At 50.0% G+C, this 57671-nt stretch carries 42 protein-coding genes and 1 pseudogene (2 of these 43 cut by a window edge); 11 read left to right on the top strand and 32 right to left on the bottom strand.

Annotated features, from left to right (window positions below):
• The 8 genes from K2G41_RS08600 to K2G41_RS08565 form a co-directional block, all read right to left on the bottom strand.
• Positions 1–1548, bottom strand: partial view of a RagB/SusD family nutrient uptake outer membrane protein gene (locus tag K2G41_RS08600; RefSeq protein WP_300117324.1) — the 5' portion only. It extends 126 nt beyond the left edge of the window; 1548 of the gene's 1674 nt are visible here — the first part of the coding sequence; the start codon lies at positions 1546–1548; its stop codon lies beyond the left edge, outside the window.
• A gap of 17 nt (positions 1549–1565) precedes the next feature.
• The gene (locus K2G41_RS08595) at positions 1566–4685 is read right to left on the bottom strand and encodes a TonB-dependent receptor (RefSeq protein WP_300117322.1); all 3120 of its coding nucleotides are present in this window, start codon (positions 4683–4685) and stop codon (positions 1566–1568) included.
• A gap of 237 nt (positions 4686–4922) precedes the next feature.
• A complete protein-coding gene (locus K2G41_RS08590; protein ID WP_300117320.1) occupies positions 4923–6647 on the bottom strand; it encodes a DUF6377 domain-containing protein in 1725 nt (574 codons plus the stop codon).
• The gene (locus K2G41_RS08585; RefSeq protein WP_300117318.1) at positions 6644–9013 is read right to left on the bottom strand and encodes an alginate lyase family protein; all 2370 of its coding nucleotides are present in this window, start codon (positions 9011–9013) and stop codon (positions 6644–6646) included. Before K2G41_RS08585 ends, K2G41_RS08590 begins: the two co-directional genes overlap by 4 nt.
• 51 nt (positions 9014–9064) lie before the next feature.
• Positions 9065–11737, bottom strand: coding sequence for a glycoside hydrolase family 2 TIM barrel-domain containing protein (locus tag K2G41_RS08580; RefSeq protein ID WP_300117316.1), 2673 nt, complete (start codon positions 11735–11737; stop codon positions 9065–9067).
• A 308-nt stretch (positions 11738–12045) separates the two neighbouring features.
• Complete coding sequence (purN, locus tag K2G41_RS08575) at positions 12046–12612, bottom strand: phosphoribosylglycinamide formyltransferase (RefSeq protein WP_300117314.1); 567 nt, start codon at positions 12610–12612, stop codon at positions 12046–12048.
• 192 nt (positions 12613–12804) lie between these two features.
• On the bottom strand, positions 12805–14892 hold the full coding sequence (gene yidC / locus K2G41_RS08570) for a membrane protein insertase YidC (RefSeq protein WP_300117312.1): 2088 nt from the start codon (positions 14890–14892) through the stop codon (positions 12805–12807).
• Positions 14893–14940: 48 nt separating this feature from the next.
• The gene (locus K2G41_RS08565; protein ID WP_300117311.1) at positions 14941–16560 is read right to left on the bottom strand and encodes a CTP synthase; all 1620 of its coding nucleotides are present in this window, start codon (positions 16558–16560) and stop codon (positions 14941–14943) included.
• A gap of 127 nt (positions 16561–16687) precedes the next feature.
• Here K2G41_RS08565 and K2G41_RS08560 point away from each other — a divergent pair, with 127 nt between their 5' ends.
• Together K2G41_RS08560 and ribF are read left to right on the top strand one after the other, a co-directional pair.
• Entirely contained in the window at positions 16688–17308 is a 621-nt protein-coding gene (locus tag K2G41_RS08560; protein ID WP_300117309.1) for an HAD family phosphatase, read from the top strand.
• Positions 17309–17388: 80 nt separating this feature from the next.
• Positions 17389–18315 carry a riboflavin biosynthesis protein RibF gene (gene ribF, locus K2G41_RS08555; RefSeq protein WP_300117307.1) on the top strand — a complete coding sequence of 309 codons (927 nt, stop codon included), beginning with the start codon at positions 17389–17391 and terminating at the stop codon, positions 18313–18315.
• A gap of 162 nt (positions 18316–18477) precedes the next feature.
• On the opposite strand, the gene K2G41_RS08550 is transcribed toward ribF, so the two are convergent.
• The 9 genes from K2G41_RS08550 to K2G41_RS08510 form a co-directional block, all read right to left on the bottom strand.
• Positions 18478–21393 (bottom strand): outer membrane beta-barrel protein, encoded by a 2916-nt coding sequence (locus tag K2G41_RS08550; protein ID WP_300117306.1) that lies wholly within the window; start codon positions 21391–21393, stop codon positions 18478–18480.
• A 226-nt stretch (positions 21394–21619) separates the two neighbouring features.
• Positions 21620–22255 (bottom strand): O-methyltransferase, encoded by a 636-nt coding sequence (locus K2G41_RS08545; RefSeq protein ID WP_300117304.1) that lies wholly within the window; start codon positions 22253–22255, stop codon positions 21620–21622.
• On the bottom strand, positions 22245–22667 hold the full coding sequence (locus tag K2G41_RS08540) for a type II 3-dehydroquinate dehydratase (protein WP_300117302.1): 423 nt from the start codon (positions 22665–22667) through the stop codon (positions 22245–22247). Before K2G41_RS08540 ends, K2G41_RS08545 begins: the two co-directional genes overlap by 11 nt.
• Before the next feature lie 39 nt (positions 22668–22706).
• Positions 22707–22985, bottom strand: coding sequence for a hypothetical protein (locus K2G41_RS08535; protein ID WP_300117300.1), 279 nt, complete (start codon positions 22983–22985; stop codon positions 22707–22709).
• A gap of 13 nt (positions 22986–22998) precedes the next feature.
• Positions 22999–24003: an NAD(P)-dependent oxidoreductase gene (locus tag K2G41_RS08530; protein ID WP_300117298.1), complete on the bottom strand. Its 1005-nt coding sequence runs from the start codon at positions 24001–24003 to the stop codon at positions 22999–23001.
• Positions 24000–25352: a glycosyltransferase gene (locus tag K2G41_RS08525; protein WP_300117296.1), complete on the bottom strand. Its 1353-nt coding sequence runs from the start codon at positions 25350–25352 to the stop codon at positions 24000–24002. Before K2G41_RS08525 ends, K2G41_RS08530 begins: the two co-directional genes overlap by 4 nt.
• Entirely contained in the window at positions 25349–26746 is a 1398-nt protein-coding gene (locus K2G41_RS08520) for a TIGR00341 family protein (protein ID WP_300117294.1), read from the bottom strand. The genes K2G41_RS08525 and K2G41_RS08520 overlap by 4 nt, the downstream gene beginning before the upstream one ends.
• 68 nt (positions 26747–26814) lie before the next feature.
• The gene (locus tag K2G41_RS08515; RefSeq protein ID WP_300117292.1) at positions 26815–28635 is read right to left on the bottom strand and encodes a Na/Pi cotransporter family protein; all 1821 of its coding nucleotides are present in this window, start codon (positions 28633–28635) and stop codon (positions 26815–26817) included.
• A gap of 169 nt (positions 28636–28804) precedes the next feature.
• Positions 28805–29239 carry an HIT family protein gene (locus K2G41_RS08510; RefSeq protein ID WP_300117290.1) on the bottom strand — a complete coding sequence of 145 codons (435 nt, stop codon included), beginning with the start codon at positions 29237–29239 and terminating at the stop codon, positions 28805–28807.
• 292 nt (positions 29240–29531) lie between these two features.
• Here K2G41_RS08510 and panB point away from each other — a divergent pair, with 292 nt between their 5' ends.
• Both panB and ribB read left to right on the top strand, forming a co-directional pair.
• Positions 29532–30353, top strand: a complete 822-nt coding sequence (gene panB, locus K2G41_RS08505; protein ID WP_300117288.1) for a 3-methyl-2-oxobutanoate hydroxymethyltransferase — start codon at positions 29532–29534, stop codon at positions 30351–30353.
• 32 nt (positions 30354–30385) lie between these two features.
• A pseudogene (gene ribB / locus K2G41_RS08500) lies at positions 30386–30994 on the top strand (3,4-dihydroxy-2-butanone-4-phosphate synthase); the annotation flags it as partial.
• Between the two features lie 139 nt (positions 30995–31133).
• On the opposite strand, the gene K2G41_RS08495 reads toward ribB, so the two are convergent.
• From K2G41_RS08495 to K2G41_RS08440, 12 genes are all read right to left on the bottom strand, one after another.
• Positions 31134–32156, bottom strand: coding sequence for a GRP family sugar transporter (locus K2G41_RS08495; RefSeq protein ID WP_300117286.1), 1023 nt, complete (start codon positions 32154–32156; stop codon positions 31134–31136).
• Positions 32157–32185: 29 nt separating this feature from the next.
• On the bottom strand, positions 32186–33616 hold the full coding sequence (locus K2G41_RS08490; RefSeq protein ID WP_300117284.1) for a fucose isomerase: 1431 nt from the start codon (positions 33614–33616) through the stop codon (positions 32186–32188).
• A 71-nt stretch (positions 33617–33687) separates the two neighbouring features.
• A complete protein-coding gene (locus K2G41_RS08485) occupies positions 33688–35172 on the bottom strand; it encodes a glycerol kinase (protein WP_300117282.1) in 1485 nt (494 codons plus the stop codon).
• A gap of 53 nt (positions 35173–35225) precedes the next feature.
• Positions 35226–36152, bottom strand: coding sequence for a transketolase C-terminal domain-containing protein (locus K2G41_RS08480; protein WP_300117280.1), 927 nt, complete (start codon positions 36150–36152; stop codon positions 35226–35228).
• A gap of 6 nt (positions 36153–36158) precedes the next feature.
• The gene (locus tag K2G41_RS08475) at positions 36159–36983 is read right to left on the bottom strand and encodes a transketolase (protein WP_300117278.1); all 825 of its coding nucleotides are present in this window, start codon (positions 36981–36983) and stop codon (positions 36159–36161) included.
• A 222-nt stretch (positions 36984–37205) separates the two neighbouring features.
• Complete coding sequence (locus K2G41_RS08470; RefSeq protein ID WP_300117276.1) at positions 37206–38558, bottom strand: nucleoside hydrolase-like domain-containing protein; 1353 nt, start codon at positions 38556–38558, stop codon at positions 37206–37208.
• Between the two features lie 10 nt (positions 38559–38568).
• Positions 38569–40017 carry a DUF1593 domain-containing protein gene (locus K2G41_RS08465; RefSeq protein ID WP_300117274.1) on the bottom strand — a complete coding sequence of 483 codons (1449 nt, stop codon included), beginning with the start codon at positions 40015–40017 and terminating at the stop codon, positions 38569–38571.
• Between the two features lie 94 nt (positions 40018–40111).
• Entirely contained in the window at positions 40112–42397 is a 2286-nt protein-coding gene (locus tag K2G41_RS08460) for a helix-turn-helix domain-containing protein (protein ID WP_300117272.1), read from the bottom strand.
• Between the two features lie 216 nt (positions 42398–42613).
• Positions 42614–43711: an Mrp/NBP35 family ATP-binding protein gene (locus tag K2G41_RS08455; protein WP_300117270.1), complete on the bottom strand. Its 1098-nt coding sequence runs from the start codon at positions 43709–43711 to the stop codon at positions 42614–42616.
• A 73-nt stretch (positions 43712–43784) separates the two neighbouring features.
• Positions 43785–44546: a tRNA (guanosine(46)-N7)-methyltransferase TrmB gene (trmB, locus tag K2G41_RS08450; RefSeq protein WP_300117268.1), complete on the bottom strand. Its 762-nt coding sequence runs from the start codon at positions 44544–44546 to the stop codon at positions 43785–43787.
• A 19-nt stretch (positions 44547–44565) separates the two neighbouring features.
• A complete protein-coding gene (locus K2G41_RS08445) occupies positions 44566–45009 on the bottom strand; it encodes a SufE family protein (protein ID WP_300117266.1) in 444 nt (147 codons plus the stop codon).
• 190 nt (positions 45010–45199) lie between these two features.
• Positions 45200–45562 carry a hypothetical protein gene (locus tag K2G41_RS08440; protein ID WP_300117264.1) on the bottom strand — a complete coding sequence of 121 codons (363 nt, stop codon included), beginning with the start codon at positions 45560–45562 and terminating at the stop codon, positions 45200–45202.
• A 404-nt stretch (positions 45563–45966) separates the two neighbouring features.
• On the opposite strand from K2G41_RS08440, the gene K2G41_RS08435 reads away from it, so the two are divergent.
• The 6 genes from K2G41_RS08435 (at position 45967) to K2G41_RS08410 (ending at position 51776) form a co-directional block, all read left to right on the top strand.
• The gene (locus K2G41_RS08435; RefSeq protein WP_300117262.1) at positions 45967–47373 is read left to right on the top strand and encodes an outer membrane protein transport protein; all 1407 of its coding nucleotides are present in this window, start codon (positions 45967–45969) and stop codon (positions 47371–47373) included.
• A 281-nt stretch (positions 47374–47654) separates the two neighbouring features.
• Positions 47655–49070 (top strand): DUF3078 domain-containing protein, encoded by a 1416-nt coding sequence (locus tag K2G41_RS08430; RefSeq protein ID WP_300117260.1) that lies wholly within the window; start codon positions 47655–47657, stop codon positions 49068–49070.
• A gap of 83 nt (positions 49071–49153) precedes the next feature.
• Positions 49154–49795, top strand: a complete 642-nt coding sequence (locus K2G41_RS08425) for a hypothetical protein (protein ID WP_300117258.1) — start codon at positions 49154–49156, stop codon at positions 49793–49795.
• A gap of 56 nt (positions 49796–49851) precedes the next feature.
• A complete protein-coding gene (locus K2G41_RS08420) occupies positions 49852–50397 on the top strand; it encodes a hypothetical protein (protein WP_300117256.1) in 546 nt (181 codons plus the stop codon).
• Positions 50398–50425: 28 nt separating this feature from the next.
• Positions 50426–50764: a DUF4491 family protein gene (locus K2G41_RS08415; protein WP_300117254.1), complete on the top strand. Its 339-nt coding sequence runs from the start codon at positions 50426–50428 to the stop codon at positions 50762–50764.
• A complete protein-coding gene (locus K2G41_RS08410) occupies positions 50757–51776 on the top strand; it encodes an alpha/beta fold hydrolase (protein WP_300117253.1) in 1020 nt (339 codons plus the stop codon). The genes K2G41_RS08415 and K2G41_RS08410 overlap by 8 nt, the downstream gene beginning before the upstream one ends.
• Before the next feature lie 89 nt (positions 51777–51865).
• Here the strand turns inward: K2G41_RS08410 and K2G41_RS08405 are convergent, their stop codons facing one another.
• On the bottom strand, positions 51866–52567 hold the full coding sequence (locus K2G41_RS08405; protein ID WP_300117252.1) for an SGNH/GDSL hydrolase family protein: 702 nt from the start codon (positions 52565–52567) through the stop codon (positions 51866–51868).
• Between the two features lie 303 nt (positions 52568–52870).
• Here K2G41_RS08405 and K2G41_RS08400 point away from each other — a divergent pair, with 303 nt between their 5' ends.
• Positions 52871–54943: a SurA N-terminal domain-containing protein gene (locus K2G41_RS08400; protein ID WP_300117250.1), complete on the top strand. Its 2073-nt coding sequence runs from the start codon at positions 52871–52873 to the stop codon at positions 54941–54943.
• Between the two features lie 147 nt (positions 54944–55090).
• Here K2G41_RS08400 and K2G41_RS08395 read toward each other — a convergent pair whose 3' ends face one another.
• Positions 55091–55759, bottom strand: a complete 669-nt coding sequence (locus K2G41_RS08395; RefSeq protein WP_300117248.1) for a nitroreductase family protein — start codon at positions 55757–55759, stop codon at positions 55091–55093.
• A gap of 41 nt (positions 55760–55800) precedes the next feature.
• Positions 55801–57671, bottom strand: the 3' portion of a protein-coding gene (locus tag K2G41_RS08390) for a DNA polymerase III subunit gamma/tau (protein WP_300117246.1). 61 nt of this gene lie beyond the right edge of the window; only the last 1871 of its 1932 coding nucleotides appear in the window; its start codon lies off the right edge, out of view; its stop codon occupies positions 55801–55803.

Below are 57671 nucleotides of genomic sequence, written 5' to 3'. Positions count from 1 at the left end.
GTCATCCTGTGTGCCGTAACGCTGCTTGCCGTTGAGTGAACCGCCGACAGTCAGTTTGGCCTTGAGTTCGTCATACTTGCTCTGTGTGGTCTCGCCTGAGATACAGAGGGCACCGATGATATCGACGGGAAGCACCTTTTCAGCAATCTTCCAGCGGATGATGTCGTCGTAACGCTTGTTCTCATCAATGAACTCCACAGTGCGCTCGCGGCGGATTTCCTCAAGCATATCGAGACCGTTGGCCTGAGCGAAAGCATTGGTGAGTTTCGCGGGCATACCTACGCGGTTGCGGAGAGCGTTGACTGTTATATCGAGATCGTCGTCAGAGATCGAACCGTTGTACTCATAGAGAGCCTCGGCATAGGAGATGAGCACTTCGGCGTAGCGGATAGCCATCCAGTCGGTCCATTCCTTGCTGTTTGTTGACCACTGCACGATGTCGAAACCTTTCTTTATGCTGTAGCCGCGATGGAAGTTGTGGGGGGTGAACGCACCCTTGTAGGCTTCCTCACCGATCTTGTAGCAGGTCATGCCGAGACGGGGGTCACGGTTGCTGAACACGTCGTCGTAGCTTGTCTCAGGAGTAATGGTGTAGGCTGACTTCTCGCGGGGGAGACCGTCGGTGTAGAGGAAGAGATCCACCACGTTGCGGGTCACGCTGACAGTGTTCTCCATCTGGCGGATAGTACCGTGAGTGGTAGTTGCAGCCGAACCGTTGGGACCATATTCCTTCACGAAGATATTCTCACGGTTCTGACGACCTTCGGCAACATCCTGAAAGAGCTTTTCGAAGTCGGGATAAAGTTCGTGCTTTCCGCTTGTGATAAGCTCCTTGGCAGCGTCGATACTGGTCTTGAGGTGTGAACGGTAGTCCTCACCTGAATTATGATACTTACCGTGTGTGCCCTCATAGAGACCTACGCGGACCTTCATTGCGATGGCAGCCTGACGGGCCACGTGACCCCACTTGTCAAGCTTATCGATATCGGGAAGCCAAGTAGCGGCGAATTCGAGATCCTCATAGACCTGCTTGATGACTTCGGCACGGGGAGTGCGGGGCATCATCAGATCAGGATCCTTGGTGTCGTTGATGGCCTTCAGAAGCAGGGGCACATCGCCATACTTCTTGACGAGCTCGAAGTAGTAGTAGCCACGGAAGAAGCGGGCCTCGGCAAGATACTTGTTGAGCACTGCCTCAGAAACATCGGCGCGAGGAGCTTTCTCGATGATATTGTTGGCGATGAAGATGCGCCAGTAAGCGTCGGTCCATGCACCGTTGGTGGTGGGGATCTGTACGTTGCCCGAACTTACGGCGTTCGCACCGCCGGTTGTAAGTTCGTCGGAACGGTAATCATGCTTAAAGCCGTCGCCGAGGTCATTGTTGCCGTTCATCTGCTCGTAGAAGCGGTTACATGCGCCGCGCAGATCACCTTCGGTCTTCCAGTAGGATGCGTCAGTCACACTTGTTTCGGGGACCATATCAAGGTCACATGATGCCACCGAAAGGGTGAGAGCTCCAAGTAATATGTATTTATTAAGTGTTTTCATTGTTGAGTATTCCTAATTTAAAGTGTGAGATTTACTCCAAAAGTCCATGTGCGGAAGAATGGATAATAGTTGGCCGAAGGCTTGTTGCCTACTTCGGGGTCAAACACCTTGAGCATGTTGGTGTGTTCCCATACGTCGTCGCCTGAGATATAGACGCGCAGACGCTCGATGGCCTTTCTGGGAATGGGGATGGTGTAGCCGAGAGTCACGTTCTTCAGACGGAGATATGAACCGTCCTGAATCCAGCGGTCAGAAGCCTTGTAGTTGAAGTTGTTACCGTTGTAGAGACGGGGGAGTGAAGCGTGGGGGTTATCCTCGGTCCAGTAATCGGTGTGGATGGTCCAAGGCATGTCGTAAGTGTTCTTGAGCGGTGCAAGCTGGTCAGGTTCAACATAGACTTTGCGCTTGCCGACACCTTGGAACATTACGTTGACATCGAATCCCTTCCATGCAGCACCGAGGCTGAAGGTGTAGAAGTAACGGCCGTTGGAAGAACCGAGATACACGAGGTCGCCGGGATTTTCGGGAGTGCCGCCGCCCTGACCGATGGTGTGTGCGCCGTCGCCCTGAGCGACATACTTGATGTCACCGCCTGACACTTTCGCGTCGTTGAATGATTCGTAGCCGGGATGTGCGGCCTTGTAGTCAAGATACTCCTGACGGCTCTGCCACATACCGTCGGTCTTGTAGCCCCAGATGGAGTTGAGGGGATAACCTTCGAGGATATCAACCGAACCTTCGGCGATAGTGTTCTGACCCTTGTAGCTAACGACCTTGTTATCGGCATCGCTGAGGCTCACGCTTGCATTGACATCGACATCACCGAAACGGTTACGGTAGCCGAGCTCGACTTCCCAACCCCAAGTCTTGAGTGTGCCTACGTTAGACTTAGGAACTGTGATACCTACGATGTGGGGCAGGGTCACGTTTGCGAGCATGTTGTCGTTCTTCTTCCAATAGTAGTCGGCGGTAAGGGTAAGAGTGTTGTTGAGGAAGCCCATGTCAAGACCGATGTTGGTCGATGAGATGATTTCCCAAGTCTTATCGACGGAGGCCATTGCGCTCTGATAGTAGCTTGCCTCACCCATGTTGATACCGCGGCTGATGGTGGCGATGTAGTCATAGAGACCGAGGATGGCACCGTTACCGAGCTGACCCCATGATGCACGCACCTTGAAGCTGTTGATGGCATCGACTCTGAACCATTCCTCCTGACTCACGCGCCATGCACCTGAGAATGAGGGGAAGGCGTGCCAGCGGCGACCGGGAGCGAGACGTGAGCTACCGTCGTAACGGATATTTGCCTCGAAGAGGAAACGCTCGTCAAAGTTGTAGTTGATACGACCGAAATATGAGTGCATGGCCCATGTCTCGATATTGTCGGCAACTGTGGTGTTGGTGGCAAGTTCGTTATCGTAAGCGTTGAACGAGAAGAAATCGTTGCTGTTGAGATTCTTCACTGTTGCGTCGAACTGATCCTTGCGGTAACGTTCGTAGGATGTACCTGCGAGAACGTCGATCTGGTTCTTGCCGAATTTGCCGTTGTAGGTAAGTAGAGCCTCTAAATTGTCATGATAGGCATTGTTCTTCTGACGATAGTATGAGTTAGGACTGTTGGCGGTGTTACGGTTGGAGATGCCGAGACGGTCCTTCCATTCGAGTGTACGTTTGCTGGTCTGCTCGCTGTAGTTGTCTGAACGGCGGCTTGCGCTGAGACGGAGACCGAGACCTTTCACGAAATAATCCTTGATGTTGAGTGTGGCCTTGCCGGTGTAGGACTGATACTGGGTATCCTTCTCGCCACCGTTCTTCATGATGTCGATAGCGTTCACCTGAAGGTCGCCGTTGTAGGGATTGGCATCCTCCTCAGGATTGTAGATAGGCTGACGGCCGCGCACGCGGTAGAGACGTGAGAGAAGACCGGCTGCTCCGTAGGGGTTCTGCTTGAGGAACTTGCCGTCGTAGCTTGCAAGAACTTCAAGATTGATGTGCTGGTTAATCTCGGTGTTGAGGTTGATGCGCACATTGTAACGCTCGTTCTTGTCGGGACCGTACTTGAGGATACCGTTCTTTGAGAAGTAACCACCTGAAACGAGATAGTTGGTAGCCTTGTTACCACCGGTCACGCTGACATTGTGGCTCTGCTGGAAAGTGTATTTACGTGTACCTTCAGCAACCCAGTTGGTACTTTCGAAGAATTCCCAGCGGCCATTGGTGTTGTTGGGACGCCAGCTGAAGTTGGGGTTACCGATCCATGATGCGAACTCAAGCGAACCGTCGGTACCGCCACCGGCCTGCAGACGTGCCTCGTTGATCATGACCTGCTCCTGCCATGCCGGAACGCGCTCAGGCATAAGGCCCGGCTTGTTCATGCCGACATATCCGTTATAGCTGACCTTGGCCTTACCCTCACTACCGCGCTTGGTAGTTACGAGAACGACACCTGCAGCAGCACGCGCACCGTAGATGGCACAGGCAGCAGCGTCCTTGAGGACAGATACAGATTCAATATCGTTGGGGTTAAGAAGTGTCATGTCGCTCTCCACACCGTCAACAAGGACGAGGGTTGAAGTGGCGTTGGCTGATGAGAAACCGCGGATGCGCATTCCTGAGGTTTCCGAACCGGGCTGACCGCTCGAACGAAGCACCTGAAGACCGGGCACCTGACCCTGAAGAGCTGAAAGAGCGTCGGAGGCAGGACGGTTAGAGATCTCTTCACCGCTGATCGATGCGACAGCTCCTGAAAGGTTTACTTTTTTCTGTGTACCGTAGCCCACCACAACGACTTCATTAAGGAGTGTGGAAGACTCTTCCATCTGAACGAGACCGTTGGCATCCTTGGCTTTGAGTTCAAGAGAGGTATAGCCAACGTAGGAGAACTGGAGTGTGACATCGCCGGAAGCAACGCTGAGTTTGAATTTTCCGTCAAAGTCGGTCGATGTACCCTTTGTGGGGTTCTGTTTTTCGATAACGGTTACTCCGATCAGGGGCTCACCTGTGGCCTTGTCAACCACTTCACCCTCGACAGAGAATGAACCGCTCTGCGCCGCTGCTCCTAACGGGAAGAATGTGCATGTAAGGATACATGCGACAAGCAGCAAGAGACGTGCTTTAAGGTTCGGGAACTGAATTTTCATAAAAAATTGTAAGATTTAAGTGTTGGTTAATTTAAGGCAATGTTTGGAGGACAACTTGGACAGAGCGTTTTCTCATTCCGGTCATGTCGCTGGCTGACATTGCGAAATTACTACTATTATTCCATCGCAGGATGGGTGAGTAATGGTTTAAGGTAGGATGTTGAAAAAATTAACCCTTATGAATCAAATATTTAGCTATAACTAAGGTAAGAATATGAGAGAGGTATATTAGGTGTCTCAGACGTGAAATCTACCCAATGTCTGCACCGTTTCAGCGAACTTTTCCTTCGGAATTATCGCCTTGTTACGCGTGCGCAGACGATTGTTATAGACAGTCTGCGGAGAGTAGTGCAGAAGGGCTGCGATCTTGACTGAGTCATTGATTCCGAGACGGACGAGAGCATAGATGCGCAGCTCGGTGTTGAGCGACATATTGTCGCGCACCGTTATGCGCTCTTCGGGACGCAGAAGCTCGTTGAAATCCTTCACGAAGTCGGGATACATGTTAAGGAAAATGCTGTCGAACTGCTGATAGAATTCTTTAAGCTCATTCTGCGCCATCGTATTGGAATCGACGAGCTCAATCAGATCATCGAGCTGATTGGCTTTCAGTTTTCTCAGGACAAGCTTGCGGAAATTATCCATCTTGTTTATGTAGTTACTGCACATGGTGAACATCTGGCCCACATACTCCTCCTTAATGAGGTTTGATTCCTTAAGGCGGTTGTTGACGGCGGACAACTCTGTGTTTACCTCCTGCAGACGGCTGTTGGTAACCTCCAGTGATTCCCGCATGGCCGAAAGAGTGTCAAGATTATCTTTTAGCTCGCTATTGAGCGCGGACAGACTCGCCTGCGAATCCCTCAGACTTCTGTTCTTGCGGATGATCACAAGACTGGCAAAGATAAGTATGAGCAACAGTGTGGCGAGCACCACGAGATAGATTTTCAGACGCATCTGTTGCTGTTGGTTACGGTTGGAATACTCCTCGCGTATCTGTTTCTCGATATTGGCAAGAGTCACCGCACGTACACGATTATTGAAGCTCTGCGCCTGCTGCTGGCAATAATTCACGTAAGCGTAGGCACGGTCGATATCCTCCTCGGCCAACATCATCTTACCCAGCTCCTCAAGTGACGCTATGTCCTTATTGGCGATCTTCACATCACATATAGCAGATATGGCAAGATACTTCATACGGTTCTCCTCATCGCCCTCAAATTCATAGAGGCGGGCAAGAGCGTATGCCTTCATGGCATCTACACGGCTATCCATGCGGGTGGAGTCGATATCGGCTTTAAGTTCCCTGATCACCTCCTGACGGCCTGCTCCGGGGGCACGCAGCACAGACCAAGCCTTGTACCAGAGATAGAGCGGATCGCTCTTGGAGGCATGAATGAAAGTGGAATCCTGATAGAGACGGCTCTGGACATAATAATCCGTCGGAGAGGTGTGAGCGTCGCCGAGATACTGACCGTAATGCGAATAGAGATATGCAAGCTGATTGTAGTACTGCGAACGCAGATCCTCAGGTACTTTCTCCGGATCTATCCTTTCAATAGCATCCTGCGCTTCTTTGAGCAGACCTGTCACCGCAAGGATAAAGGAGCGGTTTATCTCCCACTCGATGAGCTTAGCCTCATCACCGAGCTGTTCGGCGATCTCATAGTTACGATTGACATAGACCATGGCCGAATCAGCATTGAACACCGAATATTCGTCATACAGGTTCTTGTTGAACCAATAGCGTTCATCGATCGTACGTGCCTGATGCTGTTTTTTATGCAGTTCGGCCAGACGGTGCCGTTTAAGGCCGTCCCACACCTGCGGCAGTTCGACTACGGAGTCCAGACGGCAGAGAATGCTCTCTACATCAGAACTGCGTGCTGACAATGGCAGCCCTACAGCCGCCATTGCCAGCACGATGATATAGAATCTGACTGATAAGTGTCTGAAATTCATATCTTGAATCGTTCGGTTGTTTTTGCAATATTACGTTTCCTCATCATAGCTTCGAGATAGTAATAGTCCGCATAGACAAGCGGTACGTCTATCTCGCTTCCGGCAGGGTGATGTCCGGTGGAATGGGCAAGGATGAATCCCCCACCCTCCTCCGGTGACAGGGTATAGGATGCGGTAAGATTGTCAAGAATAGTGTCGGCCTCACGGCGGTAACGATCCGCCCGCTCGCCGTCAACATACTCCGCAAGTTCGTAGAGACCTGAAGCGATGAGCGCGGCCGCCGAGGCATCGCGTGCCACATCCGCATTGTCCGGATTCTCCGTTCCGGGAGCTTTCATGTCCCAGTAAGGGATACGGTCCGAGGGCATGTTGGGCAGTGAGAGGAACCAGTCGGCCACAGCCGTCGTGTGGTTGAGATAACGGGGGTCGGACGTGAAACGGTAACACATCGTGTAGCCGTAAAGTGCCCAGCCCTGTCCGCGACTCCAGTAGGAGTCATCCGAATAACCCTGAGCCGTAACCTTCATCCTCACATCGCCGGTCTCAGGATCGTAATCCACCACATGGAACGACGAGGGATCGTTGCGGAAATGATTCTTCAGTGTGACATCGGCATGGCTGACAGCGATCTTGCGGAAAGAAGGATCGCCGGTGGCATCCGTCATCTTGAAAAGCATCTCAAGGTTCATCATGTTGTCGATGATGACGGGATATTTCCACACCTTCGCATTGTGATCCCACGAACGGATAGCACCGACTGTGGGGTTGAAACGGGTCGATAGCGTGGATGAAGCCTGACGGACCACATCGAAGTAGCTCTTCTCGCCGGTAAGCTCCCAAGCCTTTCCGAAACTGTTGCCGATCATGAAACCGAGATCATGAGTCCCTCCGTGCATCTTCGATTCCTCGATAGGCCAAGTGTGGGAGACGGCCTGTGTGCGCCAGTACGGGTCGTTGGTGAACTCATACATCATCCAGAGTTCACCGGGGAAGAAACCGGAAGTCCAGTCATGGGGATGGACAAGCGCAAGCGAACCGTCAGAGTTGAGCGTGCGGGGGCTGACACGACGCTTGCAGGCATTTGCCTCCGTCTTGCGCTCATCACCGACGCGCTTGATGGCGTTGCGCAGAGATGCCGAGGCTTTCACGAAGGCATCATCAGTCTTGTCAGGAGTATAGTACAGCAATGTGAAGCGATCCTCCGGACGGAATACGCGGTGAGCCTGATAGAGATCCTTGTAATCGGTGCGTGAAGTATCTATCGCTGTGGCCACACGCCAGAGATCCTTGGCCACTGCCTGCTGCTTCTCTTCCCAGCCGCTGATTTGCTGTCCCGGCCACTCGCTCTTGTCTTTTCCGAGATAGGAAGCCAGAAAATCCATGGCTTTATAGAAATTACGGCCCTCTGCATCGGTTGAATTGTCGAGGCGGACACCAATCTTCTGCCCCATGAGGAATATATCGATAATATGTGTAAGATTATATTGAGAGTAGCCGTAGGACAGCGTGCGCCACATCTCGTGGGGCTGTTTGCCATCAGGTTCTATCTGAGCGAAAAGACGACGTTCGGGAAATTCACCGAGAATACGGCGAGCCACATCCTCGCGTCCGGTATAGAGCGCGAGAGCTATAGCCTGTGCGTCGTAAGCGGTGGAGTGATTGTTGGCCGCTGCGGCCTCCTCGATCCCCTGCGGAGAGGTGAGAATCCAGTCAAGCAGGTTGCTCATCCAGCGTTTCAGCTCCTTGTCATCTTTCTTTGTCCATGACTTAGAGCCTTCAAGGAGTGCGACTCCGTCGAGCATCTCAACAAACGAGTAGCCGTCGAGCACACCGTAGGAGCGGCCTTTGTTTCCATTGACACCCGGCACCATCTGCGCATACTCGAAATTAGGATTCATGCGTGTGGCGGGGTTCAGGAACCAGACCTTGAGCAGTTCGGCTGCCTTGGCCGCATAGCGTTCGTCGCGGCTGAAATGCCAAGCGAGGGCAAGATTCACCACTCGGTTGGCGGTCGCGCCGAGACGGTTGCGGTCATAGAGGGCAAGTTCGGGATTGCTGACACCATCGCGGTTGACATAGGGGAGGCCATCAGGTTTCGACGGATCCGGATGGAAGTAACGGGCGAGACTCGTATAGTCATGATTGTCACCGCTCGGCGACGGACGCTCCTTGCTCATCACCGAATACGGTTCGGCATTGAGCAGGGTGTCGGCCTGACGTATGAGTGCTTCATAAGCCTTTGCATACATCGGTCGGTCAAGCTCGGTCCTGACTTGTTCGAGATGGCTGCGATCCCAGATGGCCTGTGCATGGCATAGGGTAGCCGATGCAAGCACCGTAAGGACTGTTATAAGTTTCTTTCGCATTGCTGTGTTATAGTGATGGATGGTTATCTGGTATGTATATTAATCAGTATTTTAAAGCTTTCTGACCTTTATGGCTGCAAGTGATGTCGTGCCGCCGGCTGGAGTAAAATTCACTCTCAGAACGCCGTCCTCCGTGACTTCGGTGCGGTAACGGCGTGTGATCATTGTCTTTACGCCAGCCTCGACTCCGGGCATGAAAGACGTCTCGACCTTAGAACCGTTGATCGCAATATCCATTCCAGCGGGCGGCGTGCCCTTGCTTCCTGCATTATGGCCGAGCATGTAGGCCGAGAGAGCCGACGGAGATGAAAGGTCAGCGAAACTCATCTCTATCTCATATTGACCCGGCACGAGGTCGAAGCGATATTCCTCAAGGCCGGTGAGCGAACGCTGCAGGAGTGGCATGTCGGATGTCAGTTCGATTTCGTCCTGCGACACGAAGCGGGAACCTCCGCTATGACCGTAAAATTCACCTTGGGCATACTGACGGTCGGGAAGCCATGTGAGGCCACTGTCGTCCGATCGGAAGTAACAGTCCGAACCGACATTGACAGCCATCTCGTCTGTGCCGAGGTCAAGTAGATTGTCGCTGGTGTGAAGCAGATGCATATTGACAGTCGAGGCATCAAGAACCCTCTTTCCATCGGCACTAAGCAGCTCTATCAGATTCACACCGTTACGGAAAGGCACATCAAATACAGCCGTGCAGTTGGCGACATCCTGCACAGGCAGGAGACTGCCGTTGACGCGCAGACTGACCATCGGAAGATTCGTATAGACCTTCACCGGGCGGTTCACTTCGCCTTCACCCGGATCGACATCCGTGCGCTCCTGCCAGTCGCGGACGGCTATGTGGGCGACAGTATCCGTAGGGAGATCGTGCCATCTGGCCCTGTAGTAATGATAGACGTCCTTTTTACGGCGGTCATTCGTGACGAGTCCCTTATTGTTGATATGCGGCATTGATTCAGCACGGTTGGCAGAGGAGAAATCAATGAAATTCCAATGCGAAGCTCCGGCGACAAAGACAGAATCCTCAATGACAGGAAGATAATGTTCAAGATAATCCTGCTGATACTCCATGCTGAAGTCGAAGGCTTGAGGATGGAGAGAATGGATACGCAGATCCGATCCCGCACCATACTCGCTCACGATAAGTTTATGATCCGGATGTTCACGGTGCTGACGCGAGAGATATGCCTCAAAATCAGGGAATCGGCCTCCATACCATCCCTGATAGAGATTCCAGCCTTTGACATCGGTGATTTCGCCGAGTCCTGCTTCATGATAGACATCACTTCCGTGGAAAGCCATGGTGCTCATACGTGTTGAATCCTCCTCGGCAAGCACATCCTCAAGACGACGGGCAAGATCGAGTGTACGGGCATACGTCGCATCACGTCCCTCGCGTGGTGTGCGCAGAAGAATCTCATTCATGTAACCCCACATCACCACCGAGGGATGGTTGTAATGACGGCGTATCATCTCGCGGAGCATGATCTCACTGTTGTCGGCGAACCGCTCCCCTTCAGGCACATAGTCTATCACCGGAATCTCCTCCCATGCGATAAGACCAAGGCGGTCACACATCTCCAACACAGCATCATCCTGCGGGTAGTGGCTGATACGGATAAAGTTAGCACCCATATCCTTGATGAGCTGCATGTCGCGGCGATGCTGTTCGTCGGACAGGGCTATACCCATAGGTTTCTGATCCTGATGGCGGCACATTCCACGCAGTTTATATGGCTTGCCGTTCAAAATGAAACGTCCGGCATCATCAAAGCTGAACGAACGGAATCCGATCCATGCATCACTGCTGTCTGTCACGCTTCCGTCGCGTCCCGTCACCTCTGTCTCCACTCTGTAAAGTGCGGGTGATTCGGGCGACCATAATTCCAGACCCTCAAGTTTATCGAGATCCACTTTAAACGGGCGGTCCTGCCCGTCGGGGATATTTAACCGTTCGCTGCGCTTACAGACAACCTTACCCGAAGCGTCGCGCAATGTCACTGTGACTGACGGTTTGGAGCCGCTCCCGGTATGGTTGACCACACGTCCTTCGACCGTCAGGCGACATGTCCCGTCAGGCAGCAGGAGCGGAGTAGCCTTGAATCCCTCCTCCGGACCGTTGACTATATCAAGATGTAAGGGTGACAAGCCCATCAGCCAAGCGTCGCGGTAAAGGCCGCCCATAAATGTAAAGTCAGCGGAATAGGGCGGAACATTCCGGTCGGCATTATTCACCTTGACGGTCAGCTGGTGTCGGATCTCCGGCCTGACAAAGGGAGTGATGTCAAGAATATGCGATGAATAAGCACCTACGTGATCCCCGGCCTTCTTATCGTCTATACTTACTTCCGATGCAGATGCCGCACCGTCAAATTTCAGATACACCCTCTTTCCCTCAAAACCGTCGGGAAGGGCAAGGCTGCGCATATATGTTCCCTCACCACGACGATAGTCACGACGCGAGTAAGCATCGCCGTTCCACGAGTGGGGCAGGCGCACCTTCACTGACGAGGTATCCCCGGCGTATGAGAATTTCCATCCGTCGTTTATCGATCTGATATCACGCGAAGAGCCATGGATATTAAAGCTCGCTGAAAAGATCACAAACGTGGCAATGACGGAAGGAAGCAAGACCGGAAATCCATGGCCGACTTCTGAAATATGTTTCCGTAGTGATGACTTCATGGTAGCTATGACAGGCTTGACAAACATAAAAGGGTTTTATATATAAAAAGCTAAGAAGACAAGAAGTGTATGGCCTGAAGGAGGCAATACACCGTTTTCTATGGTATGACCAAGTGTTCAACACTCTTTATACAAAATTACTTATTATGTGAAATCCCCACAATATCGGGTAATGTTGACGGGTAAATGAGCGGTGAGTTTATATGACTATGTATAAGTGTATTATATGGCATCAGACCTCCCCTATAAGTAAATAATCATGGTGAGTTAACATTTGCGACCCTTGCGCTTATGTTAAAATCATGGTTATAGTCAGGTCGGGAAGGTCATCAGTATCAGCAGAATGTTTCCTCTATCACACGCGGGAAATGCACCCGTTCGAGTTCATGAATCTTACGCTCCACGCTTTCGGGAGTGTCATCAGGCGTTAGCCCTACCCTCGCCTGAAAAACTATACGGCCGCCGTCACACTCATCGCTGACAAGATGGATTGTGATACCGGTCTCGGTTTCGCCGGCAGCAACCACCGCTTCATGGACATGCCGCCCATACATCCCCTTTCCGCCGAACTTTGGCAACAACGACGGATGGATATTGACCATCCGGTCATGATAACGCTCCGTGAGAAATGCAGGTATCATCAACAGAAAACCCGCAAGGACAACAATGTCGATCTCATACTCGTCCATAACCTTCGTCATGCGGTCGGCATCCCTGATCTCCGCCGCGCTCATCACACGCACCGGAACTCCCAACCGCTCGCTACGCCCGATCACTCCCGCACCGGGGCGGTTACACACCACGAGTGCCACCACCGCACCATGATCACCTTCGTTGAAATATCGGATGATATTTTCAGCATTCGAACCGTTGCCAGAGGCAAAAATCGCAATCCTTCTCATAATTATAATGTCACTGTTTATGGATCAATAATAAGAGGGTTATGGAAATGATTGATTCATCAAGTAATCCAAAGATAGAACTCCCCCTGCCGACAGAGAATATTTAAAACTACTGAGTGCCGGTAGGGGGAGTTTTATTTAAGTTACGGATACCGATATCCGCCACTTTCTTTTACATATCGAGTGCGCTTATCAGCGGCGACCCTGACGCTTCTGCTGTTCGCGGAGCATGGCCTGCTGCTTGCGCTGCGCTTCTTCAAGACGGGCCATGAAACCGGATTTCTTTTTGGGTTTCTTGGCAACTGCGGCCATCTTGGCACGCATCTTCTCTTCAGAGACGACTTTACGGAAGATGTAGGTCTGAATGATGGTGATTAGGAGCGAAAGGAAATAATAGTAGCTCAGACCGGCGGCATAGTTGTTGAAGATGAAGAGGAACATAACCGGCATCAGATACATCATCCACTTCATGCCCGGCATACCCGATGAATTCTGAGTCTGCATGGTGACTCTGGTATAGATGATATTGGTGATGGTCATGAGGAGACAGAAGAGGCTCACATGATTGCCGAATGTGCTTGAGATGAAGGGAATGTTGGTATGCCATGAGATGATGGCGTCCGGAGCGGAAAGATCCTTGGCCCAGAGGAAGGATTCGCCGCGAAGCTCGATGGCCGACGGGAAGAACCAGAACATAGCCACAAGGATAGGCATCTGAAGCAACATGGGCAGACAGCCTGAAAGCGGATTTGCACCTGCACGCGAGTAGAGTGCCATGGTTTCCTGCTGACGCTTCATCGCATTCTCATTTCCGGGATACTTGTCATTGATAGCCTTGATCTCAGGAGCAAGGAGACGCATACGCGCCTGAGACATCAGGCTCTTGTAAGTGAAGGGGAAGAGGATGAGCTTGATGAAGATGGTGAGGATAAGGATAATGATACCGTAGTTAGAGATAAAGCTGCCGAGGAGGGTGAACACCGGAATGATGATGAGGGTGTTGATCCAGCGGAAGATCGGCCATCCGAGGGGGATGAGCTTGGTAAGGTGCATATTCTCCTCCGGGAAGATCTCCTTTTCAAGAGAGCTCATGACGGGATAGGAGTTAGGACCGAGATACATCACAAACGAAGCGGGATTGGCTGCCGATGCAGTGTATTCAAGGGTCATGTCGAGCTTCATTTCCTTGATGAAATCGGGGTTATCCTTCAGCTCGCTGCTTGTGAGGACACCGCTGCTGAAGTTGGTGCGGGCCATGAGCACTGCCGAGAAGAACTGATTCTTGCAGCTGATCCATTTGAGACGCTGATTGATTTCCTCATCGTCATCACCGCTTTCGCTCAGATGATCCACATCGCCGTCAGGATACATATAGTAAAGCGCGGAGTTACGCTCCTCGAACACTCGGCCGGCCTCGTTGCGGCGCATCTTCTGATGCCATGTGAAATCCATCGAGGCTACCGATGACGGAATGATGGACTGCATACCCTCCTGAACGATGTCGATATCGACCAGATAACCATCGGCAGGAAGAGTGTATTTTATACCCCATACGGCACCGTCGCCGAGATCAAGCTTCATGAACACAGTCGAGTCGTTGACCTGCACAGGTGTGAAATAGAACTCGCGTGTCTCGAACCGCTGATTTGCGGATGTGAGGGTGAAGCTGTACATATCTGTCTCCGGAGAGAGAAGCATGACCTTTGTGGAGTCATAGCTGTCATAGTCGCGGAGCGACGCACGCGAAATCACACCACCCTTGTTGGAGATCTCAAGCGAGAGCAGCTTGTTTTCCAGACGGACTGTAGTGCTGTCGCCGGTGAGATGGCGGGCGAAACCACGGTAACGCGCCACGGTAGCAAGTGCTTTCCGGAGATTTGTGGTAGCGGGAACGCCGACGGTGACAGGGAGACCGGAATTGTTGTTGATGACATCAGCCACAGGCACAACGCGGCCGTCCGCATCAACAGTTCCCTCAAGCTCACCGGCTGCGGTGAGACGGAGATCCACCTTATCGACATGGAGAACCGATACACCGGTCACAGTGTCGGTCACTCCGAGTTCGCGTACAGTACTCTTGATAGCAGCAACTTCGGCTGAAGTTATTGAATCGAATTTCAGTGCCCCGTTGTCGGAAGCTTTCGCGGCCTCCTGAGCCTGCATCTGCTCGCGCTCTATGCGCTGACGCTCAAGCTCCTCAGCCGAGGGGCGGTTAAGATAGGTGAAACCAAAGATGATGAGGCCCATCAATATGAGCCCGATGATGGAGTTTTTATCCATGAGTCGGTTTTGCTGGGTAGTTTTTTTATTTTGATTCGTTTTTTTAATTTATTTCTTTTCACGCTCCTCGCCATAGGCGATGGCAGCTTTTATGAAATCCATGAAAAGCGGTGAGGGAGAGAGGACTGTAGAGGAATATTCAGGATGATACTGCGTGCCGATGAACCAACGGTGGTCAGGGAGTTCCACCACCTCAACCAGATGTGTGGCTGGATTCTCACCAACGCACTTCATTCCCGCAGCCTCGAAACGCTCGCGGTAATCGTTGTTAAACTCGAAGCGGTGACGGTGACGCTCCTGAACATCAGTCGCCCCATAAGCCTGAGCCGCACGTGAGCCCGGTGTCAGACGGCAGTCATAGGCACCGAGACGCATTGTTCCGCCCATGTTCGAGATGGATTTCTGCTCCTCCATGAGGTCAATCACATTGTCGGGCGTGTGGGGCTGCATCTCTGTTGAATTCGCTTCCTTGAGACCGAGGACATTGCGCGCAAACTCAATGACCATGCACTGCATTCCGAGACAGATACCGAAAGTCGGGACATCGTGTTCACGACACCATTTCAGTGCCACGAACTTACCCTCGATGCCGCGCTGACCGAAACCGGGTGCGATTATGACTCCGTCGAGATCGCGCAGCTGCTCATCGACATTCTCCGGAGTGACGCGTTCGGAATGGATATAGACCAGATCAAGCACGCGGTTCGAATATGTGGCGCACTGGAAGAGTGCTTCCGAGATGGACTTGTAGGCATCCTGAAGCTCGACGTATTTACCGACGAGTCCTATACGGACCTTCTTCTCGGCTGTGCGCATCTTTGTGAGGAATTCTTTCCACGGCCCCATGTCGGGCTGCCCCTTGGAATCCATGTCGAGTTTGCGCATGACTATTTCATCAAGATGCTCTTCATGCATCTTCACGGGGACATCGTATATGCTGTGTGCATCACGGCTCTCGATGACCGCGTCAGGCGCGACATTGCAGAACTGGGCGATCTTCTTACGCATCGAGGCCGGAATCTCATGCTCGGTGCGGAGCACGAGCACATCCGGCTGTATGCCGAGCTGCTGAAGCTGCTTCACCGAATGTTGTGTGGGCTTCGTCTTCAGCTCCTTTGCAGCAGCGATATAGGGCACGTATGTAAGATGGACGCATATACAGTCATCCTCAAGTTCCCAGCGGAGCTGACGGACAGCCTCAAGGAAGGGAAGCGACTCGATGTCGCCGACCACGCCACCGATTTCGGTAATGACAAAGTCGAATTTACCTGTCTTTCCGAGAGCCATCACATTGCGCTTGATCTCGTCGGTGATATGGGGGATGATCTGCACGGTCTTGCCGAGATAGTCGCCACGGCGTTCCTTCTCAATCACGCTTTTGTAGATACGGCCTGTGGTCACATTATTGGCACGCGTGGTCTGTATGTTGGTGAAACGTTCGTAGTGACCGAGGTCAAGGTCAGCCTCATGACCATCGACGGTGACGTAGCACTCACCATGCTCGTAGGGATTAAGCGTACCGGGGTCGATATTGATATAAGGATCAAACTTCTGAATGGTGACCCTGAAACCGCGTGCCTTGAGCAGACATGCTAACGATGAAGAGATGATACCTTTACCGAGCGACGACACAACGCCGCCGGTCACAAAAATGTATTTAGTTTCCACGCTTGATAATGTGATTGATGTACTTCAACGACGTGCCAATGATAATTAAGGCGCAAATTTACAAAAAATTCGGGGATATTTTCTTAATTTTGCTCTCACTTAATAGAATTTTTGATACAATCATCCAATGATAAAGAATCTGCTTTTCGACCTCGGAGGCGTGATCATGGATCTTGACCGTGACCGCTGCGTCAGGGCGTTCGAACGACTCGGCATGAAGGATGCCGACGATTTCCTCGGTGTTTACGGACAGAAAGGTGCTTTCCTCGCCCTCGAATCCGGACAGATAGGTCCTGATGAATTTCACAGGGAGGTACGCGGGCTTATCGGGCGCGATGACGTGACCGATAAGGAAATCGACGATGCTTTCATCGAATTTCTCGTCGGTATCCCCGTCCATCGTCTTGCGGCTCTCCGCGAACTTGCCAAGAACTACCGGATCTGTCTCCTCTCCAACACCAATCCTATAATGTTTGACAGCCGTATCGCCGAGGAGTTCCGTAAAGAAGGGCTTGAAATGTCGGACTATTTCGACGGCATCTTCACTTCCTACGAGGCTAAATGCTGCAAACCGGGCAAAGAGATCTTTGACTATACCGAACGAGAGGGAGGACTCGTTCCCTCGGAAACACTGTTCTTTGACGATTCGCAGTCAAACGTTGATGCCGCACGTTCCTACGGATTCAACGCCGTGCTCGTGAAACCGGGTGATGAATTTGCGGATCTTCTGAAAGAATACGTGTCATAATCAGTAGATTGTCATAGTAAGAAATAAACTCCTCTACCCCACCGGGTGTTAATCAATAAGAATTATCCAAACAAGCACTAATGAGAATAATCACGAAGAGCGACACATCGAGGCGACGCATAGCAGCCGTCGGAATGTATGACGGTGTCCATGCCGGACATAAGTTTCTTATTGACTACCTGCGTCTCGAAGCCGGAAGCCGCAGGCTCACCCCGGCCGTAATAACTTTTTCGCAGCATCCGCTTTCAGTGGTTCGTCCTCTTGAAGCTCCGGGTCTCCTGACCTCTCTTGAGGAACGTCTGCGTCTTCTCGGAGCAGCCGGAGCTGAGGATATAATAATCCTTACGTTCAATGACAAGCTGCGCTACAAGAGTGCCCGCGAATTCCTCTCGATGCTCCACAAATCATACGGAATCGACACCCTTGTGCTCGGTTTCAACAACCGTTTCGGTCACGACCGGCCGCAAACCCTTGAAGAATACCGCAAGATCGGTGATGAAATAGGTGTGGAGGTCATTCCGGCTCCTGAATACCGTGGGGCAGGTTCACCGGTCAGCTCGTCCGTTATCAGAAAGCATCTTCAGTCAGGCCAACCGGAGAAAGCCGCTGAGGCTCTCGGCCATCCCTACGCCATACGCGGTATGGTGGTGAAAGGTCAGCGTCTCGGACGCACCATCGGCTTCCCGACAGCCAATGTCAACCCTAACTCCAAGGAGACATTGCTGCCTAAACCGGGGGCCTACGCCGCCTACATAACCACGCCTGACGGTATCAGGCGTGCAGCCATGGTCAACATCGGTTTCCGCCCTACGGTAGTCGAGCCTGACGGCCGAGGAGAAATCTCCGTCGAAGCGCACATATTCGACTACAACGGCTACATCTACGATGAGGAGATTTTGGTTGAATTCATGAAATACCTGCGTCCTGAAAGCCGCTTCGCCTCAACCGAGAAGCTCCGCGAACAGCTCGAACGCGATGCGGCCAAAGCCCGCAAGATACTGTCCTGACAGAACCTGCCGCGTAAATCTTGGCATCGTCATCAGATACACCCGAAAGTGTGTTAAAAGAATTATTATACCTACGGCTGTGGGGCTGCGCTTGCGCAGATCCCACAGCCGTAGCAGTTTTGAAGTATCGTACGATTTCCGTGCAGGGACTGAATGTCGTCTTTACCGTCGTTTAGGCTGGATGTTGAGGCGATACTGCACGGAGCACATGATATAACGTGGAAGGGCATTGGTATATGTCACCGTACGTCCGGATGCACTGACGGCATAGTTGACGTTTGACAATTGATGCAACATATCGAAGCCATCCACCATGAATACCCAATGACCACCCTTAGGAGTATAGGTCAGACGCAGATTCCAGATAGCATCGGTAGTGTCGAGCTGTTTCACTCCGTAGCCACGGCGGGTGTAGAGGGTGAAATCAGTGTTGAGGCCGAAGCCGCCGGGCAGACGGAACTGACCGAGGATACCGTAATTATAATGGTTGGCGTTGATCGAGTTGAAATCCTCGCGCGACGATGTAGTGTGGCGGTTGGTCACGCTGACATTCAATCCTATCTGCTGCTTGCCTATCTGCCAGTCCAGTTTAAGCCTCTCGGACAGATTGGTAGAGCGGACGGAGGATTTCTCAGGCTCTTCACGATTCACGCCGATCATATCAGCATAGTTCATGACCGTGCCGTCAGTGCTAGAGCTGACAGAGAACTGCAGCTTCGGACCGAACTGCAGGTTGAATGTATTACTTGCCCCTAACGAATTGTTACCGTCGAGATTATACGTGCGGTTACGGCGGATACCTGTCGAAGTGTCGTATGTGTAGCCTCGGACAAGTGCGTCAGCCGTCGTGGAGTAGTCGAGACGCAGAGTATTGTTGAGTGGCTTTGCCGACGATATGTAATTCCAGCTCAATGAATGAGTCTGAATGTAGGAATTTTTAAGATCTGGATTTCCCAGAGCAATGTTAAGAGGATCAGCATCATTCACCACATCGACCATGTGGACGAGATCCGGAGTCTTGGTATCTACCGTGTAGTCATACGTGAGGGTATTGCTGTATCGTACGCGTTTGCCTTCTTCTACCCGGCCGAAACGATATTCAACCTTAGCCCGATAGTTTTTCACCGTGGCAAGGAAGGAGTTACGGCTGACAAGATACGACCGGTTGGCACGCCAATAATCAAAATGCTGGTGAAGCAGGCCAAGATCCGGAGAGAGATGTATGGTCAGCATCGAATTATAGGAATACATGTGGAACATAATGCGCGGGCTGATGGTATGACGATTGTTGATCTCCCGTGAGGTATAACTGTTGGAGGGATCAAACGAATCAAGATAGTTACCGGGCAAAGTACCATAGATACCCATATCGGCAAGTGCATCGAGTGCATACATGTAGGAATCCTTGTCATGGTTGACGAAGCGATACTGATAGTCACAACTGAACGAAACTGAGGCCTTACCGAAACGAAAATTTGTGGCATAGCCAACACTGGCATCAAGCGTAAGGCTACGGTTGGGCGAATCATCGAAATATTGGCGGCGGGTGACTGCCGGCACAGGATCTGAACCGTAGTTGATGTTATAGTCACGCCAGCGTTCCTCCTTCTCATCCTTGTATTTCATACCAAGCTCCATAATGAGCCGGTCACGGGATCTCGGTATCTTGTACTCCAGATGCGGGAAAGCCTGAAACTCTGTTTCCCGGCGGCTTCCGTCACTGCGGGTTATGGCACGGTTGATTATCGCATCGAGCCTTTCGGGCGATGCATCACTGTAGAGAGCCTCAAGAGCCTTGGAAGTGATGTCGGTCTGCTCCTGATTGAAGGTTGCGGATATATCCGAGCTATTATTGTCGCGGCGTGCATGACGTGCTACCCACATGCCACCTCCCCAGAAACGTTCGCTTTGAAAATTGAGGTAGTTACGGGTGTCAAGCAGGAGCTTACGGCTATGATTGCGGCTGAAAGCGTTGTCATACGTGTTACCTCCCGTGAGGAAGTTTGTACGGGCGGTGGTCGAGAGGTCGTTGCTTGACGTCTCCTCCACTGTCGCATAGCCGTTGAACTGTTTCGTCTCCGTCACGTTCTGATGACGGTAGTTGAAAGTAGCCATCTTGTATGTCCGTGTTCCTGAAGGCATACGTTCGGGTGTCCACGTATCGTTCTTGCCGGGCTTACGTGTGTCGTTAAGATTATTGATATTGGCTATGAGCGTAAGTTCGGTCGTCGGGGTGAACAGTGAACTGAACAGACGTCCGCTGTAGCGGTCCTTGGTTCCGAGACCACCCTGTGCGTTAAGGATGATCCCACGGTTATACTCGCGCTTCAACTTCACATCCATCGTGAGATGCTTCTCCGAATTCGGATCGTCCTGCCATTTTTCAAGTTCGGTCTGTCCTTCATACACCTCAATATTCTTGACCGTATAAGCCCCGATATTCTCAAGCATCAGCTGGTTGTTGCCGTAGAGAAACTGCTTGCCGTTGAGCAGAAGCGACTCCACGAATTTTCCGTTGACCTTTATCTGTCCGTCATCGTTAAGCTCCACACCGGGTAACTGCGCGATGAGCGCATCGAGCATCGAACCTTCAGCGAGCTGAAAGGCATCGGCATTATAGACAATTGTATCACCCTTATTATAAAACTTTATCTTGGAAGCTGTAACAGTCACTTCGCCAAGCTGACGGGGGGCTCTTTCCATAAGAATCAGCGGCATCTGACGATCCGTTTCACGCTTACCTACCCTCTCGACACTGTACGTTATGGTCTGAGTCTTATAGCCGGAACAGACCACATCGAACACGTAAGTAGAGTCATTACGTGAGACCGGAAAACTGAAGAAAGAGAGATCTATAATCTCTCCATCACGGACTGCTTTACCTCTGTTAGCCTGAATGGAGTCCGTAAGCTTTCCGTCGGCATCATAGAGACAGATATAAGCGTCCGTAAGATCAAGCTTTGTGACCGCATCCTTTACTCGGCCGGAAATGAACAGAGGTGTTTCCTCTGCCGATACCATAAAGACTTGGGAGCATGACAGAAATAGGAAGAGAAGGGATCTCAACAGTAATTTCATGGCCATAGGGATAAATTTGAGAGAGACTGATGATTGAATCGCCGGACATGCTCAATTTCAAATCTCTATAGTTAAACGTGATAATGATAATTTGCGAACGAAAAACGTACCGACACTTGGTTTTTCGTTCGCAAATTTACAATTTCATTATTTACCGTGCAAATTTATCACTAATAAAATCGTATCAGATACTAATAATTAGGTTCAACAAGTCAACGAAAAGGCTTCAACACTTCTTTCGCATAAGGGTCAGACCGTCGCGCAGAGGTAAGATCACGGTTTCAAGATCATCACGCGAAGCCACGTATTGATTGAATCGGTCAAGGGCCACGGTCTGTGCATCATGATTTCTGACCGTATCGGTCACTTTACCGTCCCAGAGAGTATTATCCGCTATTATGAATCCTCCGGGTCTCAGGCGCGGAAGCACGAGATCGAGATATTCGACGTAACGACGCTTATTAGCATCGATATACACAAGATCCCAGATTTCATCAATCTGACCGATAAGCTCCTCGGCATCACCGATATGCAGTGTTATGCGATCACCGCCGGGAGCTGAGGCGAATAGTTCCAGTAACTCATCCTCCATCTCATCGTCAACCTCAATGGTGTGGAGACGGCCATCCTCAGCAAGCCCTTCGGCCAGACAGAGGGCGGAATAGCCCGTATATGCACCGAGTTCGAGCACACGCTGCGGATTCACCATAGCCGAGAGCATGGCGAGCAGTCTCCCCTGCAGATGACCGGAACACATGCGGGGATAGAGGTGACGAAGGTGAGTCCGACGGTAGAGCTGCCGCAGATGTTCGGGTTCGGCACTGATATGGGTCAGAATATATTCGTCGAGATTATCTGACATGGCCCATTATGAATGCCTGTGCGGCGAGGAAATATGAATTAAGGCCGAAGCCCGTGATTGTTCCGCGGCACACCGGAGCGATGAGCGACGTGTGACGGATGGCCTCACGCGAGGCGGTGTTGGAAATGTGGACTTCGATGACGGGAGTGGAGATTCCGGCGATTGCATCAGCTATGGCGAGAGAGGTATGAGTGTATGCTCCGGCATTGAGGATCACACCGTCCGCATCGGTATTGTGGAGGAAATCGATGATGTCACCTTCATGGTTGGACTGCAGATACTCGATCTCATCCCCGTCAATCATCTCACGGAGCTCCTGAAGATACGATTCGAATGTACGCGATCCGTAGATCTCCGGCTCGCGCGTGCCGAGAAGATTGAGGTTCGGCCCGTTTATGATCAGAATTTTCACAGTTTCTAATAATTTTATTCTTGATGTTAAGCAATATGTTCAATAGACAACGTCCATCGGATGCAGGACTATCGTCCAGACAGCCATAGTTGACAGAGCCATCAGTATAAGCAATATCCAGCAGACGTATGGACGGCGCGGATACGCGCTCCATGCCAGCCATGCCGAGAGGACCATGTAGAAAGGATAGATCCACACGAAAGTCTTGGCAACCTCATCGCCGGCCGGAAGATTCCCTATAAGGAAGGGACAGGAGAATACCGGGAGAAGAAAGACTATGATGATCAGCGTCATCCAGATCGGTGTTTTCTGTGGCATGGTTCTCTACTTATTATTTATTCTTCCGGTCGTTCTGAGTGTTGCGGTAGGCTCTGACCGTACGTCTTATTCCTTCCGCGAGATCTATGCGCGGACTGAAACCAAAGTCACGCTGTGCATCGCTTATGTCGCAGTTCCAGTTGCGCTGTGCCATGATCTTGTATTTGTCCGTGTTCAGCGTTACGGCCTGAAGTTTGGCCGCACCATACTTCTCGGACACCTGACAGGCTATCTTCAGTGCCCAAAGCGGAAGGCGCACGGGTATCACGAGTTTACGTCCCAGCTCCTTCGCCACTATCTTGCGGAATTCGGCCTGAGAATAAGCCCGCGGTTCGGAGATAATGTACTTCTTATGGACAGGTGCTTTCTCAAGGGCGTCGAATATCGCACATGCAAGATCCTCGACGTATATGAACGTCAGCATCTGGCGGCGGAAACCCACACCGAAGTCAAAATGAGCGTCGATACTCTTGATCATCATCAGATAATCCTGTTCATGAGGGCCATAGACTCCGGTAGGACGAAGGATGATCCAAGGGAAGGATGCCGGCAGAGTCTGAAGAAGGGTCTCGGCCTTGATTTTCGACACACCGTAGCGGGTGTTGGGGTTGGGTATCATTGAGCCGTTGAGAGGCGCGTAGGTCTTTTCATCGCCCGGCCCTATGGCGGAAAGCGATGAAATGTACAGGAAGCGTTCAGGAATCTGATCGTTGGCTATGAGAGCCTCGCAGAAATTGCGGAGATAGGTGAAATTGATATGATTGAAATCACTGAAATTCACACATTTCGTCGCACCGAGATTATAGACGATATAATCCCAGTGATGGCCTTGGAGACCTTCACGCAGCTTTTCGGAGTCCTCGTAATCGAGAGTTATGAAATTGAGTGCAGGATCGGTCAGATAGCGGCGCGATGTGGTCTCGCGTACCGCACACCATGTCTCATATCCGCGCGACAGAGCCTCGCGGGCAATAAAACCGCCGATAAAACCGCCTGCACCGACTATTAAAACTTTCATTTTTCGTTCGTTTTATTCTTGTCATCACCGTCCATCATCTCGGAGAAGAGCTCGATGTACTGTTCAGCAATCGCCGCAGATGCAAACTTATCCCTGACAGCTTCATGGAGGGATTCACGCGTTATGTCCGACTTCAATGCCCACATGATACCTGCAGCGATATCTTTCGGATCTTTATATCTGGCTATGTAACCGGTCTTGAGATGCTCCACCACGTCCGCACGCCCGTCGATACCGAACGTGACCGGTAAAGCTCCCCCGGCCTGACCTTCGATCAGCGTACCCTGAAGGATCTCGTAAAGTGATGTCGAGATCACCACTTTACTTATCGAATAGAGATAGCGCAGGGTCTTAAAGTCAGTGATGAGTCCGAGGTTGCGGTGAGAGAAACGCAGACGGTCCAGTGCCTTCGGATTCTTTATCGACCCGAAGAAGAATACGCATGTATTGAGGGCTACCTCCGGATTGTTATCGAAAATATAATTGAGTGCATCTATCGTATAGTCGAGTCCCTTGATTGGATCATCCAGACGGGCCGCTCCGAAAAGAATCAGATTCTTCTTACCGGGAGTCTCGTACTTTGGAAGAGTATGAGGCGGCGTCACATAGAACTGATCCACAGGAAAGGCATTGTAGATAGTTCGCACGTCCTGATCATGAAGAAGCGAGGATTTGCGGGCCAGCTTCTCAAGCCAACTGCTGACGGTGACAAATTTTATGGGTACTTCCGTGTAGAGTTTCCTTTTTTTCTTCCATATTCTGTGGGAGAGGTCATTGGAGTACCCGTTGCTTAGGAAGGGACAGTTACCGCACTCCTTGAGATAATTCTCACACTCGTATGCATGATGACATATACCGGTCATAGCCCACATATCGTGCTGTGTCCAGACGATTTTCTTACCCAGCTTGTGAAGCTTGCGGATACCTCTCATGCCCAAGAGCCCCTGATTGATCCAGTTAAGGCACACGATATCGGCTTCTTTCACCCAAGGATGATGATGGATATTTAACGCAAATGATCCAGTCGAGACCTTGAACACCTTAGAATAGTTGAACCCTACGGCCGGAAGGATCATCAGGCGTTCGGCTATGAACGACACTCCGCGCAGGAAACGCGTGCCGACATCATCCACCTGATCCTCGCGCGAAGTTTTGGCATATACTACCATACGGGCATCAACGCCCGCCTGTATCAGAGCCTGAAGCAGACGGAAAGTCACGACGGCCGCCCCTCCGAGAGTGTCGGAGTGATTGACGAGCACTACTTTCTTCCCTTTGAGGTTATCGGGGAGTGCCGGCAGTTCCTGAGCTGTGACAGGCGAAGTGGTTTCGTGAGCGGTTGGACTCATTTTTCTGTTCTATTGTGACTTTTTTGTTTTGTAAATGTTATTTGGTTTCCTATATTTATGATATGCAGCGGTTTGCGTTCTATACGAGCCTCAAGGTAACGGAGCAGTTCCTGCTCCTTGGCGGCCGGCATAGCGGAAGCATACTTGATGAGTACCACGTTGACCGTATCGAGCGACTGATTGTTGATATTGCCGAAAACCGCACGGCTGACGGCCAGTTCCTCCACCTGAGGAAACACGACCTTGATCTCAGGAGCTATACGTCCGGCAATCGTATCACCGAGCTGATTGAGGGCAATTATACTCTTGAGCGAATCAATGGTCACCTGCTGTGACGAGATTGACGTACGGGCAAACTCATAAATGTCACTCATGTTCGGAAGCCCGTTCTTGAGTTCTGAAAGGTCGGGCGAATCACCTTGAATGATGTGGAGATGCGCGCCTTCCAGACCATAATGTGCCAGCTGGGAACTCATGGCGAGCTGGAGGGAATCAGCGGGGAGGACTTTTCCGATAAGAGTGACGGTGATCACTTTTTCACCATGATCTATCGTGGCACTGCGGCTGAGCACCTGAGTGGCGGGAAAATTGAACTGCTGTGCGATGAATCTGTCAGCATTTGCCTCAAAACGTGACTGGTTCAACATATTATAGGTTAGATAGAGCGACGGGAGAAGCGTGAGAATGGATACCGTATAGACAACCCGGCGAACCCTGCGCGCCCGATCCGTATTCTCCGACACGGCAACATTTGGCTTGTAGTGCATCAGCTTCACCCCGATAAAAGTGGCGAGGGCAATGTAGATCGAATTGATTAGGAAAAGATATGTCGCTCCGAACAGATAATTCATCTGAAGAGTTGCAAGTCCGTAGCCGGCCGTACAGAGCGGAGGCATCAGGGCAGTGGCTATCGCTACTCCGGGGATCACATTTCCTTTTGACTTCGATCCTATGGCCACAATACCTGCACCACCGCCGAAAAATCCTATAAGCACATCATAGATAGTAGGGGAGGTGCGGGCAAGGAGCTCACTGTGACCTTCGCTCACGGGGGATATGAGAAAGTAAATGGTCGATGTGAGCATACTGAATCCGGCAGCCATCAACAGATTGCGCAGACAGCGTTTGAGAAGCTGAAAATCCTGCACACCTATGGCAAGTCCCAATCCGATGATTGGTCCCATGAGGGGAGAGATTAGCATCGCTCCGATGATCACCGCTGTTGAATTGGTGTTAAGGCCAAGGGACGCGATGAAGATGGCAAGGACAAGGATCAGAAGATTGGTCCCCCTGAAAGAAACGCCGTCGCGTATCGCTTTCTCCGCATCCGCTTGCGGAAGCAGATCATCGGTCATCGAGAAATACTGTACAAAATAGTTTTTAAGCGATGCCATAGCCATTGCATATAGTTAGTATATCACAACATCATGCGGTCAAGACCGCCCACATAGATTGTTCAGGTTCATCCCACCGACTTTTGGCGGTACTGATCCTTCACCTCATCGACCACATTGATTATATAGTCACCGACCTTTTCAAGCGAACCGATGATGTCCATGTAATATATACCGGCCTGATATTCGTAATGATGCTCGTTGATATTCTCGACGTTAGCCATACGGAGCTGATTGCGCTTGTTGTTGATCTCGCGCTCCTGATTGTAGGAGGTGATGATGTCGGCCTGATCAGCGGTCTCGAAATGGCGGAGAAGCAGAAGCATGTTTGTCATGGCAGCCTCGACAGCGATAAACATCGAATCGATATTCTCTGAAATCTCCTCATTGAAATCAACGTGGCTCTCCTGCTTGCGGATGAGGATCTTAGCCACTCCGTAGCAGCAGTCGGCAATACTCTCGATCTCGCTGACTATGCGGAGCATAGCGGCGATGCGGTGCTTACCCTCGTTGGACAGACGGCCCTCCGAACAGCGGTTGAGATAATTGGCGATCTCGATCTCCATGCGGTCAGAAATTTCCTCATATTTCTCAAGACGTGAGAATTGCTTGGTAAATTCATCACCGATCTTTGTGTGGACTATGTTCTGAGCCATGGCCACCATCCGCTGCACACGTTCGGCATATACCACAATCTCCTTCTCAGCCTGAGCTATATTGAGCTCGGATGCGCTCATGAGACCGCCGGAGATAAACTTGAGCTGGAATTCCTCGTCTCCGGTGTGCTTGGCGGGCACAAGTTTCTCGACTATCTTGACATAGACCCCTGTCAGCCAGATCATGATGGCACCGTTGATGAGATTGAACACCGAATGGAACATCGACAGACCGAACGACACACTGAACTGCATCTGCGCTATCTTGAGCAATACAGGATGACCGGCGGGAAGACTATTGTCAAAAATACTGTTGTAGAGCTGCGGATCGTTCACCTCAAGATCATTGACATAACTGTAGATACTGTTCGGATTGCCTTGTCCGAGCCATTCGGTTATGTTGACATTCAATCTCACAAAGGGATAGAAGACTGCAAGTGTCCAAACAAGGCCGAACAAATTGAACAGCAGGTGACCCATTGCCGTTCGCTTTGCGGCCACATTACCGCTCATAGAGGCAAGAAGCGGTGTGACGGTGGTACCGATATTGCTGCCCAACACCACGGCACAGGCAAGGTCAAACGAGATCCAGCCCTTGGTACACATGATAAGGACTATAGCGAATGTCGCAGCCGATGACTGGATTATAGCCGTCAGGATCACACCGACCAACACGAAGAGAAGCACAGATGCAAAGCCCATCGACGCATATCGTTCGAGGAAGGCAAACATCTCAGGATTGCTCTGCAGATCAGGGACATAATCACTGATAAGATCCAATCCCATGAACATGAGGGCGAAACCTATGAGGAATTCGCCAATGGATTTTTTGCGGCTTGCGCTTGCAAAGAGAAGCGGGACGGCACAGGCGATGAGCGGAAGAATGAAAGCGGAAGTATCGACCTTGAAACCGAACAATGCGATGATCCACGCCGTAAAGGTCGTGCCGACGTTCGCACCGAAAATGACAGCCATGGACTGCGCCAGAGTCATGAGACCCGCATTCACAAAGCTGACCACCATCACGGTTGATGCCGATGAACTCTGAATCAGAGCTGTGATGACTATACCGGTGAGCATACCGGTGAATCGGTTACGAGTCATGGCCGAGAGGATGTTGCGCAAACGGTCGCCGGCAGCCTTCTGAAGGCCTTCACTCATTACTTTCATTCCGTAGAGGAACATGGCTACTGAGCCCAACAGGCAGAGTAGGTCAAGGAAGCTGTAAGTCATCTTGAAGGGTATAAACGTAAAAAATCGGAGAGAACCGGGTGAAGATGAGAAAAACCCGATTTCTCCGATGCAAATATACAGAGAAATTTTAAAATCTGTTTAAAATTTCTCCGTGATTTTTTCGCGGACATGCATGGCAGGGGTTTTCGCCCGCGATGCTTATGTTTTTTTAATTTTCCTTCAGTGCCTCCTGCATCTTGGCAACCATATCTGCATATTCCTCGTCTGAGAGATATACCTCACCGGGATTCATGCGGAAAGTGCCGCCGTAGTCAGGACCATCCACATACTTGGGGGCAAGATGGAAATGGAGGTGCGAAAGTTTGTCGCTATATGCTCCATAATTGATCTTTTCGGGGTGGAACACCTTATCCATAGCACGAGTGACACGGGTAACATCCTTCATGAAGGCGTTGCGCTCCTCATCCGAAAGTTCGAAGAGATCGTTGACATGACCGTCGTAAGCCACGAGACAGCGGCCATGATAGGTCTGCTCCTTAAAAAGGAATACGCGCGAAACATCAAGCTTCGCAATTTCAATCATAAGATTGTGGAGAGTCTCATTGTTGGTGCAATAGAGGCAGTCTTTGGGATCACTTTTCATTTTTACAAGTATTTTCTTGGTTGATAGATTATTTATCTCTGTGGGGCATACATTTTTCTGTATATGCCCCGCAAAAATAGCAAATTAACTGATGGTAACCAAACCTTTCACGGAGAGTTTATGACATTGTCGATGATATTCCAAAACTTCGTCCGGTAATCCAAGACTTGCATGACCGTCTATGAATTTTGAATTATTGAAATAAACTTAATACCTTTGTCCGGCCAAATGTAGAATTAAGGCCGGATTTTCATAATTCATAAGTTTAAAGTTACACTTAATTTAATCCATAATGTCAACATACACTGTTGAAGATCCCCGTAAGGTGACCACCCGTCGCCTTATGGAAATGAAAGCAAAGGGTGAGAAAATCGCCATGATCACCGCCTACGATTATTCTATGGCCAAACTCATCGACGAGGCCGGAATGGATGCCATACTTGTCGGCGATTCTGCTGCAAACGTCATGGCAGGCTATGCGACGACACTCCCCATTACGCTTGATCAGATGATATACCACGCCCAGTGTGTCACCCGCGGTGTGAAGCGTGCCCTCGTTGTCTGCGACATGCCTTTCGGAACATATCAGGGTAATTCCAAGGAAGCCCTTGCTTCGGCTATCCGAATCATGAAGGAAAGCAATGCCGAAGCCGTAAAAATTGAGGGCGGTTCTGAGATCATCGAATCGATCGAACGCATTATCTCCGCCGGAATCCCGGTGATGGGTCATCTTGGTCTCACTCCGCAGAGCATCAATAAATTCGGCACATACAATGTGCGTGCCCGCGATGAGGCCGAAGCTGCCAAGCTGATGGAGGATGCCAAGCTTCTTGAAAAAGCCGGATGTTTTGCCGTAGTACTCGAAAAGATTCCCGCCGATCTTGCGAAAAAGGTATCCGAAAGTCTTTCGATCCCTACCATCGGCATCGGCGCAGGCAACGGTTGCGACGGACAGGTACTCGTGATGCAGGACATGCTCGGTATCAACAAAGGATTTTCACCGCGCTTCCTCCGCCGATATGCCGATCTCGGCACAATCATCGAAGACGCTGTGGGCAACTATATAAAAGATGTCAAGAGCTCCGATTTCCCCAACGAACACGAGCAATATTAATCCATTCCAACAACATCAACCACAACCATATTATGCCGGAATCTATTAAGCTTGACACTGTAGAGGAAGCTATCGCTGATATCCGCGACGGTAAATTCGTGATCGTTGTCGATGACGAGGATCGTGAAAACGAGGGTGACCTCATCATCGCCGCCGAAAAGATCACACCTGAACAGGTCAATTTCATGCTCATGAATGCACGCGGAGTCCTCTGCGCTCCCATCACCCGCTCGCGGTGTAAGGATCTGCGTCTCGATCCGCAGGTCGCCGACAACACATCACTTCTCGGAACTCCATTCACGGTCACTGTGGATAAACTTGAAGGATGCACCACCGGCGTAAGCGCACATGACCGCGCAGCCACCATACGGGCATTGGCCGATCCTTGCTCTGTCCCGGAGACTTTCGGACGTCCCGGTCACATCAATCCGCTCTATGCCCATGATGACGGAGTTCTGGGACGCAACGGCCACACAGAGGCGGCCATTGACCTCGCCCGCCTTGCCGGACTGAACCCTGCCGCCGCACTGATAGAGGTGATGAACAGTGACGGTACAATGGCCCGTCTGCCTCAGCTGCGCGAAATGGCTGACCGCTGGGGACTTAAACTGATCTCGATAGCCGAATTGATCGATTACCGTACCAAGAACTCAATCTGATCATCCAGAACAGTCCTATCAGGATACAATGATCGCCGCTTCCGTTCATTAAGAATGATGGAAGCGGCGATCCGCATTATTGTAAACCCTTACCTGCCAAGATGGCCGGTAGGATCAGTCATCAGTTTGAAAGAGTGATGAGGACAAGTCCTGCAATGAAGAGCAGGAACATGGCTGCGATGAGTGGATAAGTGCCTTTGGGTGCACCCTTGAACTCCTTCCATACCCAGACACCCCATATCATGGCCACGATAGGCGCGGCGTTGCTAAGCGCGTAGGAAATGGCGGGATTGGCCGCGCTCGTACCCATGAAACTGATCACCATACCGCCCATCCAGATGAATCCGCCAAGGATACCGATGAGGTGTGTGCGTGAACTGCCCGCAAGGTAATCCTTGAAAGAAGTCTTGCTGCCCTCGAAGGGATGACGCATGACGAAAGTATTGAAAATAGGAGTGGTGATGAGCACACCGAGAGCGAAGAAGAACACTCCGGTGTAAGGGGTAAGAGAGCCTGTGCCTCCACTGACATACATGGGATCAAGCGACTTGACCACGAGACCGTAGAAGAACACAAGACCGATACCGGAAATTACGGCGAGGACTATACCCTTGGTTGGAGTCTGCTTACGGACGGTCGATAGGTTACCGTAAGCCTTGGCACACAGATAGATGGCGATGATTATGATGGCAACGCCGGTCCACAGCAGGCCTTGATTGCCCGGATAAGCCTGTCCGGCAATGATGACCAGAAGGTAGTTGAAGATGATGCCGCCGATCCAGCCGAGACCTCCGCCTATGGGGAAACCGACAGACATACCGGCGATAGCAATGGCTGCGGTCAGGAAGATATTGGCAAAATTCCACACCGCTCCGCCGAGCATCGCACATCCCGCACTGCTCCAGTCGAGATTAGCGAGATCGTTCAGGAAGTTTCGTCCGTCGTCCGCCGGCCCCATGCTGCCGAGAGTCAGGGCTGCGAGAGCGGCCGTCAGAAAGACACCGATCGTGAAGTCCCAGTAGTAAAGCTCGAAGCTCCACTTGGGAGTGGAAACAAGCTTCTGGGTATTGGCCCACGAGCCCCAGCAGATGCAGCAGATGCAGCAGCAGATGATGGCGAGGACATAGTTATGAACAAGTACCATTTGACAAGTCGTATTGAAGATGTCGGGACTTATTCATGCACATAGAGATTCCAGCCGAGATAAGTCTCGATGGCTTCCTTCAGGATATCGACAACATCGGTTCTCACCATCGCTACATGGTGCTCGAAACCGTTCTTGCAGATGAACTTCATGAGGGGCTGGAGGTTATCGACCTTCGTAACAGCGATACAGCCATCCATTCCGTAGGGATCGGCTGTGATCTCACCCTTGCCGAGATATGCCTTGATCTCACCGAGGGTATCGTCAGTCGAAATGCGGAAGAAAGTGAAGTCGCCGGGAGCAGCCTTGCCATATACGGCACCGAAAGTGTTGATCTTACCGAGTGTACGTCCGAGCACACCGAGAGGACCGAGCTTGAGATCATCCTTCATGAAGCTCTTGGGTGCATTACCGCAGTGTGTACATACGCAGCAGTTACGATCCTCGGCAAAGTTATTGTTCCAGTCAAGAAGCGTAGAGGCTTCCTTGGCAGCGAGTGAGAGGGCATACATGGACACCGCACCGGCAACGTCAGTCTCACATGCGCAGGGAAGAAGCTTGTCGCTGAGCATACTCATTGTCACGCAGGCTGCGCAACCGTAGTTCTGTTCGAGAGAGTCCCAGCACTGGATGGCACATGCATCGATCTCGTTGGCCTTGATCCAGTCCTCGACAGCGAGACCGAACTTGGCCTGAAGAGGAAGTTTCTCGCGGTAATTCTCCGGAACAGTGGCGTATGACGAAATAGCAGCCATCTTCTCGACGAGACGGGGATCATCGTCGGAAATACGGCGTGCGTTTTCAAGAATCTCGCTGAGATCCACGGGCACTACCGTGATACCGCTTGCCTGAAGGAGCTTCTCGCTGAAACGGCAGGTGTTGAAGCCGAGAGGACGGGTACCGATCTGACCGATACGGCAGTGAGTGAGCTTCTTGACCACGCGGCAGATAGCGGCGAAACGGTTGATGTCCTGCATGAGCAGCGGGCTGTGGATAGAATATGTGTGGAGAGTTGTATCGGTGAAAGGAATACCGTACTGGTAGAGGTTGTTGCACACCGAAATCTTACCGCAGAAGGCATCACGACGGCTGTCGAGATCCACCTTGTCATTCTCATCGTCACAAGCCTGAACGAGCACAGGGACATTGAGATCAGCGCGGCTGATAGCGTTGATGATACCGATTTCAAAACCGAAGTTGGGGAGCGATACGATAATACCGTCGATCTCGTCACGATATTTGCGGAAGAGTTCGGCACATTTCTTACCGTCCTCAAGAGTTTCCATAGAGCCGTCGGTAGGAGTGTCGGACGGATCAAGGATCACATAGCCATAACCGGCCTTTTCGAGATCTGAAAGAAGGGTCTTGCGGACATCAATTGCGAGGTCAGAATTAAAATAGGCACGAGTTCCGATGATGACACCGAAAGTCTCTTTACCGTTGATTGCATCTTTTTTCATTGCAACAGTTTTTTGTTTGGTTATTAAATAATAAGATAAGAAATTCTTTGTTTTTGTCTGAACGAACCGGCTTACTGATTGATGAGCTTGACAGCCTTGCACCAGCCGGCATAAAGGGCTGCATTCTTTTCAGCTTCTGAAGCGGGTATGATCAGATCATTGTGCGTGCGCAGGGCGGCTACCTCATCGAGAGAGGTCCATACGCCGCGGGCCAGACAGTTCATAAGCACAGCTCCGTAAGCAGAGGCTTCCTCGATGTCGGCACGGTTCACCGCCACACCGAGCATATCGGCCTGAAACTGCATGAGATAGTTATTCTTGGTCGGTCCACCATCCACGCGCAGTTCCGAGAGGCTGACATCATTGCCTGAGGTCATGGTATCCACCAGATCCTTGATCTGGTAGGCTATGGCATCGAGAGCCGCACGACAGACATGTCCCTTGCCGGTGGCAAGCGTCATGCCGACAATCGCCGCCTTGGCTTCCGAATTCCACCAAGGAGCACCGAGACCGGCAAAAGCCGGCACGAAATACACGCCTCCGGTGTCGGGAACGCTAAGGGCAAACCGCTCTACCTCAGAGGGTGAATTGATCAGTTCAAGTTTATCGGTAAGCCATTTGATAGTAGCTCCCGTGCAGTGGATGTTGCCCTCGAAAGCATAGTGGACCTTACCGAGTGCGGCAAAACCGATGGAAGTGACAAGCCCGGCTGGCGGATTGAGTGCATCCGTACCGATATTGACCATCACGGAAGATCCCGTGCCATAAGTAGCCTTACCCATACCGGATTTAAAACACATCTGCCCTACCAAGGCACCGTGGGAGTCACCGATCGCACCCGCGATAGGGATAGGACTGTCGAAGAGCCCTTCGATTGTCGTCTCACCGAACACGGAGTCCGATGGTTTGGCTTCGGGAAGCATCGAGGCAGGTATGCCGAAAATATCAAGCAGTTCACTGTCCCAGTTGAGCGTGTGGATATTGAAAAGCAGTGTACGCGATGCATTCGTGTAATCACAGGCGTGGGTCTTACCTCCGGTGAGTTTCCATATAAGCCATGACTCGATAGTGCCCATGAGCAGGTCACCCTTGGCGGCGAGTTCAGCCGCTCCATCGACATTGTCAAGAATCCATTTCACACCCGTAGCTGAGAAATAAGGATCGATCATCAGACCACTCTTGGCTCTCACTACAGGCTCGTGACCGGCTTTTTTGAGTTGATTGCACAACCCCGCTCCGCGCTGGCACTGCCACACGACGGCATTATGTACCGGCTCGCCTGTCACGCGGTTCCACACCACGACCGTCTCGCGCTGGTTAGTTATGGCAAGCGAATATTCGCAGTCATCTTCCTTACCGACTGATTCCATGAGCATGGTGATGGCCTTGACGGTATTATCGTAGATCTCGGTCGGATCATGCTCCACCCATCCGTGGCGGGGATAATATTGGTGGTGCTCTATGTTGAGTCGGTCGAGTAACTTGCACTCGTCTGAAAAAAGCATCGCTTTCGTGGCCGACGTACTCTGGTCAATCGCTATAATTTTATGTTTCATGATATATTGTAAGGTATTTATTGTTAAGCATTAGCCATGACTGCTACGGAGTGTCAGTTCTTGAGAAATTCCAATGCTGTCCTGACAATGCCATCGGCATCCATGCCATAGTGAGCGAAAATCTCTTTGGAATTACCGTGGATCACATCTTCGTCAGGAATACCTATGATCTTAACCGGCACAGGATTTTCAGCGATCGTTTCCACGACTGCACCTCCGAGACCGCCGTAACGGCTGTGTTCCTCAACGGTGATGATTTTTCCTGTCTCAGCTGCGGCTTTGAGCACTGCTTCAGTGTCGAGAGGTTTGACGAAAGCCATATCGAGCACACGGGCATTTATACCTTGTTCACGCAGACGCAGACCGGCATGATAGGCATGATAGACGGTCTCACCTGTTGCGATGATAGTAAGGTCTGTACCGTCGAGGAGCATATTGGCCTTGCCGAACTCAAAGCTGAAATCATCGTTCTCATACACGTCAGGCACATCCGCACGACCGACACGCACATAGACCGGTTCGGGACGGTTGACGAGCATCTCCACGAGTCGGCGGGTCTGGCGTGCATCACACGGAAGCACGACGTTCATGCCGGGGAATGTGCGGAGAGCTGCAATGTCGTGGAGGCTATGGTGAGTAGCACCGAGCGCACCGTAAGCGACACCGCCGCTGACACCGAGAATCTTGACGTTGGTGCGATTATAGGCCACATCGACCTTGACCTGCTCAAGACTGCGCGCAACATAGAAGCAGGCAGGACCGCAGACGTATGCTTTCTTGCCGCACATGGCAAGTCCGGCAGAGATACCGACGGCATTCTGCTCGGCAATACCGCATTCGACAAACTGGTCAGGAAGTTCCTTGGCAAAATCACCGAGAGTAACTGATCCGCGGGCATCGGTGGTCACCGCGATAATATCTTTATCTTTGCGTGCGAGTTCAAGCAAAGTTTCTGTAAACGCTTTTCTACAGGCTTTCATAATTCATTAAAGTTCGTTGATTCGACATTCGATCTCATTGATGGCTGTGGCATACTGCTCCTCATTGGGAACTCCATGATGCCATTTGGCCACATTCTCCATGAACGACACACCCTTGCCTTTGGTGGTTTCTGAAATAATGAGATGGGGCTTACCGTTATTGAAATCGATACCCTTCAGTGTTTCGACAATAGCACAGATGTCGTCTCCGTTGACAGTCTTTACGTCCCAACCGAAGGCCGACCAACGGGCGGTGATATCCTCCAAGGCCATCACATCTTCGGTGTTACCGCTGATCTGAAGATGGTTGCGGTCGATTATGGCCACAAGATTATCGAGTTTATATTGATTTCCGGCCATAGCTGCCTCGTAGATAGAGCCTTCACCCTGTTCGCCATCACCCATAAGGACGTATGTCTTGTAACTCTTTCCGTCCTTCTTGGCCGCGATGGCCATTCCCACACCGATGGACAGACCATGTCCGAGAGCACCGGACGAGACCTCGATACCGGGAACTTCGATGGTGGGATGCCCCGAAAGGATCGAACCGAATTTTCCGAGAGTATCCGTCAGTTCGCGTCCATAGTAACCCTTGGCTTCAAGAGTCACGTAAAGAGCCTCGACACAGTGACCCTTGCTGAGGATGAATCGGTCGCGGTCAGGATCTTCCGGATTGGCCGGATCAACGTTAAGAATGTCGAAATATAACGCAGTGAGCATGTTGAGGCATGAAAGGTCGCCTCCAATGTGCCCGGCTTTCGCACTGTAAACAATTTCAAGCAGTCTCTTACGGTTGATTTCTGCCTGTTTAGTTAATTCATGATTATTCATATTCTATTTTAAGGTAGTTAGCTGATGATGATTGTTGTTGTTGGATCACACTTGGAACTTCTTCGAGGAGTCAACACTGCGAAGTTACACAAAAGTTTTAAAACTACATCCATCTTGGTGAAGATTTATGGAATATTACAATAAGTTTATATCGTAATTGTTAGATATGAGGCAATAAACCGGCCATTTAACCGATCACTTAACACCGGAAGCCTCCATCACTCATTTTAGCCATTGAAAACGTACGCTCCAATCTTTCATGATATCATTCCGGCATCCGGATATAGTGGAACTACCTTGCCAAGCGGAGGAATAGTCCTGAATATCGGTGAACCATGTTGACATATACCTGCCATCCTCATCTACTTTTCCCAACGGGATGTGATTTGCAACAATATTAGGATTACCGGAACTGTAATCTCCAATGGCCGGCCATTTCTTACCAACGGTAAACGTACCTTCATGAATCGGGAAACCTACAATATCAGAATTCACCGTATAGCCAAGTGTAGCAGGTGCTTTCGGTGCGTATCTGACCACATAAATTCCGTCTCCGGCGTAGTATCCGGGCCAATTCTGCCGGTCTATTGTCAGTGAAAAGCACACTGAGTCTGGCGCAAGCTCAATCTGCGGTCCATTGAGCCGCCACTCAAGGAGAGAATAACATGGGACAGTGTCCGAAGCAGATAAGGGTCCGGTAATGATATAACGCGGCGTATAATTCATGACTTCAAAACGGCCGCCCCAATGATTAGAGGATGGTCGCTCCGGATCTCCCTTCATCAGATAGAGCAGCGAGGGTGTGTCGCCCATCTTTACCATACCTCCATAATAATTCACGAAATCGTCACCCATCGCACCGGCGTGCTCCATAAATGTCGGCCAAAATCCTTTTTGATAGATTGATGTATCCGAAGTTGAGCCGATAAATCCGCGATAAGTGGCATTGTTTTCTATGAACCATAGCGAAGGAAAATTCTCAACTATGTAATTATAGGCATTGCAACCCCACTTCTTATTCGGACCACCTATCCAGTAGATACGGATCTTCTCGGAAATATCCGGAGCATCATGGAGAGCCTGTGCGACATCCTCAAGTGCACCCCATACAAGAATCCACAGCGGACGCTGATCGGCGCGGCGCGCACATTTCACTATCCATTCCGAACCCTCGGTCGATCCATCATAGCCACACAACGGGGCACTCCCTTTATGACCTTGTTTCACGATTGAAGTCAGATATTCAGGAGACGGATATGTCCCGTGACTGTCGCCGAAGCTGTTCCTAAGCCCTTTGACGAGCGATGGACGGTCCTGTTCGTAAAGCGATATCATACGAAATATTTCCTCTTTCGAACCTTCACCGAAAGATGGGGAGGAAACGAGACCCTCGATATCAAATTCATTGGCATACATCAGCAGATGGATCATGGACTGATTATCGTCAGGATCAGTACCACCTATGTCAGTGCTTACGAGAATACGGGGTCTTTCGGTAACGGTCGCGTCACGCGCATCCATCCGCATGCAAGCAGACAGCACCACAGCAAACAATAGTAGAGATAAACATTTCATGACCTGAATATTATTTTGATAAAGTGGATGCCTTACGTGGCTCAACAGTGACTATATAGCGTGCGTAGGATGTGAGACGCGGTACGGACATATCGTATGCTTCAAGAATGATATGTATTGTCTGCGGCTCATCCACTTCAGGTGCTACAAACCACATATCGGCTTTCCTTTCGGATCCTATTTGCAGATCGACGTAGTCCTTGTAAGAACCTGAAGGATATTGATACCACGCACACCGCCACGGAGTGTGGAATCGGTCTGGATTGGCTGCGACAAATTCCTTCGTGATTCCTTTCTGCGACCACATGTCGCCACGCAATTTCCATGTAGCCTCGACATCAAACTGATCCGGATCGTTAATATTGGCTTTCAACCTTACGGTGTCACCGCTACATACGGTGTGGTCAAGGCCCATCGGGACACTAATTTCCGGTTTATGATTGGCCTTGGCGTATTCAGGGGTGACACACCATTCCAATCTTGCCTGAAAATCATGCATTGCAGGCTCAATCCATTCGCGTAATTCCCCGAATCCGGTATCACGATACACATTTTCTGTTCCTCTGACCTTATAGAAACGTCCACCCCATCCTCCGAAGGTAGGATGCTCATAGGAACGCAGACCATTATCAAGAGAATAAAGGAAAGCAGGTGTATCACCCTCGCTTATGTAAGGCTGGGTATATAGATCGCCGAGAGGATTCTTCCCATTATGCATGTATTTATCCACAAACTCTGTCGAATTTGTCATTGTCCCGTAATCCCAGCTCCCGCTGAAATGATGGTTAAGCAATATTGTTGCCGACGGATGATACTTTTCTATGTACGGACCGGCAGCATCCTGATACCATATACAATAAAGAACCACCTTGCGTATCGCACGGTCATAATCATCCGGATATTTCTCTTTAAGCTTATCGAATGCTTTCGCTGCAGTGTTACCTCCGCCCCAGCACTGGATAAAGACAGGTCGCGGATCATTCTCCAGAAGCACTTCGACTATACGGTCAGATCCGGGCGTATCCGGCCATTGTGAAGGATCTATTATGGGCTCAGCACCGGGTAGCAACTGCTTGCATGCTCCGCCTCCAAGCATGATATGATCAGGATCCTCATCGCCGACATATACACGCGACAACAGATATTCCGGTGTCGGATATGAAGGATCATGAACTTTAAGGTTGGGATATACTTTCGAGTAAGCATCGATCATTTCCTTCAGCCACGGCTCATGACTCCAGCCTTTACGCTGAAAGCATGAGTTGGTCTGGACTATACCATCCACCTGCATGTCATTTGAATGAAGTAGGAAATGAACCATCGAACAACGGTCATCCGTCTCCGCATCTGTCAGGACTATCACACGCGGAAGCTCATTTTGTGCCTCGGCAGCCAAGGACAACGAGTAATTGGAACTGATGGTTCCAAAGACCAGAATTAATAATGATTTTAACCTCATGATATTTTTTAACTACGGTTTTATGATGAGGCAAAATTACAGATTAACATAATCTTAGAATTGTAAATGCTATTCTTATAAGTGTAAAATCAGGTCATCGTCCATTTTTTCTCCACTCATTGGGTGTCATCTGATAACGTTTACGGAAAAGGTTACTGAAATATTGGGGAGAAGAAAAGCCACATTCATACGCAACCGTCGATATGGCCTTACTATCGTCTGCACGCAACATTGCCGCTGCTCTTTGAAGGCGATACTGATTTATGTACTCCGAAGGTGATTGCCCCACTATGGATTTAAGTTTCCTGTAGAATACCGAACGACTCATCCCTAATGATCCTACAAGATCATCAATGGAAAAATCTGTGTCACTAAGCCCACTTTCGAGTTTCATGTTTATCGTATCAATGAATTCCCTGTCGGCATCGGTCAATTCTTCCGTATCCTTGATCTCCGTCATAGCGGCACTCACCACTGCGACCGGCTGACTATCGAGAAGCTTGGAGTATATGGTCTGCAAACGTCGGTATTTAATGAGAAGCCATAGGACAAAAAGGACAAAAAGACCGATCAATGCATAAATTGCCACCCTGACAGCCTGCCTTTCATACCAATAAGCCTCGAAATCAAGATGCAATCGACCGGAATTATCAAGTAATTGTCCAGACGCATCGGTCGATCTGATTTCCATCGTCCATTTTCCCGGTGGAATCTCTCCTAAGGATAATGAATGTCCGTGACTCGTCTCCCTCCATGTTGTATCTTTTTCAGCAATCCTCCAGTAATATCTGATCCTGTCGGAATTTCCGTAATCAAGTGACGAGAACAGAAGCGTTGAATTTCGTTGAGACGGAATGATGGTTACTATGGAATCGGTATAGGATAGACTTCGGGACGATTCTGTTTGGTCATGTACTAATTCCGTAAATATAACTGCAGGGCTACGACCTTCATCGATCCGTGAGGTTTCCAGAGGATTTTCAATACAAAGTAGCCCGTCATTTGTTGCAAACCAGTTCCGCCCACTGCTGTCTTTCAGCGGTTTCGTCTCAAGCATTGTATAGGCATGATTAACCGGAGTGATAAAATTCTTCCCGCTTTTATCATACAGCAGCAGATTACTGCGGGAAACAACCCACAGCGAGTCCCTGCCTTGCGGAAGAGCAGAAAATACAGGTTGTTTGTAAGCGATGTCATCAGCAGCCACGTGACGGAAAGCCGATTTATCAATCTGATACTCCCATATCCCCCTCCCGAAAGAGGAAATCAGGATTTTCCCTCTCTCAGTCTTTATTATATGTATGAGTTCCTCTGCCGGTCCATCCGCATCAACTTCCATTGTTACCGATTGAAAAATCCATCTGTGATTATCTCCCATGGATTTTAGCTTGGTCTTGATAAGCCCGTTATCAGTAGCTATGAGTAGTAGCCCCTCACATTCCTCAATGGACCGCACTCGTGGATTGGTCGCCAACGGATACTCTTCCGGCACGGAAAACGAGAGATCCGCGACATCATAGCCTTTTTCAACTAAATTGACACCTCCTCCAAGCGTCGCAATCCATATCCGTCCGTATGAATCCTGCAAAATATCAAATATTCTATTGCATGATAAAGAATTGGGGTTATCATCGTGATAATAATCATACACCGTAAACTCATTTTCACCCGAAGGCCTCAAAATCGAGAGGCCATTCTGACGTGTCCCAAGCCACACATTATGATCCTTGTCTTCATTGATAGAATATACAACCTTCCCCTCAAATTTCAATCCTGTAGGATGTCCATTGGAGTCATATACAATAACTTCTCCATCCGACATTCCGGCATCCTGATTACCGCACCATGCCACCCACAGCCTACCCTGCGAATCCTCGTAAAGAGCACGTACGAAAGGATAGGCCGGATTTGTCAGCAGATGATAATTATCAGACAGGCGTTTAGTAAGTGTCACTCCTTCGTATGTAGCGTCCCATTCATTTCCATCACTGTCAATGAGATTAACGCTGCAACGCTGATTTTTGTCCGGCAATGGGCCGTCATAAGTCCCGTATGTGAGCGAAGCAAGTGAAAACACAAGATTCCGACCGTTTACAGTGCTGACGAATATACTGTCATTACGAAAAAAAGCTTTCTTAAAACGACTATAGGTATCCTGCTTACCCTGAGGATGGAAGGATTTGAATCCATAGCCGTCGTAACGATCAATCCCATACCACGTACAGATCCATACCACACCCCTGTCATCCTGACATAGACCCACGATCCGGTCATGCGACATTCCATCAGCAGTTGAAAAAGATTTTACGGTTGCAGATATCCGCATCCATTCCGAACCATTCCCCACAATAAGGATCAGGATCAGAATCAATCTATACATTCTCAAGATCATTTAATTGTTATCATTTTACGCCTTTGTTGAGATTCACATTGACTAATTACTCTAATTTGAAAAAATGTCATCCGCAGAAGGGTTACGTGACCCTCCCGTGAATGACACTTATTCATTGGAATCTCAGTCAGAAATGAAAAGTCAAAAATTAACGTGCGATGAGCTTAACCGGAGCAAGATGCCCGGTGATCACGAGGAAAATGCTCAGTGTTTGAGCTCGACCTTCTGTGTCGGAGGAAGCTCACGGTTGCGCTCTGCGACAGCATCAATGACTTCATGAGCAAGGTGTGCGAACGCATGTGCCGTAATTCCCTCCGTAAGAGCCACAGGCTTACCGGCATCACCGCAATCGGCTATCGAGGCTACAAGAGGAATCTGGGCGAGGAGCCGCACACCGAGTTTCTCGGCAAGACGGATTCCTCCTTCCTTACCGAAAATATAGTAACGTTCGTCCGGATGCTCTGCCGGAGTAAAGTAGGCCATATTCTCTACAAGACCGAGTATAGGCACATTGACCTTATCTTCCTTGAACATGGCTATACCCTTGCGGGCATCGGCAAGTGCGACTTCCTGAGGGGTAGTAACTACCACAACGCCTGTGATCGGAAGAGTCTGCACGAGGGTGAGATGAATGTCGCTCGTACCGGGAGGCATGTCAATGACAAAGTAGTCGAGTTCACCCCAGTCTGCATCAGTGATGAGCTGTTTGAGAGCATTGGAGGCCATCGAACCGCGCCAAAGGACTGCCTTTTCCTTATCTACGACGAAACCGATCGAAAGGAGCTTAACTCCATAGCGTTCAACAGGTATGATAAGCTGACGGCCATCGACATCGTGGATGTAAAGCTGCTCATCCTCAATACCGAACATCTTGGGCATGGACGGTCCGAAGATATCAGCATCGAGAAGTCCAACCTTATAGCCTTCGGCTGCCAGAGCCACGGCAAGATTAGATGCCACGGTGGATTTGCCGACACCGCCCTTGCCTGACGATACTCCGATGATATTTTTCACTCCGGGGAGTACAGGGGTTGGCTTGAGAGGAGCAGGCTGATGAGAGACAACGTTGACTGTCACCTTTACGTCAGGAGATATGTAGGTATGGATCGCTGTTTCTGCCGCTCTTTTCATTGACTTGATGAACGGATCGGTCGGTTTATCGAATATGAGCGAAAAGCTGACGCTGTCACCGTCGATGCGGATGTCGTCCTCGACCATTCCGGCCTCAATGAGAGTCTTTCCGTTGCCGGGATAGCGGACAGTGTTGAGCGCGTCTGTTATAAGTGAGGGATATAGCTGCATTAGTTTTGTAAATTTGATCTGGTGATGGTTTCAACCACGGGCAATATTGCTTCGGGGTTGTTGCTATGGAGAGTTAGTTCTGATATTCAGGGGTTGACTGGAGAATGCCGCGTCCAAACGAGCGGTAAGTGTCCAGTTCGATCTCTACGTCAGGTTCACTAAGCGCGACTTCATCGGAGGGTAATCGCCATGCGATATATTTACTCGGTATTCCGCGTCCGAGCCACTGCTGCTCGTAATATGTCCTGATCGGAGGTACGACTGCGTCAAGCGGAGAGTTGTAGAGATCAGCCGTGGCATGAAGCGGCGTTATTGAATTGTGCTCAAGCATAGCCGTTGTGTAGGCAAACAGGAAGGGACTGTCGGTCTTGAGGTGTATGATGCCACCGGGAGCGAGGACCTGACGGTAGATGTCAAGGAAGTGAGTGCCAGTCAGTCGCTTGTTTACCTTCTTCATCTGCGGATCAGGGAAGGTAATCCATATCTCCGACACTTCGCCGGGAGCGAAAAAATGTGGAAGGAGATGGATGGATGTGCGCAGGAATGCCACGTTGGTGAGTCCGAGTTGATCCACCTCCTTGGCTCCTGTCCACATACGTGCACCCTTTATATCGATCCCAATGAAATTACGGTCAGGATAAAGTTTTCCCATCCCGACTGCATATTCACCCTTGCCACAACCGAGTTCAAGAACTATCGGATTGGAATTGCCGAACACTTCACTCCCCCACTTTCCACGCAAGGGGCATTCACCGTCAAGCGCAGATTGCGGGTATTGATGGACGCAAGCGAGCGTCTCCATCTCAGCAAACTTTTTAAGTTTGTTTTTTCCCATTATTCAACAGTAATCGGTTTTAATTTTCCTGACTGGCCTTGTTCTGCTTAGCCTGAAAGGCAAGAGCGTAGAGACGCATCTGCTTCACCATGGCAAGAAGGCCGTTGGAACGAGTGGGCGAGAGGTGTTCAGACAGACCTATCTCATCAATGAAATGAAGGTCTGATTTGAGGATATCATCGGGCGTCTGATCGTTGAGCACCTGTATGAGAAGCGAAATGATACCTTTGACAATTATAGCATCAGAGTCGGCGGTATAGTGTACCTTTCCATCCTCTGAGAGCTCTGCGTTGAGCCATACACGACTCTGACACCCTTCGATCAGGTGATCCGGAGTCTTATATTTTTCATCTATCTCAGGAAGATTATTACCGAGGTCGATTATCATGGCATAACGATCCATCCAGTCATCGACTTCAGAGAACTCATCGACAATGTCGTTCTGTATCTGATCAATGGTCATAGCTGTAATTTTTTCGTACTTATTACTGCGGCAGGCTCGTACTTCTTGGAGTACACATTACCTACCTACACTTGAAAACACGCAAAGATACAAAATTCTGCCGTGATTCCATAAAATTAGGTCACGATGATTTCATCATAACCCTTTATTATAATGAAAAAAATAATTCCCCGCAATGTTTAAACGCGCATCACAAGGACGCGATTTCAGATTCAGACAGACCCACCCCTTTCGCAATAATGTCTATCGGAATCCCTAATTTCTTCAGATTACGGGCGTTTGACAGCTTTTCTTCCGCACGACCTTCCACACGACCTTCCGCACGGCCCTCTTCCCGACCCTCAGCACGTTCTGTCTCGGCGATAGCATAGCTGTCACGATAGACTTTAAGAGACTTATCATAAGCCTCCCGTTCATTATCTGTTAAAGCAGCAACTTTTGCCACTTCCCCTAACCGGCGAAATACCGGATCATTCATAAATACTTTAGGCAAAAGGTATTTGAAACCAAAGTCAGTCAGTGGATTGATAAATGTAGCAGAGGAAGAGTTCATGTGGCGGAAGATTATGTGATTTATGTTACAAATATAGCTGAAATTCATTGATTTTACAAATTATACAGACTGTTATTATTTTGCATACGTGTATATTTAAGAAGCATCCGGCCGGATCGCTTACAGATACCGTAAAATGGACAGTATGCTGCAATCATATCCTTCTGAATTATAGCTATTAAAGAGTTTAATCTACAATTTTCGCCTACTATTCCCCATGTGTTTTAGACCAAATAATCTGACTTTTAGTCAAATTTTTTCGTTAAAAAGTGTGTATTATATTGGGGATGTCATGGTTTAACTCTACCTTTGCCGACAATTTCTACAAATATTAAAAATTTCAGGCAGAGACCTCCTGTTGATATAACAGATCACTCTGCCAACTCTCACTAACCTATTTATCTATGAAGAAATTCATTATCTCGGCTATTGCAATTGCAACTATTGGCAATACAGCTTTAGCCGAAGGCTACCAGATCAATTCATTATCCGCAAAACAGATCGGTATGGGACACACCGGTATCGCCCTCAAGCTCGGTGCTGAAAGCATGTTCTTCAACCCGGCCGGTATGGCTTATATGGATAAGACACTTGACCTTTCAGGAGCTGTCACAGGCATAATGCCAACCTGCACAGCCACTGTCGATGGAGTTGAGTACAAAACCGACAACGGTATCGCTACTCCGATAAATGTCAACGGAGCTTTCTCTATATACGATAACCTCAAAGGAGGTATCTCATTCTACACTCCCTACGGATCATCGATCAACTGGACAGACAACTGGCCCGGTGCAGTGCTCAATCAGAATGTAAGCCTGAAAGTGTTCACCATCCAACCTACGCTCTCATGGGCAATCACACCGAAGTTCTCCATTGGAGCAGGTGCCATGATCTCATGGGGTACGGTGGATCTGAACAAGGGACTCGTGACAGCTTCGACGATGGACAAGGCCATCACAACACTCACCACCCTCGGACAGCTCCCTCAGGGGACACCGGCTTTCGGTAACACTACCCCAGCCTCGGTAAATCTTAACGGAAAAGCGGACATGGTGGTCGGCTTCAACGTCGGCGCGATGTACAACATCACCGATCAGCTCACAGTCGGTGCTTCTTACCGCTCAAAAATGGCTATGAAAGTAAAAGCCGGAGACGCCTACGTAAAGTATGCCAATCAAATCGCGCAGGGAATTCTCGGTGAAAGCCTCGACCTAATAAACGAAGCCAATTTCACGGCTGAAATGCCCTGTCCGTGGGTGATGGGTCTCGGCATCGCCTACAAACCGGTTGACCGTCTTACCCTCGCTTTTGATGCCCGACTTACGGGATGGCATGCATATAAGCGTCTCGATATCGAATTTCTTGCCGAACAACTTACCCCTTACAATCAGAACATCACCAAGAAATACAAAAATTCATGGTGCTATTCGATCGGTGGACAATATGCGGTGACGGATCGTTTCGATGCACGTCTCGGACTAATGATAGACACGTCGCCTGTCAACAAGAATTACTATAACCCTGAGACTCCGGGCATGACCAAGATCGAACCGACCGTCGGTCTGTCATTCCGCCCTATCCCATCGCTTTCGATTGATCTTGCATTCATGTATGTGGCCGGATTAGGCGTAGATAATGCTTCGTGCGAATATTCCGATCTCCTCGGAGCTACCATGATCGGAAAACTTCAGGCTGCCGGTCTCCCCTCTCAGGCAATTGACCAGTTCGGGTTCAGCACCACCGGTAAGTTTACCGCCGACTACAAGCTTCATGCTTTCATTCCTTCAATAGGATTAAGCTATAGCTTCTAAATATGCCGTAGTAATTAATAAAGATGGATGATAATATCCGTTCATGACCAAAACTTTTCTCCATCTTTTGTCCGACACGCGTCTGCCATAAAACAGACGCGTGTCTTTTTTGATATCGTTCCAACATTCCTAAATGATCATTCTCTTTATTTTTGTTGCGAATACGGTCTAATTTTTGCTACTAAGTGATTTTTTCTTTAATTTTGCACATTATAACATTTTAGGTTATCGGTTGTCCGGCTCCGGACATGTTTATTCATTCCAAGGATTCATCAATCATTATGGTAAGGACATTTCTATCAGGTTTATTTCTGACTGTTTTAGGCTTCTCACAGATCCTCGGTCAGACAAGTTCTTTCTTCGGAACATCCTCTAATCGCTCGGAGATCTACAATTACCAACTTCCAGATACACTTGATGTTGTAGATTTGATCGATCAGGTCAATCTTGTGTCCACATATCCACTTGGAAATAAGGAAGCGGTTGACTCCATTATATGGCCTCTACCGACCGACAGCCTTCTCAACACCATGTATGTCCCGACGACAGCCCTGCCGGACTATTATTTCCGTCCCGTAGTGTTCGATTCGTTCCAGCTGCTTGACTCCATACATCTTCCTCTGAACGATTCAGGCATATCGCTCAATGATCCCGTGTATGGCTGGCTTGTAACGGACAATTATCATAATAATCTCGTGCGTCGTGCCAAACAATCGTTCTTTGTGAACCTTCCTGAGTATGTCCGTTTCGATGAGTCCAAACTTCCCGAAGCCCCGCGTAAATACGAGGCTAAGGTCGATCCCGAAACTGCAAAAATTGTAATCGCTGAACTTCCGGTTAAGGAAGCACCTAAACAGCAGATGGAGGTACAGTTCAACCGCCGACACTGGCTGAGAACCTTCACAAGCTCCATACAGTTCTCTCAGGCATACGTGTCTCCCAACTGGTATCAGGGCGGTAATAACAACATAAATGCGCTTGTCAATCTCTTCTACAATGTCAAGCTCAATCCTGCCTTCCACAAAAATTTTCTTTTCGAGACCACCTTCCAGTATAAACTCGGCATGAACGACGCGCCAAATGACTCTCTGCGCAACTATTCAGTGTCCGAGGACCTCTTCCAGTGGAATCTTCTTGCCGGTTACAAAGCGTCGAAATACTGGTACTATTCAACCAACGTCTCATTCAAGACCCAGTTCCTCAACAACTACAAACCCAACACAAGAGACCTGAAAGGTGCTTTCATGTCGCCCGGCGAACTTAACGTCGGCGTCGGTATGACGTACAACTACGCAAACCCCAAAAAGACATTCACCCTCGATGCCTCGATCTCTCCGTTCTCATGGAACATGAAGACATGTATCAACCACCGCATGAACGAGACTTCCTACGGAATAAAAGAGGGACGCAAGACCGTCAGTCAGTATGGTTCCAATGCCGAGGCCAAACTTTACTGGGTGCTCACCGAAAATATAAATCTCCGTTCGCGTCTCTTTGTCTTCACGAACTATGAGTATGCCTACGGCGACTGGGAAAACACCCTCTCATTCAACATCAACCGCTTCCTCTCGACACAGATCTATGTCCACCTGCGTTACGACACAACCACCCCTGCTACCGAGAATGAAGACTGGCATAAACTTCAGCTCAAAGAGATACTGTCATTCGGTTTCGCCTACAAATTCTCCTCGATCTAAACACGGCGATATCGTCTGAACCCTTATATCCTCTCCCCTACCTTGTTCTGCCAACAGATAAGCCTACTCCTTAGTTATTGACAATGATCCGGCTGCTCATATCCCTCTCCCTCCTACTCTGGTCCGCAGCAGTCACTGCGGGCGGTTCTGAGCTGCCTAAATTGATTGAGGAGAAGGTTATTGACGGGACACCACGGATCTCAACTACCGTAAATGGCTATGATACGGCCGCTGAAGTCATGGAGCGGATGCAGTTACTACCACTCCATTCCGTGGAAGGTCTGTGGCGTTTTGCAGCCGAGGGAACCCTGATGGCCATCGAACGCGAGGATAGTGATGATCCGGCAAGGGACGAGGCCGGTGCTGTCACCTACCGCATGGTCATAGTGCGTGCTGCCGACATGTCGTTGCGTCCCGGCACAGTGATGGGCTATCTGTCACCGACAGCAAAACGCGGGGTCTATGACGGACGTATCTACACCGGGCGCACGGATTCAGGAACTGCCCTCCACTCGCCGAAAAAGGTTACCCTCACCCTCGGTGACGATGAAAGCCGCCTCGTGATAAGCCGCTACGGCAGTTCCCTGCGCTTCAACTGGTGGAGACTATTGCCATACATGTATCGCCGGTTGATAACAAAACAGGAAAAAAGTCCCGGTGATATCGACGGTTGCCTACGAGTGTTTCCCGCACCTGCCATCCCCACAGAACCACGCTATCTCTAAAGGCTTACTAATGTTTCTCCCATTTTCCCACAAGTAATTCACCACCACAATCATCTATGCCTATCCACGCACTAAGGCTTCTAACCGTTTTCCTGTCAATCCTGCTTGCAGGAGCACTCACTGAAGCCAATGCCGAAAAGACTCTGCGGGGGCGTCTGCGCCCAAAAGCAGCTGGGACGACATCAGTGGAGAACAAGGTGCAGAAGATACGTTTCGACACAATAGCCGTCACCTCGCAGGCTGACATACGCCTTTCCGGTTATGACAAACCTCTCAATTCTCGCAAGGAAAGCATGTTTGTAAGCAATAAACTCCCCTGCAGAATCGTTGGTCTAAATATACGGCTGTCATATTCCGACATGTCCGGCCATACACTTCATGAGGAAGTCATTGACCTTCATGATGATATTCCGGCCGGAGCGACACGCAGAGTAGAATTTCCATCATGGGATAGACAGAACTCCTTCTATTATTATAGAGGCCGTCAGCCGAGAGTGGCCAATGTCACCCCCTACCGTGTGACATGTACGGTGATCTCATATATAACCATGACAGATCTTGCCGACGGCCCGAATGAGACTGAATTAACGTCAAAACCATAATCCGAATACACATATACACCGAATTTTAATGAGCGAATTACTCTCAAATCATAATCTTCTTGGCCTTGCGATAGGGATATGCACTTTTCTTATAATAGGAATCTTCCATCCGATCACAATAAAATGTGAGTACTATTTCGGCACACGTTGCTGGTGGTGGTTTCTCCTTCTCGGCATAGCGGGGATTGCAGGTTCACTGCTCGTCGATGATGTGTTCTGGTCATCACTGCTCGGAGTGTTCTCTTTCTCATCCTTCTGGACCATAGGTGAGATCTTCGAGCAGCAAAAACGTGTGGCCCGCGGATGGTTTCCCGCCAATCCCAACCGTAAGGATAAAAAAACGTTAACTCCGGAATCAGATGTATAGACTCATAGTTATTACCTCACTTCTCATGCTCTCCGCCTCTGCCTACGGTCTGGAGAAAGAAGTAACCATCACTAACCACTGCCATGGAATAACTCTTGCCGGGACACTCTCCGTGCCTGACACCATAGAGCCCAAAGCGGCCATAGTAATGGCCACCGGAAGCGGTCAGCAAAACCGCGATGAAGAAATCCTCGGACACCGCCCGTTTAAAACCATAGCGGACCATCTGACGGCAAACGGCTATGCCGTTCTGCGCATGGATGACCGTGGCATAGGCGGAAGCGGCGGTGATTTCGCCTCGGCCACTACTGACGACTTTGTCCATGATATTGCGGCCGGAGTGGCATATATTGACAGTTGTTACTCCCGGATTCCGGTTGGTGTCATCGGTCACTCCGAAGGCGGTACAATAGCTATCCGCAATGCCGCACATAACCCCAAATGTGAATTTATCGTTACTCTTGCCGCTCCTGCATGGCAGGGTGATTCAGTCATAATGTCCCAATCCCGCGCCATAGCTACCCGCATGACCGGTCGCTGGGACGGCGAGACTCTCCAACGCCGGATACTTGAGACAGCAAAATCCGATCTACCCGCAAAGCAGGCCAACACAACCATCTACATGACCCTCGCTGAAAGTCTCGGTGAAGGAGCGAAGTTACCCGACGTGCAAAAGCAATTGGCCGCGCAAGTGGAGACAATGCTTTCGCCGTGGTATCGCAACATGCTCCGTTATGATCCTACCGCAGAGATAAAATCCATCAACAAACCTTGGCTTGCGCTTAACGGGACTCTTGACCTACAGGTGGTTCCGGAAAATCTCAATACCATCTCCGAGCTCAATCCCGGAGCTATAATCAAGCTCCTCCCTGAGCATAACCATCTTTTCCAACGCTGCAAAACCGGTATGATACAGGAGTATGCGACAATCACGGAGGACGTCTCCCCTACTACTCTTGAGACCATCACCCGTTGGCTCGACGGACTCTTCGCCAAACGTGATAGCCTGTAAGAGCAATTAGCAACGTGCGGGATAAGGAAAAAATCTACGCCGCCATCGATATCACACACTGTGTCAGAGAGTGATTAATCCCTCCGGCATCACTTCAATCTTTCCCCGACCTGTCGGGCAATCTCGGCCATCCCTTTGACAGAGGGATGGTTTGCTTTTTTGTGAATATCCTCAAGCATTATCGTCTCGACTCCATAACGTCCACACAGTGTCACTATTGATTCCGTGATTTCGGGTCGGAGCTTTGTGTTGACGATGAAGTATATATCCGTCCCCGGATAGTAATCCTTCATTGTAGATAGCATACGGTCAAGTGCCGGACGGAAAGTATAGAGATCCGGTTCGCTGCCGTCAGCCGTAAGACCGTTCTCATCAAGATATTCACCGACCTCTACGCCAGCCCATGAATCGTTAGTGCCACCGAACACAAGGATTATATCAGGCGAACCAAGCTCCTTCACACGAGTCAGAAATGAACGGTCGCTGTAATCCTCGCCACGATATCCTCGGTTACAGATCGTAGAACCGGAAAACGAATTGTTGACTACGAGACGAAGGTTCTTATCACGGATGAGCTGCTGCCACCAAGTCTGCTTGACATCGCTCACGTCAGTCTGTTGAGTGTTCGGGACTTTAAAATACCATACATAGTTGGTATCCGGAGTCACATAACCCTCGAAAGTGGAATATGAGTCACCGAGTATCGACACTCCGGGACGTGGCTGAACAGCAAAAAGCGAAACAGAGCAGCAGACGAGAGTAAACAAAAGAATAAATAGTTGACGGCGCATGTCAAATGGTGGGTTTAGATGAAATAACTTGTTTTCGGAAGGGCCAGAACTGACTCCGACCCACTCCTTTGCTTAGAAAAACGCACACAGCGGGAAGTATATTACACTCTTACGAAGTATTTTTTATAATTTTTCACTCATTTTTCCCTCCGTGTCCAATGATTTTCAATAGGTTCGTTTTGAATTAAATGGAATTTATCGTACTTTTGTGCTTTAAATCCGCGTAGCCTCTGCCATGTGGGGCTTATTGACGGCTATTTACAGCATTTATAACCCTTAAAATCAAAAATCATCTAAACATAAATGGCAACATTAGAAAAAATCCGTAGCAAGTCAGCCCTCTTGCTCATCATCGTGGGAGCCGGTCTGCTGGCTTTTATCATCGGTGACTTCTTTACTTCGGGCCGCACTATTTTCGGCACCGGCACCACCATTGCAAAGGTCGATGGTAACAAGATTGACATTCAGGAATTCCAGCGTCGCGTGCAGGATGCCTCGCAGCAGGCTCAGGCCCAGAATCAGCGCATGGACAACGCCGTGCTCCAGCAGCAGGTGCTCAATGCCATGATCGCAGAGAAACTCTTCGATCAGGAGATCAAGGATCTTGGTCTTACAGTGACTGATCAGGAACTCACTGACATGATGGTAGGCAAAAATTCACAGTATGTCGATCGTATGGTGCAGCAGCAACTCGGTGTACCCGACGCAAAGACTGCCCACGATATGGCTTTCAACCCTACTAAATACGGCATGCAGCAGGCTCAGGCTCAGCAGCTTCAGGCTTACTGGATCGACCTCGAAAACAATGTCGAGCGTATGCTCCTTCAGCAGAAATTCCAGAATCTTTTCGCCGGAACGCTCGTAGCCAACGAACTTGATGCCAAGGCTCTTTATGATGACAACGCCGCTACAGCCCACATCATTTATGCCAAGAAAGACTTCTCATCGCTCAAGGATGATGACTTTGAAGTAAGCGACAGCGACATCAACGCTCTTTATAATAAGGATAAGAACCGCTACGCACTCGACGAACCCACCCGCACTGTCAGCTATATCGCTGTAAACATCGTGCCCTCTGAAGCCGACGTTCTCGCCGGTCAGAAGAAAGTCGAGGACGCTCTCTTGGCTCTCAACAACAATCCCGAACTTCAGGGCATAGCTACGATGCCTGAATTCGTAGGTGACCGCAACAAAATCACTCAGTCTGATGTCGATAAGCAGGCTCGTCTTAAAGCAGCCCTCGACAGCCTCTCTGTAGGCCGTGCAACTCTCGTCAGCAAGAACGGTAACGACTACACTCTTGCCAAACTCATCGGTAAGGATCAGGAGGTGGCACAGGTAAAGATCGACTTCCTCGCTGTTCAGGGTAGCCGCGCACAGGTTGACTCACTCGTCGGCCAGCTCAACGCCGGTGTGTCATTCGACAGCGTATCAGCTTCTCCCCTCGTAGCGCAGGCTCAGAAGGATATGGAAGTATCACTCCTCGATGCCAATGCAGCTTCAGTCAAGGAACTCATCGATGGCCGTGCAACCGGTATATATTTCACTCCGGACACTCTCGCTGAAGGCGGTCGCATCATGCGTGTAAGCCAGCGTGAAGCTCCTGTTACCGTTTATGATCTTGCAACTATAACTTTCACAACAGAGCCTTCCAACGCTACAATCAACGAACTTGATGCCGCTCTCCGCAAATATGTAGATGACAACAAGGACTCAAAGACTTTTGCAGAAAACGCTCAGGAGGCAGGCTACACTACCTTCCCCGCTACTGTCAGCGCATCATCTCCCACCATCGGCAACCTCAATGACTCACACGCAGCTGTCGCTTGGGTAATGGATGCCAAGAAGGGTCAGGTTTCACCCGTATTCGGTGATGTTCAGACCGGTCGTTTCATCGCTGTAGCTGTCAACGATATCTATGACGGCGGCTACGTTCCTGCACGCGACGCTCAGGTTCACACTATCCTTGCAGCTCAGGCCCGCAATGACAAGAAAGCAGCCAAACTCCTCGCTGACTACGACGGTAAGGCTAAGGACGTAGCAGGCTACGCTCAGCTCATGAATGTATCGGTAGATACCACTACTGTCAACTTCGGCCAGTACATGGTTCCCGGTCTCGGTATGAGCGAAAGCGCGGTTCAGGGTAAGGTCGCAAACGCACAGAAAGGTGCACTCGTAGGTCCTATGCAGGCCAACAACTCTGTGATCGTACTTCAGGTGACCGATATCGACAACGAAGGTCGTCCCTACGACTTCCAAGAGAATTCAATCCGCTACAATCAGCAGCGCGGTGCTTCACGCATGATGAACTCTCTTGACCGTATCCTCCTCGGTAATAAGAAGGTAAGCAACAACATCAACAAGTTCTATAAGTAAGTCTTTCTCATAGAGACACTCCAATAAATAGAATCGGGTCATCCACATAAAATGGATGACCCGATTCTATTTATTGTAAGATATTTAATCCTCTTCTATTTTACCATATACCGTTACGGCAGCCATTCGTCTGTAACCCACATCTGGCTACACCCATTCCACGACCGTAGGCCGTGAACCCAGTTCAAAATGAAGTTTGGCTATACCGAGATCTATCTTCGTATAGAATCCCCATGAAGTTGATGCTGAGACGCGATTCTCCCCCAGCCATTTAAAATGGAATTTCTGCTGATTGACTGCCGTAGGTGCAAGAAGCGCACACTCGATTCCACGCCTGAACCACTCTGGAGCCGCTTCAATATCCCGACAGATCTGCTCCGGAGACTTGATCCGGTGTGTTGAACCTTGTGTGGCACCGTGGCCGACCGCAATGACCGCATAGAGTTTCTCCCCCTCCCCTATTTCTGCCGGAATCCTACCTTTGCTGAAGGTCATGCCGACCCAGCAGGTGTTGAGCCCCAGTTCCTGCGCGAGCAGGACGAATGCTTCTCCATAATAACCTATTCTTTCTTCCGTATCGTCACCTTTCGGACCGATCATGCAGACATAGTTACGGACGTTCTCAAACTTACCGTAACGTGCCATTATGGACTTCCCGAAGGCATCCGGTTCGTCAGTGACGAGCTGCAGATGAAGCCCTCCCGCCGAGTTGTAGGCAGCGATTGCTTCGTTAAGTTGCGTTATCTTCCCGGAGCTTAACGGTACGTTAGTATATGAGCGCACGGAATGACGCTCAAGTATGATATTGTAATCCATAAATAAAAGTATGTCAAGTTAATCCGGAGGTCGATATGTGATCAGCCTAAAGTCAGGCCAAGATCATCGATAAATCCACGCAGAGCCGGAATATTTTCCACCATGTGTTTAAGCACATCGCGCTCGTTCCATGTATGCGGAGATGCCGCTCCTTGATTCAGCTCAACAGTGAGCGTGAAATGGTCATTTTCAAGCGCGTCACGGATAAATTTAAGCAGTGACGGGGTCACTTGGTCTATCACGTTGAGCTGCATGTCATTTTCCACCATCATCTTGTAGTTATGTCCCTCAACCGGAGCGGGAAAAGACGCACGCATGGTATTTATGAGTATATGCTCTGTAGGATGCGCCTTGATGAAATCCTGCCATGCTTTGTTGAGCTGTTCACGCGAATAGAGACCGTTGCGCAGTTCTTGCACGGCAGCGGATGCCGATGTCTGTGCAGCGTTCTGGCCTGAAGCCTTGGCCGGGTTGATGGAAAATGTGGATGTCGGTCGTTTAAGCGGACGCTTTGTCGCCGACTGTGAAGGTGGCGGAGGTGTGCCGGCTCCTGCACCGTAAGATGCAGACGGGGAAGCCGCTACTGTCGGGGCTTGCTGAGTGGCCGGAGGATATGCTGAGGGATGATTCTGACCGGTTTGCCCGCCACCATGAGTAACCATACCGGATCGTGGTTGCGGAGCTGATACCGGCTGTTGTGAAGCAGCATTATGGACATTCGGAGTCGCAACGGGAGCAGTTTGTGCGGGGTGCTGTGAGACCGTCTGCTGATGATTCGCTGCGGGGTGCGTTGTAGCAGCCGGTCTGGCCTGCGGCTGTGAAGTGGCGGACTGTATCTTCTGTAACTGCCCCTCGCCTGCGCCACTGTTATCGGGAGAGGGGCTTAACAATTGGCATATTTTTGCCAATGTCAGCTCTATAAGGAACTGCTTGTTGGAAGCCGCGCGGTAATTCAGGTCTGCCTCATTGCAAAGGTTCATAGCCTTATAGATGAACTCAGGCGGACATTTGGCTGCTGTAGCGGCCATTGCTTTCCTTGCCTCATCGTCGGCTTCGAGCAGGACCATTGTCGATGGATCACGCGCGACCATCAGATCACGCATATAATCGGCAAGTCCGTTTATGAAGAAATGCGAGTCAAATCCGCGGTCACGGATCTCCTTATATATTAGCCATGTGTCGAGCACCTTCCCGTTGAGAAAACAATCAAGGAGCTTGTTATAATAATTATAATCAAGCACATTGAGATTCTCTATGGCACTCTGATACGTGATATTTCCGCGCGACGAGGCCGCAACCTGATCAAATATCGAAAGTGCGTCGCGCATAGCTCCGTCAGCCTTGCGGGCAATTACATTGAGCGCGGCAGGATCAGCCGTCATGCCCTCCTGCGAGGCCACATACGCGAGATGATCAATCATATCCCTGACCGTAATACGCTTGAAATCATAAATCTGACAGCGCGAGAGAATCGTGGGTATGATCTTATGCTTCTCGGTCGTAGCAAGGATAAAGATCACGTAGGACGGCGGCTCTTCAAGAGTCTTGAGGAAAGCATTGAAGGCAGCCGGCGACAGCATATGGACCTCATCGACGATAAATACACGGTAAGCACCCTGCGACGGCGGAATCTGCACCTGCTCCACAAGCTGGCGTATATCATCCACGCCGTTGTTTGAGGCAGCGTCAAGCTCGATTATATTAAGCGAATTGCCCTCGTTGAACGCACGGCAGCTGTCACACTGATTGCATGCCTCGCCTTCAGGCGTAGGATTTGAACAGTTGATTGTCTTGGCGAAGATACGCGCACACGAAGTCTTTCCCACACCGCGCGAACCACAGAAAAGATAACTGTGGGCCAACCGGTGGGTGGCAATGGCATTCTTCAAGGTGGCGGTTAGAGCTTTCTGAC

The organism is Duncaniella sp., assembly GCF_029056165.1.
GTDB lineage: Bacteria > Bacteroidota > Bacteroidia > Bacteroidales > Muribaculaceae > Duncaniella.
This window is presented reverse-complemented; position numbering and strand designations above follow the sequence as displayed.

Coding starts and splice junctions, on each gene's coding strand:
- K2G41_RS08595 (WP_300117322.1), bottom strand. CDS start 4,685: ATGAAAATTCAGTTCCCGAACCTTAAAGCACGTCTCTTGCTGCTTGTC.
- K2G41_RS08590 (WP_300117320.1), bottom strand. CDS start 6,647: ATGAATTTCAGACACTTATCAGTCAGATTCTATATCATCGTGCTGGCA.
- K2G41_RS08585 (WP_300117318.1), bottom strand. CDS start 9,013: ATGCGAAAGAAACTTATAACAGTCCTTACGGTGCTTGCATCGGCTACC.
- K2G41_RS08580 (WP_300117316.1), bottom strand. CDS start 11,737: ATGTTTGTCAAGCCTGTCATAGCTACCATGAAGTCATCACTACGGAAA.
- purN (WP_300117314.1), bottom strand. CDS start 12,612: ATGAGAAGGATTGCGATTTTTGCCTCTGGCAACGGTTCGAATGCTGAA.
- yidC (WP_300117312.1), bottom strand. CDS start 14,892: ATGGATAAAAACTCCATCATCGGGCTCATATTGATGGGCCTCATCATC.
- K2G41_RS08560 (WP_300117309.1), top strand. CDS start 16,688: ATGATAAAGAATCTGCTTTTCGACCTCGGAGGCGTGATCATGGATCTT.
- ribF (WP_300117307.1), top strand. CDS start 17,389: ATGAGAATAATCACGAAGAGCGACACATCGAGGCGACGCATAGCAGCC.
- K2G41_RS08550 (WP_300117306.1), bottom strand. CDS start 21,393: ATGAAATTACTGTTGAGATCCCTTCTCTTCCTATTTCTGTCATGCTCC.
- K2G41_RS08545 (WP_300117304.1), bottom strand. CDS start 22,255: ATGTCAGATAATCTCGACGAATATATTCTGACCCATATCAGTGCCGAA.
- K2G41_RS08535 (WP_300117300.1), bottom strand. CDS start 22,985: ATGCCACAGAAAACACCGATCTGGATGACGCTGATCATCATAGTCTTT.
- K2G41_RS08530 (WP_300117298.1), bottom strand. CDS start 24,003: ATGAAAGTTTTAATAGTCGGTGCAGGCGGTTTTATCGGCGGTTTTATT.
- K2G41_RS08525 (WP_300117296.1), bottom strand. CDS start 25,352: ATGAGTCCAACCGCTCACGAAACCACTTCGCCTGTCACAGCTCAGGAA.
- K2G41_RS08520 (WP_300117294.1), bottom strand. CDS start 26,746: ATGGCATCGCTTAAAAACTATTTTGTACAGTATTTCTCGATGACCGAT.
- K2G41_RS08515 (WP_300117292.1), bottom strand. CDS start 28,635: ATGACTTACAGCTTCCTTGACCTACTCTGCCTGTTGGGCTCAGTAGCC.
- K2G41_RS08510 (WP_300117290.1), bottom strand. CDS start 29,239: ATGAAAAGTGATCCCAAAGACTGCCTCTATTGCACCAACAATGAGACT.
- panB (WP_300117288.1), top strand. CDS start 29,532: ATGTCAACATACACTGTTGAAGATCCCCGTAAGGTGACCACCCGTCGC.
- K2G41_RS08495 (WP_300117286.1), bottom strand. CDS start 32,156: ATGGTACTTGTTCATAACTATGTCCTCGCCATCATCTGCTGCTGCATC.
- K2G41_RS08490 (WP_300117284.1), bottom strand. CDS start 33,616: ATGAAAAAAGATGCAATCAACGGTAAAGAGACTTTCGGTGTCATCATC.
- K2G41_RS08485 (WP_300117282.1), bottom strand. CDS start 35,172: ATGAAACATAAAATTATAGCGATTGACCAGAGTACGTCGGCCACGAAA.
- K2G41_RS08480 (WP_300117280.1), bottom strand. CDS start 36,152: ATGAAAGCCTGTAGAAAAGCGTTTACAGAAACTTTGCTTGAACTCGCA.
- K2G41_RS08475 (WP_300117278.1), bottom strand. CDS start 36,983: ATGAATAATCATGAATTAACTAAACAGGCAGAAATCAACCGTAAGAGA.
- K2G41_RS08470 (WP_300117276.1), bottom strand. CDS start 38,558: ATGAAATGTTTATCTCTACTATTGTTTGCTGTGGTGCTGTCTGCTTGC.
- K2G41_RS08465 (WP_300117274.1), bottom strand. CDS start 40,017: ATGAGGTTAAAATCATTATTAATTCTGGTCTTTGGAACCATCAGTTCC.
- K2G41_RS08460 (WP_300117272.1), bottom strand. CDS start 42,397: ATGTATAGATTGATTCTGATCCTGATCCTTATTGTGGGGAATGGTTCG.
- K2G41_RS08455 (WP_300117270.1), bottom strand. CDS start 43,711: ATGCAGCTATATCCCTCACTTATAACAGACGCGCTCAACACTGTCCGC.
- trmB (WP_300117268.1), bottom strand. CDS start 44,546: ATGGGAAAAAACAAACTTAAAAAGTTTGCTGAGATGGAGACGCTCGCT.
- K2G41_RS08445 (WP_300117266.1), bottom strand. CDS start 45,009: ATGACCATTGATCAGATACAGAACGACATTGTCGATGAGTTCTCTGAA.
- K2G41_RS08440 (WP_300117264.1), bottom strand. CDS start 45,562: ATGAACTCTTCCTCTGCTACATTTATCAATCCACTGACTGACTTTGGT.
- K2G41_RS08435 (WP_300117262.1), top strand. CDS start 45,967: ATGAAGAAATTCATTATCTCGGCTATTGCAATTGCAACTATTGGCAAT.
- K2G41_RS08430 (WP_300117260.1), top strand. CDS start 47,655: ATGGTAAGGACATTTCTATCAGGTTTATTTCTGACTGTTTTAGGCTTC.
- K2G41_RS08425 (WP_300117258.1), top strand. CDS start 49,154: ATGATCCGGCTGCTCATATCCCTCTCCCTCCTACTCTGGTCCGCAGCA.
- K2G41_RS08420 (WP_300117256.1), top strand. CDS start 49,852: ATGCCTATCCACGCACTAAGGCTTCTAACCGTTTTCCTGTCAATCCTG.
- K2G41_RS08415 (WP_300117254.1), top strand. CDS start 50,426: ATGAGCGAATTACTCTCAAATCATAATCTTCTTGGCCTTGCGATAGGG.
- K2G41_RS08410 (WP_300117253.1), top strand. CDS start 50,757: ATGTATAGACTCATAGTTATTACCTCACTTCTCATGCTCTCCGCCTCT.
- K2G41_RS08405 (WP_300117252.1), bottom strand. CDS start 52,567: ATGCGCCGTCAACTATTTATTCTTTTGTTTACTCTCGTCTGCTGCTCT.
- K2G41_RS08400 (WP_300117250.1), top strand. CDS start 52,871: ATGGCAACATTAGAAAAAATCCGTAGCAAGTCAGCCCTCTTGCTCATC.
- K2G41_RS08395 (WP_300117248.1), bottom strand. CDS start 55,759: ATGGATTACAATATCATACTTGAGCGTCATTCCGTGCGCTCATATACT.